At 59.7% G+C, this 55,627-nt stretch carries 56 protein-coding genes and 1 pseudogene (2 of these 57 running past the window's edge); 24 read left to right on the top strand and 33 right to left on the bottom strand.

What is annotated here, in order from left to right:
* From AC13QY_RS10465 to AC13QY_RS10455, 3 genes are all read left to right on the top strand, one after another.
* Window positions 1-16, top strand: partial view of an anthranilate synthase gene (locus AC13QY_RS10465; RefSeq protein WP_152092615.1) — the 3' portion only. Its footprint begins 2,174 nt before the window's first position; only the last 16 of its 2,190 coding nucleotides appear in the window; its start codon lies beyond the left edge, outside the window; its stop codon occupies window positions 14-16.
* A gap of 129 nt (window positions 17-145) precedes the next feature.
* Window positions 146-856: a TIGR02117 family protein gene (locus AC13QY_RS10460; protein WP_308936587.1), complete on the top strand. Its 711-nt coding sequence runs from the start codon at window positions 146-148 to the stop codon at window positions 854-856.
* Between the two features lie 117 nt (window positions 857-973).
* A complete protein-coding gene (locus tag AC13QY_RS10455; protein ID WP_152092616.1) occupies window positions 974-1,609 on the top strand; it encodes a glyoxalase superfamily protein in 636 nt (211 codons plus the stop codon).
* A gap of 39 nt (window positions 1,610-1,648) precedes the next feature.
* Here the strand turns inward: AC13QY_RS10455 and bluB are convergent, their stop codons facing one another.
* A complete protein-coding gene (gene bluB, locus AC13QY_RS10450; protein WP_233788716.1) occupies window positions 1,649-2,389 on the bottom strand; it encodes a 5,6-dimethylbenzimidazole synthase in 741 nt (246 codons plus the stop codon).
* 194 nt (window positions 2,390-2,583) lie between these two features.
* A complete protein-coding gene (locus AC13QY_RS10445) occupies window positions 2,584-2,901 on the bottom strand; it encodes a hypothetical protein (protein WP_095435442.1) in 318 nt (105 codons plus the stop codon).
* 344 nt (window positions 2,902-3,245) lie between these two features.
* Here AC13QY_RS10445 and AC13QY_RS10440 point away from each other — a divergent pair, with 344 nt between their 5' ends.
* A complete protein-coding gene (locus AC13QY_RS10440; protein WP_095435441.1) occupies window positions 3,246-4,160 on the top strand; it encodes a cation diffusion facilitator family transporter in 915 nt (304 codons plus the stop codon).
* Window position 4,161: 1 nt separating this feature from the next.
* Entirely contained in the window at window positions 4,162-4,626 is a 465-nt protein-coding gene (gene queF / locus AC13QY_RS10435) for a preQ(1) synthase (RefSeq protein WP_015340658.1), read from the top strand.
* Window positions 4,627-4,686: 60 nt separating this feature from the next.
* Here the strand turns inward: queF and AC13QY_RS10430 are convergent, their stop codons facing one another.
* Window positions 4,687-5,493 carry a DUF2076 domain-containing protein gene (locus AC13QY_RS10430; RefSeq protein WP_152092617.1) on the bottom strand — a complete coding sequence of 269 codons (807 nt, stop codon included), beginning with the start codon at window positions 5,491-5,493 and terminating at the stop codon, window positions 4,687-4,689.
* Window positions 5,494-5,724: 231 nt separating this feature from the next.
* Between AC13QY_RS10430 and AC13QY_RS10425 the strand changes: the two genes are divergently transcribed.
* Window positions 5,725-6,312: an ATP-dependent Clp protease proteolytic subunit gene (locus AC13QY_RS10425; RefSeq protein ID WP_152092618.1), complete on the top strand. Its 588-nt coding sequence runs from the start codon at window positions 5,725-5,727 to the stop codon at window positions 6,310-6,312.
* Window positions 6,313-6,508: 196 nt separating this feature from the next.
* Here the strand turns inward: AC13QY_RS10425 and AC13QY_RS10420 are convergent, their stop codons facing one another.
* From AC13QY_RS10420 to AC13QY_RS10410, 3 genes are read right to left on the bottom strand one after another with little or no spacing between them, the layout of a single operon-like run.
* Entirely contained in the window at window positions 6,509-6,892 is a 384-nt protein-coding gene (locus tag AC13QY_RS10420) for a VOC family protein (RefSeq protein WP_113395382.1), read from the bottom strand.
* The gene (locus AC13QY_RS10415; RefSeq protein ID WP_113395535.1) at window positions 6,858-8,048 is read right to left on the bottom strand and encodes an MFS transporter; all 1,191 of its coding nucleotides are present in this window, start codon (window positions 8,046-8,048) and stop codon (window positions 6,858-6,860) included. The genes AC13QY_RS10420 and AC13QY_RS10415 overlap by 35 nt, the downstream gene beginning before the upstream one ends.
* A 22-nt stretch (window positions 8,049-8,070) precedes the next feature.
* The gene (locus AC13QY_RS10410) at window positions 8,071-8,856 is read right to left on the bottom strand and encodes a DeoR/GlpR family DNA-binding transcription regulator (RefSeq protein ID WP_113351831.1); all 786 of its coding nucleotides are present in this window, start codon (window positions 8,854-8,856) and stop codon (window positions 8,071-8,073) included.
* 197 nt (window positions 8,857-9,053) lie between these two features.
* Here AC13QY_RS10410 and AC13QY_RS10405 point away from each other — a divergent pair, with 197 nt between their 5' ends.
* Both AC13QY_RS10405 and leuA read left to right on the top strand, forming a co-directional pair.
* Window positions 9,054-10,238, top strand: a complete 1,185-nt coding sequence (locus AC13QY_RS10405; RefSeq protein ID WP_113395381.1) for a benzoate/H(+) symporter BenE family transporter — start codon at window positions 9,054-9,056, stop codon at window positions 10,236-10,238.
* A 328-nt stretch (window positions 10,239-10,566) separates the two neighbouring features.
* Window positions 10,567-12,273: a 2-isopropylmalate synthase gene (gene leuA / locus AC13QY_RS10400; RefSeq protein ID WP_113420494.1), complete on the top strand. Its 1,707-nt coding sequence runs from the start codon at window positions 10,567-10,569 to the stop codon at window positions 12,271-12,273.
* A gap of 70 nt (window positions 12,274-12,343) precedes the next feature.
* Here the strand turns inward: leuA and AC13QY_RS10395 are convergent, their stop codons facing one another.
* The 5 genes from AC13QY_RS10395 to AC13QY_RS10375 all read right to left on the bottom strand — a co-directional run bounded on the left by AC13QY_RS10395 (window position 12,344) and on the right by AC13QY_RS10375 (window position 17,455).
* The gene (locus tag AC13QY_RS10395) at window positions 12,344-14,188 is read right to left on the bottom strand and encodes an ABC transporter ATP-binding protein (RefSeq protein ID WP_113420495.1); all 1,845 of its coding nucleotides are present in this window, start codon (window positions 14,186-14,188) and stop codon (window positions 12,344-12,346) included.
* Between the two features lie 270 nt (window positions 14,189-14,458).
* Window positions 14,459-14,662 (bottom strand): hypothetical protein, encoded by a 204-nt coding sequence (locus tag AC13QY_RS10390; protein ID WP_113332216.1) that lies wholly within the window; start codon window positions 14,660-14,662, stop codon window positions 14,459-14,461.
* Window positions 14,663-14,762: 100 nt separating this feature from the next.
* Window positions 14,763-15,602, bottom strand: a complete 840-nt coding sequence (locus tag AC13QY_RS10385) for an anti-sigma factor (RefSeq protein ID WP_173002435.1) — start codon at window positions 15,600-15,602, stop codon at window positions 14,763-14,765.
* Window positions 15,603-15,605: 3 nt separating this feature from the next.
* Window positions 15,606-16,118, bottom strand: coding sequence for an RNA polymerase sigma factor (locus AC13QY_RS10380; protein ID WP_112720912.1), 513 nt, complete (start codon window positions 16,116-16,118; stop codon window positions 15,606-15,608).
* Between the two features lie 395 nt (window positions 16,119-16,513).
* The gene (locus AC13QY_RS10375) at window positions 16,514-17,455 is read right to left on the bottom strand and encodes a metallophosphoesterase family protein (protein WP_113395378.1); all 942 of its coding nucleotides are present in this window, start codon (window positions 17,453-17,455) and stop codon (window positions 16,514-16,516) included.
* 50 nt (window positions 17,456-17,505) lie between these two features.
* Between AC13QY_RS10375 and AC13QY_RS10370 the strand changes: the two genes are divergently transcribed.
* A complete protein-coding gene (locus tag AC13QY_RS10370; protein ID WP_113395377.1) occupies window positions 17,506-17,997 on the top strand; it encodes an NUDIX domain-containing protein in 492 nt (163 codons plus the stop codon).
* A 15-nt stretch (window positions 17,998-18,012) separates the two neighbouring features.
* On the opposite strand, the gene AC13QY_RS10365 is transcribed toward AC13QY_RS10370, so the two are convergent.
* A complete protein-coding gene (locus AC13QY_RS10365) occupies window positions 18,013-19,002 on the bottom strand; it encodes a glutathione S-transferase family protein (protein WP_152092619.1) in 990 nt (329 codons plus the stop codon).
* 349 nt (window positions 19,003-19,351) lie between these two features.
* Here AC13QY_RS10365 and AC13QY_RS10360 point away from each other — a divergent pair, with 349 nt between their 5' ends.
* Window positions 19,352-19,933 carry a GNAT family N-acetyltransferase gene (locus AC13QY_RS10360; RefSeq protein WP_113395375.1) on the top strand — a complete coding sequence of 194 codons (582 nt, stop codon included), beginning with the start codon at window positions 19,352-19,354 and terminating at the stop codon, window positions 19,931-19,933.
* 33 nt (window positions 19,934-19,966) lie between these two features.
* Here the strand turns inward: AC13QY_RS10360 and AC13QY_RS10355 are convergent, their stop codons facing one another.
* From AC13QY_RS10355 to AC13QY_RS10335, 5 genes are read right to left on the bottom strand one after another with little or no spacing between them, the layout of a single operon-like run.
* Window positions 19,967-20,389: a GNAT family N-acetyltransferase gene (locus AC13QY_RS10355; RefSeq protein WP_371864924.1), complete on the bottom strand. Its 423-nt coding sequence runs from the start codon at window positions 20,387-20,389 to the stop codon at window positions 19,967-19,969.
* 5 nt (window positions 20,390-20,394) lie between these two features.
* Window positions 20,395-22,467 carry a hypothetical protein gene (locus AC13QY_RS10350; protein ID WP_152092621.1) on the bottom strand — a complete coding sequence of 691 codons (2,073 nt, stop codon included), beginning with the start codon at window positions 22,465-22,467 and terminating at the stop codon, window positions 20,395-20,397.
* A 1-nt stretch (window position 22,468) separates the two neighbouring features.
* Entirely contained in the window at window positions 22,469-25,291 is a 2,823-nt protein-coding gene (locus AC13QY_RS10345; protein ID WP_152096206.1) for a DUF4159 domain-containing protein, read from the bottom strand.
* Window positions 25,288-26,208 carry a DUF58 domain-containing protein gene (locus tag AC13QY_RS10340; RefSeq protein ID WP_152092623.1) on the bottom strand — a complete coding sequence of 307 codons (921 nt, stop codon included), beginning with the start codon at window positions 26,206-26,208 and terminating at the stop codon, window positions 25,288-25,290. The genes AC13QY_RS10345 and AC13QY_RS10340 overlap by 4 nt, the downstream gene beginning before the upstream one ends.
* 26 nt (window positions 26,209-26,234) lie before the next feature.
* Window positions 26,235-27,248: an AAA family ATPase gene (locus tag AC13QY_RS10335; RefSeq protein WP_113420497.1), complete on the bottom strand. Its 1,014-nt coding sequence runs from the start codon at window positions 27,246-27,248 to the stop codon at window positions 26,235-26,237.
* A gap of 167 nt (window positions 27,249-27,415) precedes the next feature.
* Between AC13QY_RS10335 and AC13QY_RS10330 the strand changes: the two genes are divergently transcribed.
* Genes AC13QY_RS10330 through AC13QY_RS10320 form a run of 3 tightly spaced genes read left to right on the top strand, consistent with a single transcriptional unit; the run spans window position 27,416 to window position 29,924 of the window.
* Window positions 27,416-28,039, top strand: coding sequence for a DUF1285 domain-containing protein (locus AC13QY_RS10330; protein WP_069612680.1), 624 nt, complete (start codon window positions 27,416-27,418; stop codon window positions 28,037-28,039).
* Complete coding sequence (locus AC13QY_RS10325; protein WP_113332228.1) at window positions 28,036-28,671, top strand: CoA pyrophosphatase; 636 nt, start codon at window positions 28,036-28,038, stop codon at window positions 28,669-28,671. The genes AC13QY_RS10330 and AC13QY_RS10325 overlap by 4 nt, the downstream gene beginning before the upstream one ends.
* Entirely contained in the window at window positions 28,668-29,924 is a 1,257-nt protein-coding gene (locus AC13QY_RS10320; protein WP_152092624.1) for a CCA tRNA nucleotidyltransferase, read from the top strand. The genes AC13QY_RS10325 and AC13QY_RS10320 overlap by 4 nt, the downstream gene beginning before the upstream one ends.
* A 42-nt stretch (window positions 29,925-29,966) precedes the next feature.
* Here the strand turns inward: AC13QY_RS10320 and AC13QY_RS10315 are convergent, their stop codons facing one another.
* The 3 genes from AC13QY_RS10315 to hemF form a co-directional block, all read right to left on the bottom strand.
* Window positions 29,967-30,152, bottom strand: coding sequence for a DUF1059 domain-containing protein (locus AC13QY_RS10315; protein WP_075851104.1), 186 nt, complete (start codon window positions 30,150-30,152; stop codon window positions 29,967-29,969).
* A gap of 123 nt (window positions 30,153-30,275) precedes the next feature.
* Window positions 30,276-30,554: a hypothetical protein gene (locus AC13QY_RS10310; RefSeq protein WP_488493430.1), complete on the bottom strand. Its 279-nt coding sequence runs from the start codon at window positions 30,552-30,554 to the stop codon at window positions 30,276-30,278.
* Between the two features lie 194 nt (window positions 30,555-30,748).
* A complete protein-coding gene (gene hemF, locus AC13QY_RS10305) occupies window positions 30,749-31,660 on the bottom strand; it encodes an oxygen-dependent coproporphyrinogen oxidase (RefSeq protein ID WP_113351843.1) in 912 nt (303 codons plus the stop codon).
* Between the two features lie 171 nt (window positions 31,661-31,831).
* On the opposite strand from hemF, the gene AC13QY_RS10300 reads away from it, so the two are divergent.
* On the top strand, window positions 31,832-32,092 hold the full coding sequence (locus AC13QY_RS10300) for a hypothetical protein (RefSeq protein WP_041677939.1): 261 nt from the start codon (window positions 31,832-31,834) through the stop codon (window positions 32,090-32,092).
* An 89-nt stretch (window positions 32,093-32,181) separates the two neighbouring features.
* Here the strand turns inward: AC13QY_RS10300 and AC13QY_RS10295 are convergent, their stop codons facing one another.
* Window positions 32,182-33,333, bottom strand: a complete 1,152-nt coding sequence (locus tag AC13QY_RS10295; RefSeq protein WP_113395371.1) for a hypothetical protein — start codon at window positions 33,331-33,333, stop codon at window positions 32,182-32,184.
* Between the two features lie 94 nt (window positions 33,334-33,427).
* Complete coding sequence (locus tag AC13QY_RS10290; RefSeq protein WP_113395370.1) at window positions 33,428-33,919, bottom strand: tRNA (cytidine(34)-2'-O)-methyltransferase; 492 nt, start codon at window positions 33,917-33,919, stop codon at window positions 33,428-33,430.
* Between the two features lie 393 nt (window positions 33,920-34,312).
* Between AC13QY_RS10290 and AC13QY_RS10285 the strand changes: the two genes are divergently transcribed.
* On the top strand, window positions 34,313-36,166 hold the full coding sequence (locus AC13QY_RS10285) for an ABC transporter ATP-binding protein (RefSeq protein WP_113395369.1): 1,854 nt from the start codon (window positions 34,313-34,315) through the stop codon (window positions 36,164-36,166).
* A gap of 40 nt (window positions 36,167-36,206) precedes the next feature.
* On the opposite strand, the gene AC13QY_RS10280 is transcribed toward AC13QY_RS10285, so the two are convergent.
* The gene (locus AC13QY_RS10280) at window positions 36,207-36,482 is read right to left on the bottom strand and encodes a type II toxin-antitoxin system RelE/ParE family toxin (protein ID WP_112721478.1); all 276 of its coding nucleotides are present in this window, start codon (window positions 36,480-36,482) and stop codon (window positions 36,207-36,209) included.
* Complete coding sequence (locus tag AC13QY_RS10275; RefSeq protein WP_113332235.1) at window positions 36,482-36,757, bottom strand: CopG family ribbon-helix-helix protein; 276 nt, start codon at window positions 36,755-36,757, stop codon at window positions 36,482-36,484. Before AC13QY_RS10275 ends, AC13QY_RS10280 begins: the two co-directional genes overlap by 1 nt.
* A gap of 206 nt (window positions 36,758-36,963) precedes the next feature.
* On the opposite strand from AC13QY_RS10275, the gene AC13QY_RS10270 reads away from it, so the two are divergent.
* Window positions 36,964-38,826: an ABC transporter ATP-binding protein gene (locus AC13QY_RS10270; RefSeq protein WP_113332236.1), complete on the top strand. Its 1,863-nt coding sequence runs from the start codon at window positions 36,964-36,966 to the stop codon at window positions 38,824-38,826.
* Window positions 38,827-38,847: 21 nt separating this feature from the next.
* Here the strand turns inward: AC13QY_RS10270 and AC13QY_RS10265 are convergent, their stop codons facing one another.
* On the bottom strand, window positions 38,848-39,795 hold the full coding sequence (locus AC13QY_RS10265) for an endonuclease/exonuclease/phosphatase family protein (protein ID WP_113332237.1): 948 nt from the start codon (window positions 39,793-39,795) through the stop codon (window positions 38,848-38,850).
* A gap of 468 nt (window positions 39,796-40,263) precedes the next feature.
* Between AC13QY_RS10265 and petA the strand changes: the two genes are divergently transcribed.
* From petA to AC13QY_RS10245, 4 genes are all read left to right on the top strand, one after another.
* Entirely contained in the window at window positions 40,264-40,842 is a 579-nt protein-coding gene (petA, locus tag AC13QY_RS10260) for a ubiquinol-cytochrome c reductase iron-sulfur subunit (protein ID WP_113351847.1), read from the top strand.
* A gap of 14 nt (window positions 40,843-40,856) precedes the next feature.
* Entirely contained in the window at window positions 40,857-42,131 is a 1,275-nt protein-coding gene (locus AC13QY_RS10255; protein ID WP_112413580.1) for a cytochrome b, read from the top strand.
* A 22-nt stretch (window positions 42,132-42,153) separates the two neighbouring features.
* Entirely contained in the window at window positions 42,154-43,020 is an 867-nt protein-coding gene (locus AC13QY_RS10250) for a cytochrome c1 (protein ID WP_069612669.1), read from the top strand.
* Window positions 43,021-43,137: 117 nt separating this feature from the next.
* Window positions 43,138-43,680 (top strand): adenine phosphoribosyltransferase, encoded by a 543-nt coding sequence (locus AC13QY_RS10245; RefSeq protein ID WP_152092625.1) that lies wholly within the window; start codon window positions 43,138-43,140, stop codon window positions 43,678-43,680.
* Between the two features lie 49 nt (window positions 43,681-43,729).
* Here the strand turns inward: AC13QY_RS10245 and AC13QY_RS10240 are convergent, their stop codons facing one another.
* Together AC13QY_RS10240 and AC13QY_RS10235 are read right to left on the bottom strand one after the other, a co-directional pair.
* Complete coding sequence (locus AC13QY_RS10240) at window positions 43,730-44,197, bottom strand: MaoC family dehydratase (protein WP_113351849.1); 468 nt, start codon at window positions 44,195-44,197, stop codon at window positions 43,730-43,732.
* Window positions 44,194-44,658, bottom strand: a complete 465-nt coding sequence (locus tag AC13QY_RS10235) for a MaoC family dehydratase (RefSeq protein WP_113332239.1) — start codon at window positions 44,656-44,658, stop codon at window positions 44,194-44,196. The genes AC13QY_RS10240 and AC13QY_RS10235 overlap by 4 nt, the downstream gene beginning before the upstream one ends.
* A 184-nt stretch (window positions 44,659-44,842) precedes the next feature.
* On the opposite strand from AC13QY_RS10235, the gene AC13QY_RS10230 reads away from it, so the two are divergent.
* A complete protein-coding gene (locus tag AC13QY_RS10230; protein ID WP_488493429.1) occupies window positions 44,843-45,967 on the top strand; it encodes a hypothetical protein in 1,125 nt (374 codons plus the stop codon).
* 235 nt (window positions 45,968-46,202) lie between these two features.
* On the opposite strand, the gene ychF is transcribed toward AC13QY_RS10230, so the two are convergent.
* Window positions 46,203-47,306, bottom strand: coding sequence for a redox-regulated ATPase YchF (ychF, locus tag AC13QY_RS10225; RefSeq protein ID WP_113351851.1), 1,104 nt, complete (start codon window positions 47,304-47,306; stop codon window positions 46,203-46,205).
* Window positions 47,307-47,539: 233 nt separating this feature from the next.
* On the opposite strand from ychF, the pseudogene clpS reads away from it, so the two are divergent.
* Window positions 47,540-47,851, top strand: a pseudogene (gene clpS, locus AC13QY_RS10220) (ATP-dependent Clp protease adapter ClpS).
* Window positions 47,852-47,863: 12 nt separating this feature from the next.
* Here clpS and AC13QY_RS10215 read toward each other — a convergent pair.
* The 5 genes from AC13QY_RS10215 to AC13QY_RS10195 form a co-directional block, all read right to left on the bottom strand.
* Window positions 47,864-48,286 (bottom strand): GNAT family N-acetyltransferase, encoded by a 423-nt coding sequence (locus AC13QY_RS10215; protein WP_113352038.1) that lies wholly within the window; start codon window positions 48,284-48,286, stop codon window positions 47,864-47,866.
* 55 nt (window positions 48,287-48,341) lie between these two features.
* The gene (gene pth, locus AC13QY_RS10210) at window positions 48,342-49,058 is read right to left on the bottom strand and encodes an aminoacyl-tRNA hydrolase (protein ID WP_113352039.1); all 717 of its coding nucleotides are present in this window, start codon (window positions 49,056-49,058) and stop codon (window positions 48,342-48,344) included.
* Window positions 49,059-49,131: 73 nt separating this feature from the next.
* A complete protein-coding gene (locus AC13QY_RS10205; protein WP_113351852.1) occupies window positions 49,132-49,863 on the bottom strand; it encodes a transporter substrate-binding domain-containing protein in 732 nt (243 codons plus the stop codon).
* Window positions 49,864-49,877: 14 nt separating this feature from the next.
* The gene (locus tag AC13QY_RS10200; RefSeq protein WP_113351853.1) at window positions 49,878-52,244 is read right to left on the bottom strand and encodes an EAL domain-containing protein; all 2,367 of its coding nucleotides are present in this window, start codon (window positions 52,242-52,244) and stop codon (window positions 49,878-49,880) included.
* A gap of 245 nt (window positions 52,245-52,489) precedes the next feature.
* A complete protein-coding gene (locus tag AC13QY_RS10195; RefSeq protein ID WP_113332245.1) occupies window positions 52,490-53,107 on the bottom strand; it encodes a 50S ribosomal protein L25/general stress protein Ctc in 618 nt (205 codons plus the stop codon).
* A gap of 301 nt (window positions 53,108-53,408) precedes the next feature.
* On the opposite strand from AC13QY_RS10195, the gene AC13QY_RS10190 reads away from it, so the two are divergent.
* On the top strand, window positions 53,409-54,851 hold the full coding sequence (locus AC13QY_RS10190) for a hypothetical protein (protein ID WP_269244964.1): 1,443 nt from the start codon (window positions 53,409-53,411) through the stop codon (window positions 54,849-54,851).
* Window positions 54,852-54,961: 110 nt separating this feature from the next.
* A protein-coding gene (locus AC13QY_RS10185; RefSeq protein WP_113351855.1) for a hypothetical protein crosses the window boundary here: on the top strand, window positions 54,962-55,627 show its 5' end (the start). 795 nt of this gene lie beyond the right edge of the window; only the first 666 of its 1,461 coding nucleotides appear in the window; its start codon is at window positions 54,962-54,964; its stop codon lies off the right edge, out of view.

Raw genomic sequence — 55,627 nt, 5'->3', positions numbered from 1 at the left:
GACGAAGGCCGCCTGAGACGAGCGTTTAGAATTCGGAGGTTTGATAGCCCCATGCACTCGGAAAAAGTGCATGGGGCTATTTTTATGCCTTGAAAGAGCCAACAAACCGCTGAAAGAATTGAATGATGGCAGGGGCGTTCAGTCGGTGATCTCAAGAATATTCAAGGGCGTTTTCTTCGCCGTTCTTGCCGTCATGCTCCTCGTCGGCCTTGGCATCGTCGTACCGCGGCCGCTCTGGCATGACGAACCGACTGCACGCACCGCGCACTCGCGGCAAATCCTCATGCTCAGCAATCCCATCCATACGGACATTGCCATCCCCATCGATGATGACCTCCTGAACCGTTTCGCCTTCCTGCGAACGGCCGGGCTCGATCTCGACAATCCCAATTTGCGGTATCTTATCTTCGGCTGGGGCGGCCGAAGCTTTTATACGGAAACGCGAACTTGGGCCGATTTGAAGGCCGGTCCACTCCTTAAAAGCTTCACGCTGGATCGCTCCGTTATTCATACGGGGTTGACGGGCGATATTCCACTGGACGCTCCCGCCATCACTGCGATCAGAATTGATGCCGAAGGCCTGGAACGGCTCAAGCAATTCATTTTCGACAGCTTCGAACAGACGAACGACCAACCGAGCCCGTTGATCGGCAGCAATTACGGGCCGAACGATGCGTTCTTCGAGGCACGGGAACATTTCAATGCGCTGATGGGATGCAATACCTGGACTGCTGCAGGGCTGAGGCAGGCGGGATTGACCTCCGGCCTTTGGACGTCGCTGCCGTGGATGCTGCGAATGTCCTTGCGGCTGCATAATGACGATGAACGCTTCGCGGCAAGCCATAGCCTGCCTTGACGCGGTTTGACTTGCTTCAGGTTGTATCCTAATCTTTGCGTCGTTCCTGTGGGGCACATCGGCATCGGGCCGAAAGGGCTAGGCCTGCCCGCTGATATCATTCAGCAGGAGTCTGCCATGCCAACCCTCGATACCTACCGCAAGCAAGCCAAGCTACTGATGCGCTGGCACAAAGAGCGTGACTATTCCATCGGCGGAAGAGTCCGAATGCTCGATCGTTTCAAGGAGCTGACGGATCGCGAGATCCTGGCGATGAAGTTCCCCCTAACGCTAGCGCAGGAGATCGTTGCGGTCGAAGCGGGTCACAGGAGCTGGGCGGAATTGAAGTCCGTCGCAGCGGACGCGCCGAAGATGCCGGCCCCATTTGCAGAACCGCCGATTTTCAAGAGTGTCATTCCGATCCTTTTCGTGCGGGATGTTACTGCCAGCGCAGTCTTCTTCAGGGAGAAGCTTGGCTTTGCGGAGGAATTTCTGCACGGGTTGCCGCCATTCTACGGTGCTGTGTCGCGCGATGGCATCTGGATTCACTTGCGGCTCGTCTATGAACCCTATTTTGCAGCTGCTGCGGCGAAAGAGGGCGCGCTGATCCTGGCGTCGATTGAGGTTTCGAACGTCCAGGGATTGTTCGAGGAGTTCAAGGCGAAAGGCGTGGAGTTTGCGCAGCCGCTCACCAAGCAGGCTTGGGGAGGCACCGATTTTCATGTGCGCGATCCGGATGGAAACGTGATCTCGTTTGTGACATTCAGGTCGTAACACTTTGATCCGTCGAGGGTTGGCGCAGAGCGGCCATACTCACATATCCTCGCAAGCCTGCCAGCCTTCCTCGAAGACGAGCTTGTCGAGCGGCAGGCGCTCGCGCCATCCCTTCACGGCGAGTTCCGGCATGTCGTAGAGCTCGTCGACATAGCCGACACAGAGCCATGCGACGATCTTCACATGCTCGGGTATGCCGAGGATCGCCTTGATGGCATCTTCATGGAAGATGCTGACCCAGCCGACACCGACGCCCTCGGCTCGTGCGGCAAGCCAGAGATTCTGTACGGCGCAGACGGTCGAGTAGACATCGGTATCCGGATTGTGCGTCCGGCCGAGCACGACGGGACCGCCGCGCTTGGTGTCGCAGGTGATGCAGATGCTGAGCGGCGCCTTGCGAATGCCTTCCAGTTTCAACCGCTGATACTGCGCGCGACGATCACCTTCGAACATCGCGGAGGCTTCCTCATTGGCCTGATGGAAGGCCTGCCATACGCGTTCACGCGTTTCTGGCTGACGGATCAGGATGAAATTCCATGGCTGCATGAATCCGACCGACGGTGCCGAATGGGCAGCCTCGAGCAAGCGCCGGACGACATCGTCAGGAAGGGGATGGGGCCGGAATTGGTCGCGCACGTCGCGCCGGGTCTCGATGGCGCGATAGACGGCGCTGCGTTCCACCTCCGAAAATGCTCCGGCTGCGACCAGATGATCCGATACACCAGCGGGAGCGTCGGCAGCGTAAGGTGTAGCATCGGCAGTCTTTTCAGGAGCGGGCATGTTCAACCGTGATTTTCATTAGGAGGCGGCGGCGTATCGGCCGGTGTCGCCGACCCTTGCACATCAGGCTGAAGCACAGCTTAGCGCTGGATGGCAAGTCAAACTACCAGCGCGCTTTTCCACAGGCGAGCGACAATCGCGCCACCGGATGGCGAATACATGGCGATAATTTGGTGCTAAGAATGATGATTGACTTATAAACAGTCGACATGCCCAACTGCAGTGTAAGCGGCAAGATTGCATGTCACCAGTCCAAGCGTCAAAATCACCCCATGACACGCTGCCCAAAAGAGCGAATGGGCGCGCATGGTCGGCTGCGAAGCCGCTGCTGCCAGGACGGCAATGCTTGAGATGAAGATTGCGAAAAGCAAGATGCTTAGCGGCGGAAAGTAAAGCGGAATGATCTGCCAGCAACTTGCAAAACGGTAGGTGCCAGCCGTGTTGTATGCCAGCGCGGCAAGCGCTACCCAAACGAGAGCATGGAATAATATCTTGCGGGTTTCCACGCTCATTCTCAGTTGATCCGTCTATATTCTTTTATTACGAACTTACTGCATTAGATGGATATCAACTTCAAGTTTTAAAAAATGGTGTTTCTATCATCGTGTGCTTCAGTGGCCGGACGACGCCGACCGAAACTGAGTGGGCGATCCAGTCACGTTTTGCTTGTTCTGTTCAGCAACGGCCATTTTTGATGTGAGAGCGAAACTCGCCTTTGACAAACTTGGCATCGTGATCCATATGAGCCGTTAATGAACCGCCTGCGCGAAAATTCGCGCGGGCGGTTTTGCATTTCAACGGCGCCTTCTTTGCAATTCATTCGCATAAGCAGGCGTGAAGACATTTGGAGACGGGCATGAACAGTCAAGGAAACGATACGATCAGGCGGCTCGCCCTTTGGGGCATTCCGCTGTCGCTCGGCGTCATGGGGCTGAAGATGCTGGCCTGGTGGCTGACGGGTTCCGTGGCGCTTCTGTCCGATGGACTTGAATCGCTCGTCAATGTCGTTGCTGCCTTCATCGCCTTCTTCGTCATCCGTTACGCGCAGAAGCCGGCCGATCACGATCATCCCTTCGGTCATCACAAGGCGGAATATCTTTCCGCCGTCACCGAAGGCGTGATGATCGTCGTTGCAGCGCTGATGATCGTGCAGGAGGCGGTCGGCCATCTCGCAAATCCGCAGCCGATGCAGGCGCCGGTGCTCGGTCTCGCGATCAACTTTGTCGCCGGCGTCATCAACGGTATCTGGGCTCTGACGCTGATCCGGGCCGGCCGGACATATCGCTCGCCGGCATTGACGGCGGATGGCCAGCACATCATGTCGGATGTCTATACTTCGATCGGCGTGCTCATCGGCCTGTTGCTGGCGCTCGGCACCGGCCATCCGATCTTCGACCCCGTGCTTGCCATTCTCGTTGCCATCAACATTCTCTACCAGGGCTGGAAGGTCATCTCCGCTTCGATCGACGGGCTTATGGATAAGGCCGTTCTGCCGGAAGAGGAGAATGTCATCAAGGATGCGATTGCCAGAAACGCCGAGGGTTCGCTCGGCGTTCATGATCTGAAGACACGCAGGGCAGGGGCCGTGACCTTCGTCGATTTCCATATGGTCGTACCCGCCGCCATGCCGGTGCGAGAGGCACATCGAATCTGCGACCGCCTTGAAGATGCCATACGGGCGATCCATGCGGGCGCCGAAATAACCATTCATGTGGAGCCGGAGGGCGAAAAAGCCCATGGTATCCGCGTCAAAGTGATCAAGGAGACCTGAGATGCCTAAGACCGATGTGTCCGGCCTGTCGATGCTCGGCAACCAGACTGAGACCGCCAGCAATCCGGAAGAAGCCGTTCTGGAGAAGGTGCCATCCGGCCACGCCGGCACTGATTATGTCGTGCGCTTCACCGCGCCCGAATTCACCTCGCTTTGCCCGATGACGGGACAGCCGGATTTCGCCCATATCGTCATCGACTACATTCCCAATGAATGGCTGGTGGAATCGAAGTCGCTGAAGCTCTTCCTGCATTCCTTCCGCAATCATGGCGCATTCCACGAGGATTGCTCGATCTATATCGCCAAGCGCCTAGTGGATCTGCTGCAGCCGAAGTGGCTGCGCATCGGCGCTTATTGGTATCCGCGCGGCGGCATTCCGATCGATGTCTTCTGGCAGACCGGCAAGCCGCCGGAGGGTGTATGGCTGCCGGACCAGGGCGTGCAGCCCTATCGCGGCCGAGGCTGAATGAAAAAAGCCGCCATCAGGGGATGGCGGCTTTTCTGATGGATTCGATGAGATTGCGGCTCAGGCAAACGAGTTGTCGTCGCCATCGTCATAGGACGAGTCGTCATAATCATCGTCCTGAGCGTCTTGGGCAGCGTCCTGGGCATAATCGGCCGCCCTCTGATCATTCTGATCACTATTGTCGTCATTGCCGAAATAGTTGTTGTTGATGATCGTTTCCTGAACCGGCTGTTCGGCTGCGTTGGCCGCAGTACCCCCGAAGAGGCCACTGCCGGCATTTCCACCGAAGAGCCCGCCGCCAGTGCCGCCCAGATGCGGGCTGAAGAGGCTGGAGAGCGATTCCGCCAGCATCACGCCGCCGGCAACCCCGGCTGCCGTGCCAAGCGCACCGCGCAGGAAGCTGCCGCCAGCCGAAGGCGTTGCCGCCTGCTGGCTCCATGGGCCGGATGGCTGTGGCTGGCCAGCCCAGGGGCCGGACTGAGGCGCATTGCGGGCATAGTCGTCATAGAGACGACCCTGCTGCTGCGGGCTGGTCCCCTGCGGCGCTGGCACAGGCTGCTGCTGGCCGCCGCCGAAGAGCGAGCCGATTCCGCCGAGGAAACCGCCGCTCTGGCCCTGCGGGTGATTGTCGGCGCCCTGCTGCTCGAGTTCGTGCACGCGGGCTTCGAGCTGCTGGATGCGGTCAGCTGCAGCCTTCATGCCCTGTTCCTGCAAGATGACGGCCTGCGCCAGGAAATAAGGCGCATAAGGCTGGTCGCGGACTGCCTGGTTGATAAAGGCCTCCGCATCGGCGTCGCGCTGCGTGCTGGCGGCACCGCGCACGCGATCGAAGAGAGAGGCGAGCAATTGACGTTCTTCTGGCGACATGATGGCCTCCTTGGCTATCTGTGCTGCAAATTCGGGGCGCGGTTTCTAACCGCGCTGACCTGACGTAGGATCAAATCTCGGCTTTTCAAAGCCATTCAAGTTACATTTCGGTAATCCGCAACCATAACACCATGTTGTCAGTCGCTATTCCCGCCTTGTCTTTTTCCGGCATTGTTTTACGCATTGAGTCGCACTATGTGCGGTGAACGACGCATCATGCTGGAGAGTTGAATGAACGACGAAGACGAACAGGAAGACAAGAAGACCGAGCAGCCCTTGGGCAAGGACGCGGAGGCGAATCTTTTCAAATCGCGTTCGATCTTCATCTATGGCGGCATCACGCAGGAACTGGCGCAGAAGGTCTGCTCGCAGCTCGTGGCGCTTTCCGCTGCCAGCGACGACGATATCCGCATCTATGTGAATTCGCCCGGCGGCCACGTCGAATCAGGCGATTCCATCCACGACATGATCAAGTTCATCAAGCCGAAGGTCTGGATGATCGGTACAGGCTGGGTCGCTTCCGCCGGAGCGCTGATCTACGTTTCCGCTCCCAAGGAGCGCCGTATTTGCCTGCCGAACACGCGCTTCCTGTTGCACCAACCGTCTGGCGGCACGCGCGGCATGGCCTCCGATATCGAGATTCAAGCACGCGAAATCATCAAGATGAACGAGCGCCTGAACAAGATCTTCTCGGAAGCCACCGGCCAGCCGGTCGAGCGCATCGCCAAGGACACCGACCGCGACTATTGGCTCTCCGCCGAGGAAGCCAAGGCTTACGGCCTGGTCTCGCGCATCGTGACCTCGCAGGCGGATATCTGATCTGGCCGGTTTTTCCGATTGAATTGAGCGCCCTCGCTTGCCGGAAGGCTGGCGGGGGCGTTTTCGATGAAAAAGCTTTGATCAAAAGCCAAAAGCTGGCGGCAGAAATCTCTGCCGCCAGCCTTCACCGCTCGGGAGGTTGCAACGTTTCCGGGAGCGGCGAACTCGAAAGCGCAAACTACAGACCGAGCGTGTCCTATATGGTAATCTCCACCGGCGTTCCGTCCGGCATGGTGATGACAGCCTCATAGAAGCCGTCGCCGGTGGTGCGTGGTGCGGATTTCAGGCGATCATCCGCCTTGCATCGTTCAGCCAGCGCATCGACGGCAGCTTTGCTGCCGAGGGATATGGCAATATGGTCCCAGCCGATGCGTTCGCTGTGCGGGTCGGGAGAAAGCCAGGGGCCGGTCATCAGTTCGATCTGGTCGTCGCTTTCCGGCAAGGAAATGAAGCGGGAGACGAAGCCAGGCCGTCGCTGGCTTCGATAGAGTTCACCGACGGTTGCGCCGAAATAAGTCTCCCAGAAATTCGCGGCGGCATCGAGATCATGCGTCCATAGAGCGGTATGAGCGATCCGCATCTGTCTCTCCCTGTGCCTGTTCGTGATTGCGGGTAACGATGCTGGCGCAGAGAGGTGCGACGCAGAGGAGTGCGGCGAGCATCCAGAAGGCGCCGGGCAGGCCGAGATGATCCGCCGCGAAACCGACGCCGGCGGGGCCGACGAGCACGCCCGCATATCCGGTCATGGTGATGGCCGCGACGGCCAGGCCGGCCGGCATGACCTTCTGCGAACCGCCTTTGCGGAAGAGCACCGGGACGATGTTGGAGGCGCCAAGCCCGATCAGGAGGAAACCGCTCATGGCGAGGATCGCGATCGGGCTAAGAAGGAGGACGCCAAAGCCAACGACCGCAATCACGCCACCCCATAGCATGATTGCCCTGTCGCCGACTCTTGCGGTAATGGCATCGCCGCTCAGGCGGCCCACCGTCATCGCAATAGCAAACAGCATGTAGCCGAGGCCGCCATGACTGGTATCGACCTGGCCCTGCGTGGTAAGCAGCAGAGCACTCCAATCGAGGATCGCGCCTTCGACGAGGAAGGTGATTGCTGCCAGCGCGGCCAGCAGCAGCACGACGCCGCGTGGCATGACGAAAAGCGGCGCGTCCTCCGCGGGGACGGTTCGCAGCAGACGGGGCCATGCGATGATCATGGCGATCACCATGACTGCCGAGCTGAGAAGCGTTGCGGCAAGGGGACCGGCCTTGGCGGAGAGGAGCAGGGTGACGAGCAGGGAGCCGATGAAGCCGCCGATGCTGAACAGCGCATGGAAGCCGGACATCAGCGGCCGGTCCGCACCTTTCTCCACTTCGACGGCATGAATGTTCATGGCCACATCGAGCGATCCAAGGCAGGCGCCGAACGCCGCCAGCGCAAGGCCGAGGGTGAATGGCGTGCTCGCTATGGCCAAGGCCGGCAGGAGAAGTGCGAGACCGAGACCGCCTGCGATGATGATCGGCTTGCTGCCATATCGCGCGCTCAACATGCCGGCTGCAAGCATCGCCGCGACCGAACCGAGGCCAAGGCAAAGCAATAGCATGCCCAGCACACCATCATCGACGCCGAGGCGATCCTTGGCGAAGGGGACGAGGGGAGCCCAGCAGGCGAGGGCAAAACCTCCAACCAGAAAAGCAAGTCGTGTTGCCAGCCGGGTTTCCGGCCGATCCGTGGATTGCATGGTCATTTCTTATCTTTCGAAATCAGGAGGATGACGTGACGTCGCTTGCCTTCACCAGCGAGAAGCCGGCGTCGGCGGCCGCCTTTTCGTCAGCGACAGGCAGGTCATCCTCGACAACAAGCCAATCGATATCGTCGGCGCCGCCGATGCGGTGCGGCGCGCGTTCGTGAAACTTCTCCGAGGTAATCAACGCGATCCGTGCTGCGCTTTTCTTGAGCAGCGTCCGCTTGAAGATCGCATCTGCATGTTCGTACACGCTGATGCCGTTTCTTGCCGAAACGGCGCAGACGCCCAGGAAGCAGCGATCGATGTTCATGGCTTCGATGGCTGCAACGGCCGACGCATCGACGCTGCCGCCGACGACGGGATCGACCGCACCACCAATCAGGACGAGCGGAATATCGCCGCGCTTCATGACTGCACTGGCGATATCGATGGAGTTCGTTGCGATCGTCACGTCCATGTTCTTCTGCAGAAGATCGACCATTGCGAGATTGGTGCTGCCGCTGTCGAAAAACAGGAATTCGCCCGGTTCGATCATTGCGGCGGCCGCCTTGGCCAGGGCTCTCTTGCGACCGGATTCCTGGCCGACGCGTACGGCCATCGGCTGCGACGGCGTCAGGAGAGGGAGCGCGCCGCCGTAGACGCGGCGGCATTTGCCCTCTGCGGCAAGTGCCCGCAGATCGCGGCGCACGGCATCTTCGGACACGTTGAATTCGGCGGCCAGAGATGCGGCAACGATCTGCCTGCCCTCTGCAAGCCGCGCTTCGATGACGTCCCGACGGGATAATGGAAGTGAATTGCTCATCAATTTGCATTAACGTGCATAAGCAAGAGAGTCAATATGCACGTTTATACACGGTATGAGTCGACGACGATATATTCCGCGAGTGATTTGCTGAGCGACACTGCCATTCGCGCGAAAACAGCACTTGCACGCCTGATGCTTGTAATGCTCCATGCGCGTTCCATCGATCCTCACGCATTCTTCGAGTCTCCATCGCCATGCTCAAAGATTTTTCCGTTCAAAGCCTGTTCATGGGTTGCCTCACGGCCTTCGTCGGCTTTGCCAGTTCCTTCGCCGTCGTCTTTCATGGCCTGCAGGTGGTCGGCGCGTCGGATGCGCAGGCAGCATCCGGTCTGACGGCGCTTTCGGTTGCGATGGGTCTCTGCGCGATCGTGCTCAGCATGGTGACGAGACTGCCGATAAGCATTGCCTGGTCGACACCGGGAGCCGCGCTGCTGGCGAGCGCAGGAGCGATCGAAGGCGGCTTCCCGGTGGCTGTCGGTGCATTTTTCATTTGCGGCATATTGATCGTCATTGCCGGGCTTTTTCGGCCTTTTGGCCGGGCGGTCGCATCCATCCCGGCACCGCTCGCCAATGCCATGCTGGCCGGCGTGCTGCTCGGCCTCTGCTTTGCACCCGTCAAGGCGATCGCCTTCAATCCTGCCTTCGGTTTGCCAATCATCCTTGCCTGGATCGTCGTTGGGTCGTTCAAGCGGCTATGGGCGGTACCGGCGGCGCTTGCGGCCTTTGTCCTGGTGCTGGCCTTCGGCGTGAAGATACCGGATGGTGCCTTCGCCTCGCTCGAGCATTCGCTGCTGCCGACGGTCGAATTCGTGAAGCCAGTCTTTACGCTTGCCGGTATCGTGTCCATCGCGCTGCCGCTGTTCATCGTGACCATGGCATCGCAGAACATTCCCGGCATCGCCGTGCTCAAGGTGCATGATTACGAGCCGAAACCGGGTCCGCTGTTTGCCGTGACCGGCGTGTTCTCGCTGCTTGCTGTCCCGTTTGGCGGCCATGCCGTCAATCTTGCGGCAATCACCGCGGCGATGTGTGCCGGGCAGGACGCTCATGCTGATCCCGCGCGGCGCTACTGGGCCGCGATTGTCGCCGGGATCGGCTATGTGATCCTCGGATTGCTGGCGAGTGCCGTGACGGCTTTCGTGGCGCTGGCGCCGCCGATTCTGATCGAGGCGGTGGCCGGCCTGGCGCTGGTCGGCGCGCTCTCCAATTCCGCCTTGAACGCTTTCCAGCAGCCGGAATCGCGCGAGGCGGCCGCCATCACGTTTCTCGTGACGGCATCGGGTGTTTCCTTCGGCGGTATTTCCGGCGCCTTCTGGGGGCTCATCGCCGGCGGGCTGATGCTGGCGCTGTCGCGCGGCGTGCAAATGCTGAAGAAGTAGGCGAGGGGTTGCTTCTTTCTGATCCGGCAGCTATAAGCGCGGCCATGAAGCTGACTGGCGCAAAGATTTCCGAGCAGATTGCACGTGGGCGCGTTGCCCTGCGTGACAATACGCGCGCCCTTACTTCGCTTCTCCTCCTCGGCCTTACGCGCGGTTGCCGGGTCCTTTGAGGAGCGCCCGGCGGCCGAAAAGCCCGCTGGCCATCGCTCCTCGCGACTTACCCTAAAATCGACAGCTTACCCGCAAAGGGTCCGCATTTATCATCGCCAAGCCGCATCCGATCGGCTAAGACGCGGGATAAAATGACGGGAAAGGAAGAGACGAGACCATGGACGCGAACAGCCATTCCCCCAAAGGCATGCCCGAAGCAGCGGTGAAATACCGCGCCTATCCGCAAATCAATATTCCCGACCGGACCTGGCCGTCCAAGGTGATCACCAAGGCGCCGATCTGGTGTTCGGTCGATCTGCGCGACGGCAATCAGGCGCTTGTCGATCCGATGGGTCACGACCGCAAGGCACGCATGTTCCAGCTGTTGCTGGATATGGGTTTCAAGGAAATCGAGATCGGCTTCCCCTCGGCTTCGCAGACCGACTTCGACTTTGCCCGCTGGTGCATCGAACAGGGCAGTGTGCCTGCCGATGTATCGCTGCAGGTTCTCGTCCAGTGCCGCCCGGAATTGATTACCCGCACCTTCGAAGCGCTGGAAGGCGCCAACAAGCCGATCGTGCATTTCTACAATTCCACCAGCGAATTGCAGCGCCGCGTCGTATTTGCCAAGGACGTGCAGGGCATCAAGCAGATCGCCGTCGACGCGGCCAAGATGATCACCGACATGGCGGCGAAGGCCGGCGGCGGCTATCGCTTCGAATATTCGCCGGAAAGCTTCACCGGCACCGAGCTGGATGTGGCGCTGGAAATCTGCAACGCCGTCATCGACGTCGTGAAGCCGACGCCTGATAACAAGCTGATCATCAATCTGCCGTCGACCGTCGAAATGGCGACGCCGAACATCTATGCCGACCAGATCGAATGGATGTGCCGCAATCTCGATAACAGAGAAAACCTGATCATTTCGCTGCATCCGCACAATGACCGCGGGACGGGTATTGCCGCTGCCGAGCTGGCATTGATGGCCGGCGCCGATCGTGTGGAAGGCACGCTGTTCGGCAATGGCGAGCGCACCGGCAATGTTGACGTTGTCACCATGGCGTTGAACATGTTCACACAGGGCGTCGATCCGGAGCTGGATTGCTCCAACATCGAGCGCATGAAGGAAGTTTACGAATATTCCAACCAGATGGCGATCGGCGAGCGCCATCCCTATGTCGGCGAGCTGGTCTATACTGCCTTCTCCGGTTCGCACCAGGATGCGATCAACAAGGGCATGAAGGCCGCCAAAGTCGCCAACGATCCGGTTTGGGAAGTGCCCTATTTGCCGATCGATCCGCAGGATGTCGGTCGTACCTATGAGGCGATCATCCGCATCAACTCGCAGTCCGGCAAGGGCGGCATCGCCTATATCATGCAGCAGGATTACGGGCTGAATCTGCCGCGCAATCTGCAGGTGGAATATCGCGAGGAAATCCAGCGCATCACCGACGAGGAAGGCAAGGAATTGCCCTCCAAGCGCATCTACGAGCATTTTATCGAGCGCTATGTCACGCAGCCGGAGGCGCGGCTCCGCTTCGTCGACCACCACACCTTCGCCGACCCCGAGCATAAGGGGCAGCGCATCGTCGCGGCCGAGATTACCGACAAGGGCGAGGTGAAGCGCATCGAGGGCAGGGGTAACGGCCCGATCGATGGCTTCATCAACGCGCTCTCGATCTATCTCGGCATTCCGATGTCGGTCGAGGATTATTCCGAGCATTCACTCCAGCACGGCTCGAACGCCTCGGCGATCTCCTATGTCGAGGTCTCCTATCCAGGCGGCAAGCTTTTCGGTGCTGGCATCAACACCAATATCGTCGCTGCGTCCCTCGAGGCGATCGTCTCGGCGGCGAACCGCGTGCTCGCCATCAAGTCGGCATAAGGCTCAAGCCTGGTTGCAGCTCTGATTTGAAAGGCCCCCTCGTTTTCGAGGGGGCCACTTTTATTGCACATCAGTCGGCTGGCGGTTCGTCGCCTTCGATGAAGCCGCCGGATTGGTGCGACCACAGCGTTGCGTAGATGCCGTTCCGGGCGATCAGCTCCGCATGCGTGCCGTCCTCGACGATGCGGCCGTGGTCGAGCACGACGATGCGGTCCATACGCGCGATGGTCGACAGGCGATGGGCGATGGCGATCACGGTCTTGTCTTCCATGATGCCGTAGAGCGTATCCTGAATTTCGGCTTCGACTTCCGAATCGAGGGCAGATGTTGCCTCGTCGAGCACCAGAATCGGGGCATCCTTCAGAATAGCGCGCGCAATCGCGACGCGCTGCCGCTGACCGCCGGAAAGCTGGACGCCACGTTCGCCGGCATGCGCATCGAAACCGATTCTTCCTTCCTGATCCCTGAGGCCCGCGATGAAATCGCTGGCCGCAGCCTTCTCTGCCGCAGCGAGAACCGCATCCTCCGAAAAGCTGAGATTGCCATGCGCGATGTTATCACGGATGGAGCGGTGAAGGAGCGACGCTTCCTGACCGACCACCGCAATCTGCCGGCGCAAGCTATCTTGCGTCACCTGCCGAATATCCTGGCCATCGATTTCGATGATGCCGGCTTCCGGATCGAAGAAGCGCAGTAGCAGGTTGACCAAGGTCGATTTGCCAGTGCCGGAGCGGCCGACAAGGCCGACTTTCTGGCCTGCCTCAATTCGAAGCGAAATGCCGTCCAGCCCGCCATCTTCCTTGCCGTAGCGATGGGTGACCTCTCTGAAGGCGATCTCGCCATTGGTGACGGCAAGCGGCTTTGCGCAAGGCATATCGGTAATGGCAAGCGGCTGCGAGACGGTCAGCAGCGATTGCCGCATGGCGCCGAGATGGGCAAAAAGCGACGATACCGCGTCCAGCATCCATTCGGCCATGCCGGTTATACGGAAGCTCAGCGCTAGGGATGCCGCGATCAGCCCGAGCGGTGCCCCGCCGGACTGCCAGAGGACGACCGCATAGCCGACAAGTGTGACAATGAGGAAGCTGCCAAGGAACAGCATGCTCGAATTGACCAGCACTTCCAATCTCTGCACCCTGACAAATGTTTCGCGGGCTTGAGAGAAACGACGACGGGTCTCCTTATCCTCCGCCCTTGCATCGGCAAAAAGCTTGATGAGGTCGATATTGGCATAGCTGTCCACCAGCATGCCCGTCAGCTCGGCATAGGCTCCCTGGTATTGCGCGGAGGCCTTCTGCAGGCGAGGGATGACATAGGCCATCAGTGCGAGATAGCAGAACAGCCACACCGCCAGGGGCCAGATGAGGCGCGGGTCGATCGAGGCCATCAGCCAGAGCGAGCCGGCCACATAGATCGTGACAAAGGAGAGCGTATGCAGGACCTGATAGGCCGCGCCCGTTGCTGCCGTGCCAATGTCGCGCACCTGGCTGGCGATTCGACCGGAAAAGTCCTGACGGAACCAGCCGACCGATTGCCGAAGGACATGACGGTGAGCCCGCCAGCGGAACAGCGTCTCGGCATTCGGCCGAAACGCGATGTCATCCAGGCTTTCGCGGAGATAGCCGGCAAGAGGCCGTCCGATCAGGACGAGGGCGGCCGCGGCGAGCAAGCCGAATCCTTCGGATGCCCAGAAATCCTCGCGCCGGGCGGCGGCGAGATCGTCCACCAGCCGGCTCGAATAGCCGATGAGCCAGATCTCGATGATAGCGCCGATCACGGTCAGACTGAGGCTGATTGCCATGACCGTGCGAAACGGGCGAAGATTGGTTAGAAGATAGCGCCAGGCCTTGGGTGATGGCTGCAGCTCGTCATGATCCTGAAACGGATCGACAAGCTCTTCGAAGCGACGAAACATGAGTGCCCTCCACGGGCGAAAGATAGCAATCTGATGGTCGGGCCGATAAAGCAGCCCTTCACGGCACTGCCTTTCAGCGGTGGTTTCCTGTGCCGTGATTTTTCATCAGAGTGCTCTCCTCATTGGTCGCTGCAACCTCTATAGCGTGTATCCGCGCCGATGTCAGCAGAAATTGTATCGTGATCGTTCGACATAGAAGGCCGAGTGCCGTTCTTTCCACGCCTCGCGTCGAGCTCGTCCAGGCATATGTGCTTCAATGGTGAGTTTTGCTCAGGCCTTGCCTTTGGCAAGCTCATCGCGCTGCTTCGTCAGACGCTCGAGCTCTTCTTCCTGCTCGGCTATCCGCTCAGATGTCCGTTCTTCGTCGGCGGCGCCGGAAAAGGCTGCTGCCTGCTCGATCAGTTCGCGAAGGTTTTCCTTTATCGCCGCGATACGCCTGTCGATTTCAGGAATGGTCAGCAGAACGTCGGACATGTCGAAACTCCAGCAAGACTATCGGGCTCATGCGGTTGTCGCCGCCCATTATCCATCGGCCGGCCGGCAGCCGCAAGGCGCAAAACGGATGGGATATCAGTCAGATTTCCGAGGATACCCGATTGGCGATCTGATCGAGCATTGCATCCGAGGAGGGACCGACGACCGCATAGGTGGTGCCGTTGCGGTGCCAGGACACGATGCTGATATCGTCCTTGATGGTTTCGCTGAAATCGTCGTCGGCAACGCCGTCCGTCTTGGTAAAGCAGATGGCGACGACATCACCATCGAGGTTCTTGTAGATCAGCTGGCCGACTGGCTTGCCGGCTGCGATGGACATGCGCGCGCCTTGGAAGACGAGACCATCGGCAGCAAGGTCCGGAAAATTGAATTTGACGCCGACCGTGCTCGCCAGCCACTTGGCGATCTCGTCCAGCTGGCTTGCCTGCAGCTCGACCATACGCTGCGGCTGGCGCGAATAGATGCGGTGATAGGCGGCGATATCATCCAGCCAGTTGCGTGTCATAGCCTGTGTCGGGGTCGGCGGAGGACTCGCCGGGACGTCAGCGGGCTGCATGCCGAAAAGATAACCGATGCCGCCGCCGACGGCGAACAGGATGAGAGCCGCGGCCAGCGATTGCTTGCCCGTGGGCGCCAATTTCAATGATTGCCGGGTGAGACGGGGAGAGGGATCTCGGGTCTTCGGAGGCTGGGCGCTCTTGATGGAGCGAACGAGCGCCAGCGGTACAGGCTCCTTCAAAACCTCGTCAAAAGCCTTGCGGCCAACATCGGAGCCGTGCTTCAGCTCATCGAAAATACGTCGCGCGTTCGGATCCGAGGCGATGAGCTTTTCCAACTCTTCTTTTTCTTCGCGGCTCGTCTCGCCATCCATGAAGGCGGACAAGCGGATTTCGAGCGGCGTTTTCTTCATGTCCTGCAATGCTTAAAACCTTCGAGGCGAGCGACTATGACCCTGGGAGGCAAGGTAAAGGCGTGCGCTGGATAGCCTTGACATCACTGCCGACAAAGGGATGCCGAGGACGTCGGCAGCCTGCTTGTAGCTGTGCCCTTCGACGTCGACCAGCAGGAAGACACTGGCAAGTCCTTCTGGCAAAGATGTGACGAGACGATGCGCTTCGCCGGCTTCTACAAGATTTAAATGGGTGCCGGATATCGGCTCGCCCTGTTCTAGTGCACTGCCCTTTGCGGCGGGGCGTAGTTTGTGGCGTCGCGCTTCATCGACCCATTGATGCCGGGCCATCGTATAGAGCCAGCTTTCCAGCTTGCCGCCGCTGTTCCAGAGATGGAACTTGGCTATGCCGCGCTGACAGACGTTTTGAACAAGCTCGTCCGCCTCGGCGAGATCGCCGGTCAGCGTCACCGCAAAGCGGCGAAGCTTCGGAAGAAGGCCGACCAGATCGCGTCTGATATCAGTGGCTGCTACCGGCGTTGGCATGATCGTTCCAGGAAGGCGTTGGAGGTTGTTACATCGACAATCTGCTTCCGCGATGGACAGCCTTTCCCGTAAGAAAGGTGATGCGAGCGGAATAATTGTCCTGTGCTGGTATGAACCATTTCCGTGCCGTTTCGCAAGTCTTCAAAAGCACCCGCGCGTTTGACTGTCATTCTTACCGCAGTAATCCCACAATGTGTCAGCCGGTCTTGTCTCGGCGCTGCCCGAGCTCTCCAAGAAGCCGCAACCCACGGGATACAGGCTCCGAAAACCGGCATGCGGTGCTCCTTGTCACGACCTCAAAATCCATCCCGCATTTCAGGATTCCAATGCTTCGATTGTAGCTCCGTATCTTAGAAAACGCTACCGAAACGATGCGCACGATGACGCTAAAAGGCTCACCATGTCGCGAGAATATCGAAGCCTTCGGGGTCGACGCCGCTGCCGTTGTCGCTGAGGCTGTAACGCTCCGCCTTCAGTTCCCAGGCGCCCGGCCGCCCGGCGATGGTGAAGAGATTATAGGCCGCGCGCGGCTTCAATCCGCCGACTCCTTGCGATGCTGAGGCGATCCCGACGACCGGGACCGGGCCCATGTGGCCGCGCAGCCAATGCAAGGTGTTGAGATGTGTGTGGCCATGCAGGACAAGTTCGGCGCCGCCGGTCGAGATGACGGCGGCAAAACGGCGAATGCCGATCATCCGCTTGTAGAAACTGGTTGCACCGCGAATGGGCGGGTGATGGATCATGACGACGCGAAAGAGCCCGGCATCTCCGGCTGCGCGCAGGATATTGACCGTCTCGCGCGCCTGGCGCGAGGAGTAGAAGCCGCTCGCAGCAAAGGGCGGGGTGGCAACGGCTGTGGAGCAGCCCACAAGCGCGACCTGACCGCGGATACGCAGATAGGGGAAAATGCGCTGCTCTTCCTGCCATTCGGCAGGAGCATCGTCGCCGCGGACATAGGGATACCAGGAGCGCATGGCCTTTTCGTAGGCGCCGGGCACATAGGCATCGTGATTGCCGGGAACAACTGAGGTGTGGAGAGGATCGCCGACAGTCTTCAGCCACGCGGCTGCTGTCTGGATCTCCATGCCGCTCGCAAGGTTGACGAGATCGCCGGTTACGGCCAGGTGATCGGCCTGTTTCGCCTTGATGTCGTCAAGAAGGAGATCGAGCGTATCGCCAAAAAGATGCTTGCGCCGGTTCCGGTGCCAGTTCACAAATCCGGTAATGCGTTTGGAGGCGAGTTCTCTGATCGAAAGACGTGGCAGTGGACCAAGGTGAACATCGGAAATATGCGCGAGCTTGAACATGGGATGAGACATAGCCCACTCTATTGTCAAAACAAATACATCCCCAATCCAATTGTAGATCGCGACGCCGGGGTTCAGGCATGAGCGAAGACAATCGACGCGACGAAAGGCAGAGTTTGGCTGTGCGTCTGTTCGGCCGCGCGCTGCATGTCTATTTCGTGCTGACCCGCAGCATGACCATCGGCGTGCGCGCCGCTTGCTTCGATCGTGAAGGGCGGATTTTTCTGGTTCGGCATTCCTATATCGCCGGATGGCATATGCCCGGCGGCGGCGTCGAACGCCATGAGACTGTGGAGCAGGCGCTCGAAAAGGAGTTGCGCGAGGAAGGCAATCTGGCGATCTCAGGCAAGCCGCAGCTCTTCCACGTCTATTTCAACAATCACACCAGCAAACGCGACCACGTCGTCTTCTATCGCGTCGAGGTTACCCAGACCTCGCCGCGCAAGCCAGATCGGGAGATCGTCGAATGCGGCTTCTTTGCAGTCGATGCGCTGCCGCCAGGCACGACGAAGGCAACCTATCGCCGGCTGAAGGAATTGGAAGGAGCGGAAGCTCCCTCCAGCTATTGGTAGTCTCCGACGCTTGGATCAGGCAGCCTTTGCCAGCCGCTCACGCCCATGCGGGCGATCGAAATCCAGTTCCGGCCCGATCGGCACGATGCCTGTCGGGTTGATGGTCTTGTGGCTGCGATAATAGTGGTTCTTGATGTGCCCGATGTTCACCGTCTCGGCAACGCCGCCGATCTGATAGAGATCCCGGAGATAGGCCGAGAGGTTGGCATAGTCGGCAATGCGCCGGATATTGCATTTGAAATGTCCGACATAGACGGCGTCGAAACGAACCAATGTCGTGAACAGCCGCCAATCGGCCTCCGTCAAGCGATCACCGAATAGATAGCGCTGTGTCGCCAGCCGCTCATCGAGCATGTCGAGGGTTTCGAAAAGGCGGAGTGCGTTTTCCTGATAGGCTTCCTGCGTCGTCGCAAAGCCGGCCTTGTAGACGCCGTTGTTGACCGTATCGTAGACGCGCTCGTTCAATGCATCGATATCGGCCTGCAGATCGGTGGGATAGAAATCCGCCGTGGAGCCGGTCAGGCCATCGAAGGCCGTATTGAACATGCGGATGATTTCCGCGGACTCATTGTTGACGATCGTGCCGGTCTGCTTGTCCCAGAGAACGGGAACAGTCACGCGGCCGGAATAATGCGGATCGGCTTTGACATAGACCTCCCAGAGCTTCGTCGCGCCGAAGAGATGGTCGACAGTGCCGCCATCCTGTCCTTTGAATTCCCAGCCATTTTCCAGCATCAGCGGATCGACGATCGAGACGGAGATCTGCTCCTCCAGCTTTTTCAGCTTGCGGAAGACCAGGGTTCGATGCGCCCAGGGGCAGGCGAGCGAGACGTAGAGATGATAGCGTCCGGCCTCTGCCTTGAAGCCGCCGGTGCCAGTGGGGCCGGCGCTGCCATCCACGGTGATCCAGTTTCGAAACTGCGACGCGGCGCGCTTGAAATGGCCTTTCGTCTCCTTGGTATCGTACCAGACGTCATGCCAGACGCCGTCCACCAACATGCCCATTGCTTAATCCTTTCGGAAAACTGCCGAAACTATATATCTAGAGATACGGCATGCGCGCCGGATTTCGAGACGGCAAATGATGAACACTGCGTCATAGGTGCTGTCGGCGGGCTCATGTGGCGACGTGAAGCTTCAGAAAAGACACGATGCCGGCACGATCCTGCATGAATGAACGGCAGGATGCATTTTGCATTGGACGCGCCGAATATTTCCTGCTATCCGGCTTCTCACACTTTAAGGACCCCTTGTCATGAAAGTAACCAGAAGCCTGCGACGACGCCGATGATCTTGAACGCTCCATGAGCGCTTTCGGGAACAATATCGTCCGTCTATCTGGTTTTCTGGGCTAATGTACAAGCACGATCTGGTCTACCTCACTGAGGATGCGTCGCACGACGCTGCTATCGAACTCATCAACGAAGAAGCTTTCGGTCCGGGACGGTTTACACGCGCCGCTGCTCGCATTCGCGAGCAGGGACCGCATGACCGTTCGCTATCCTTCATCTGCGCCGACGATGGCGAGACGATCGCCTCGGTGCGGATGACGCCGGTGCTGGCCGGATCGGTCAAAGGACATCTGCTCGGCCCGCTTGCGGTGCGTCCGTCCCACAAGAACAAGGGGATCGGCCGCGAGCTCGTGCGGATTGCGGTGGCGGCCGCTCAGCGCAAGGGGTCGGAAGCCGTCATCCTGATCGGCGATCCGCCCTATTATTGCCCGCTCGGTTTCGAGAAGGTCGCCTACAACGCACTGACCTTCCCGGGGCCTGTCGATCCAAACCGGGTGCTCGTCGTGCCGATCGCCGCAGACACGCATGCGCGGCTGCATGGCACGATTGTCTGGCGCGATGATTCCATTCCGGCTATCGAAGCCGAAGCCGAAGACGAAGACGATCTGGATGATGTCGTGCAGTTCACGGCGATCGCTGTCTAAGGCGCCATCAACGAAAAATCGCCCTGCTTGATGTCAGCGGGGCGATAACGTCTTCTTCAGAAAGAATCGGCTGCGACCGGCCGGGAAATCTGGCAGTTCGCCGAAGATGGCATAGCCCTGCCGCTGATAGGCTTTCAGCGCCTGTGGATTGAAGGTATCGATCCATGCGCCGAAGCAACCGCGGGCGCTTGCCTCCGCTTCCGCCGCCTCCAGCAGCTTTCCGGCCATGCCCTGGCCGCGCAGGCTTTCCGGCACGAAGAGCCATTGCGTGAACAGCCATCCCCAGGCGGTATAGCCCGAGATGCCACCGATGGGCTTGCCGGCATCGTCGCGGATCAGAACGGCGAGGGATTGCCGGCCGGATGGCCCGACGTCGGTGGTGTTGAACGCTGTCAATCCCTCGCTGATGGCCGCAAGCTCGCCTTCGGATGGCGTATCGGTCACTTCGATCTTCATCACATTCATCGTCCTTCGCGCCACCATGTGGCGGAGAAAGCAAAAAGAAGGGCGGCGAGACCGGCAAAGCCTGCAAAGAGCGGCAGGGTATTGATCCCCTTCAGCACGGTTTCGTCAGTCATGCGGATGGTCAGGCGCTGACCGTCGGCGACGCGAACGGCGCCGCGCACCGGCAGAACTTGCGGCACCGTCACGCCACCATTTGCGCCGGCAACGCGAGTGACGAGACCCTTCGTTTTTTGTGCCAGCGGTTTCAGTGTCTCGGTGGTCGAGATCATCGCCTTGAATTCCGGAGCATCGATTGCGCCGATATGAACGAGTGTCGACAGATTGCCGTTGGCGATCTGGTAGAGCCCGATTTCGTTCATATGCTTCTCGGCTTGATAGAGACCCGGCTGGGTCTGCCTCAGCGGCAAGGTTTCCGTCTGGCCGGAAGGCAATTTGATCGTAGCGGGGCCGGGATCGTTGCCGATCGTCTGGCGTGTTACCTGCAGCGTGCGCCCGGCGGCATTGGCCGTCAGCGCTTCTTCTTCCAGCGCTGGCTCTTTCAGCAGCCAATGGGCGATGCGACGGTAGAGCGAGACATGTGGGCCGCCGCCTTCGAAGCCGCGTGCCCAGAGCCAGCCCTCGTCGGAGAGCAGCATGGCGACACGCCCCTGGCCGACGCGGTTCAGCACCAGCAAGGGACTATTGTCAGCGCCGACCATCACGGTCTGTCCTTGCGGCCTCTCCACATCGACGCTGCGGAACCAGCGGCCCCAATGCGGTGGCTCGGTTTCGGAGCCATCCAGCCCGCGCGTGACGGGGTGCTTTTTGCCCTGGTCCGACAGGCGCGGATAGAAGGCTTTTTCGATCATCTGGCCCGTCGGCTCGGCCGGCAGTACCGAGGCAAGCGGCGTCAGCGCGATCGAACTGCCGCCGGCATGTTCGGGGCCGGCCGCAACCAGCAATGCGCCGCCGTTTTCCACATATTGTGCCATGTAATCATAATAGATCGTCGGCAGGACGTTTTGGCGGTCCTGATAGCGGTCAAAGATGATCAGGTCGAAAGAGTTGATCTTGTCGACGAAAAGCTCGCGGGTCGGGAAGGCGATCAGCGACAACTCGTTGATCGGCGTGCCGTCCTGCTTGTCCGGCGGGCGCAGAATGGTGAAGTGCACGAGATCGACCGAGGCGTCCGATTTCAGAAGGTTGCGCCAGGCGCGCTCGCCGGCATGCGGCTCGCCCGAGACGAGCAGGACGCGCATGTTCTGGCGGATGCCTTCGATCAGCTGGACCGTCTGATTGTTGATGCCGGTGACTTCGCCAGGCACTTCGGCGACCGCGAATTCGAGGACATTGTTGCCGGCGCGGGGCACCTTGAAGCTGAAGGGCGTGTCCTGGCCGGGTGTCGCCTGCAGGGTGGCGATCTCGTCGCCATTCATCTTGACCGTCACTGCTGCCGTGCCGCCGGGGCTCTTGCCATCGTCGACGACACGGAAGACGAGCTGCTGCTCTTCGTTGACAAGACCGAAGCGAGGTGCTCGCACGATCTCGATGCGGCGATCGAATTCGTCCGGTTTGCCCGTGATCAGCCCGTGGACGGGTGCGTCAAAGCCGAGCTGCTGATTGACGCCGGGGATATCGTGGATCTGGCCATCCGTCAGGAAGATGGCACCGCCGATACGGGCGGGCGGGACGTCGGCGATTGCCGAGGAGAGGGCAGAGAAAAGCCGTGTCGACGGAGATTCCGACTCCGCCGGATCGCGGAATTCCACGATCCTGGGCTCGATGCGGGGGAATTGCGCCAGCCGATCCTTGAGCATCGCCAGGGCTTCGTCCGTCATCTTGGCACGTTCCGGCGTCTGCTGGCTCAGGCTGCGGTCGACGACGACGGGCACGATCGTCGTCAGCTGATCGCGATCCTCCTGCATCAGTACCGGGTTGGCGAGTGCCGCCAGCAAGGCAATACCTGCGAAACCACGAATCCAGCCGCCGCGCAGGCGCCTGTAGATGGCAAGCGCCCAGATGGCGAGCGTCAGCACCGCCAGAGCGGCAAGGATAGGCCAGGGGAGGAAGGGGGCAAAACCGATATTCATACTATTGCCCCAAGCGCTGCAGGATATCGGGAACGTGGACCTGATCGGACTTATAGTTTCCGGTCAGCATGTACATCATGATGTTGACGCCGGTGCGGTAGGCATATTCCCGCTGCGTTTCATCCGGGGGGACGGTCGGCAGCAGCGGCGAGCCATTGTCGCCGATAGCCCAAGCGCCGGCAAAATCATTGCCCGTAATCATGATCGGCGTCACCCCGTCGGAGGTCGCGACGGCGTTCGCATCGCGGCGCGCATCCTGACGCGCTTCCACCCAGAGCGGGCTGTCTGCATAGCGGCCGGGGAAGCTCGACAGCAGGTAGAAGGACTTGGTCAGCACATGGCCGGCGGGCACGGGCTCGAGGGGAGGAATATCGAGGTTGGCAAGGATCTGCTGCAGTCGCTGGCCGTTGGGGCTCGGTGACGAAGTGTCGCCCATCGTGTCGATGGCGTCACGCGTGTCGAAGAGCACGGTGCCGCCGTTGCGCATATAGGCGTCGATGCGGTTGATGGCGTCGTTGGACGGCATCGGCGCGGTTGCTGAAATCGGCCAGTAGATCAGCGGGTAAAAGGCGAGTTCATCCTTGGCAGGATCCACCCCTACCGGCGGGCCTGGTTCGAGCGTCGTACGATAGGTGAGATAGTCGGAGAGGCCGGCAAGCCCGCGCTCCGAAATGTGATCCACGTCCGTTTCGCCTGTCACGACATAGGCAAGATGCGTCTTGTCGAGCCGCGAGAAGATGGCGTCGTCGCCCGGTTTGGAATCGTCGGCCAGAGCGTTTGCCGGATGCAGGAATATGGCGAGCGATGCAGCCAGCAGCAGCATTGCCGTGCCGCCCGCAATCGTCTTGGCCGATCTGCCCAGGCGTGGAAAGGCACCGTTCATGAACAGTACGATGATGCTGTCGGCGAGCAGCAGGAGGAAGGCGAGGGTAAAGAGGATCGGCTTTGCCGACCAGGCCTCGCCCCCGATAAGGCCTTCGCGCGCGACAGCGCCGGCCGCCGAGGTATCCAGCGGCTTGAGCACTGCGCCGCTCGGCAGGGTGTTGAGCGCACTGAAGCCCTCTTCGGAACCGTAGAGGCCGGGCGGGTTGTCGAAACTTGCGACTGCGGCCCCCTTGTTTGGTTCCAGCGGGCGGGCGCTGCCGATCTCGCTGGTCAGCACGCCCTTGGCGGACAGGAGTCGATAGGGTGGCATTGCTTCACTTGCCTTGGAGGCAGCCACTTGCCCCGGAGCCACGCCACCGGCACGCGACAATTGTACGATGCGGCGCAGCATCTCGACGAAATCGCCTGATATCGGCAGATCCGACCATTGCGGCTCGGCGCTGACGTGGAAGAGCACGATACGGCCGGCCTGCATCTGCTTTTCGGTCACCAGCGGCGTGCCGTCGGCAAGGCTTGCCCAGGTGCGCTCGGCGAGATCCGGTGTCGGCTCGGCCAGAACCTGCCGTTTGATCAGGACATCATCCGGCTTCGGCATGCCGGCGAAGGGGCCGAAAGAGGGGAAATCGGCAAGCGGCTGCGGCTCGGCCCAGGAAAGAGCGCCGCCGAAGGTGCGCTCGCCCTGCCGCAATGTGACCGGGACCAACGGATCGTCGGCGGGAGCTGCGGCAAGGCGCGGTCCGGCGAAGCGGACGAGCGTGCCGCCATTCTCGATCCATTTTTGCAGCGGCGCATAGGTCTCCTGCGGCAGGCGGCCGACATCGGCCATGATGATAACGGAGGGATTGCCCGCAAGCAGTTGGGGGATCGACTTTGCCAGATCGGCGCTGTTCGGCTGAATGAGATCAGCAAAGGGCTGAAGTGCGCGCTGGATATAATAGAGTGGCGACAGGATCGGTTGGAATTCGTCAGCAGCCTGTCCGGAGAGGAGGGCCACGCGGCGGCGGCGAAAACCGTCGTCGAGCAGATAGACGCTGCCGGCGCTAGCCTGGCGGTCGATGCTGATGCGGGCGAAATCATTGCGCATTTCGAAGGGCGCGGCGATGGAGCCGGTCGCAACCGTCTGCCCGCCCGCGAAGTCAAGCGAACCGGCGGCGATTGGCCGTCCCTGATTGTCTTGCGCCGTCAGTCCGAGGCGCATCGGGCTACTGCCGTTCAGCCGTGTGGCCGTGACGGTCATGTTGCTGGCGGTATTGGCTGCGCCGGTGAGCGCGACGATATCGCGGCCGTCGCCTTCGATCAGCCGCAGCTCGCTCGGCTGCAGCACGGCAAGGCGGCTGACGATATCGTCCTTGTCCCTGCTCTCGATGCCATCGGAGATGAAGGCGATAGTACCGGGCTTCATGCCGTTGAGCGCCGCCTTGACGGCGTCGGCGGCGCGCCGGCGATCCGGCACCAACGGTTGCGGGTTCATGGCATGCAGCTTGTCTCGGGCCGATGTCGCCGCACCCGGTGTGGCATCGTTGCTCTGTTCGGCGGTGAAGGCGATCGAGACCGGAATGCCCTTGGCATCGGCATCGTCGATCAGCGCGTCCGCCGTGCGCACGCGGCGTTCCCAGTCGGAGACGCTTGCCCAGCTATTGTCGATCATCAGCGCCAGCGGGCCGCTGCTCGACAGCGTGTTGGTGCGCGGATTGAACATCGGATTGGCGATGGCAAGAATGATCAGGGCGGCAAGCAGCATGCGCAGCAGCGTCAGCCACCATGGGCTGCGCGCCGGGGTTTCCTCACGTTTGAGGATGCTCGCCAGAATGCGGAGCGGCGGGAACACTTCGGTGCGCGGCTGCGGCGGGGTCAGGCGCAGCAGCCACCAGATCGCAGGAAGCAGAATGAGCGCTGCCAAGATGGCCGGCGAAGCGAATGCAAAGGAGAGACCGCTCATGGCTGGCCTCCTGACGCGATCCTCGCGGGCATGCCTGAGAGATACATGTGCACGGCGACCAGCGCTTCGGAAGCCAGGCGGTCGGTGCGGTGGTTGACGAAGGTCCAGCCGAGATGGCGTAGCGATTGGCCGAGATTTTCGCGCCGCGCCAGATAGGCGCGCCGATAATCGTCACGCAGGTTTTCCGCGCGGCCGGCGATCAGCTTCGAGCCCGTTTCGGGATCGCTGAATTCGGTGCGCCCGCTATAGGGAAATAGTTCTTCGGCGGGGTCGGCAACCTCGATCACATGACCGCGTAAGCCACGGCGGGCCAGCGGTCCGATCCTGCCCATCACGCTATCGGCATCGTCGAGAAAATCGCCGATCAGCACGATATCGCTCCAGCCGCGGATCATTGATGTCTGCGGAAGGCCGCCTTCGAGCGGCGTATGCATCAGCGCTGCGGCCAGGCGTTCGGCAGCGTTGCGGGTCGAAACCGGCTCCATGATGCCGGGGCAGCCGATGCGCTCACCGGAGCGGGACAGGATTTCCGCCAGCGCCAGCATCAGGACGAGCGCGCGGCCTTCCTTGGACACATGGCCATAGGTCGATTTATACATCATGGATGGGGAGAGATCGGCCCAGAGCCAGATCGTGTGAGCGGCTTCCCATTCATGATCGCGGATATAGGTGTGATCGTCACGGGCCGAGCGTCGCCAGTCGATGCGCGACAGGCTTTCGCCTTCGGTATAGGGGCGGAACTGCCAGAAATTCTCGCCGATGCCGCGCTTGCGCCGGCCGTGCCATCCGGCGATGACGGTATTGGCGATGCGCTTGGCTTCGACAAGGCAGTCCGGCACGAGTGCGGCGCGACTACGGGCTCGGGAGAGGGCATCGTTGCCTGAGGTCGGTCTGACGGTCTGTCCGATGGATGCCACGCGCTATACTCTCCTCGACATCCGGGTCACGACTTCGACTGCTTGACCAGCCCTGAAATGACATCGCGTACGGACATGCCTTCGGCGCGGGCTGCGAAAGTCAGCGCCATGCGGTGTTCCAACACTGGCTCGGCGAGTGCATGAATGTCGTCGATCGACGGTGCAAGCCGGCCTTCGTAAAGGGCGCGGGCGCGGGCGCAGAGCATCATCGCTTGGCCGGCACGCGGACCTGGACCCCAGGCGACATGCTTGTCCGTCGAGGCATTGCCCTGGCCTGGGCGGGCCGAGCGCACGAGCGACAGGATCGCATCGACGACGCCGTCACTGACGGGCATCTGGCGGATGAGTTGCTGGATTTCCAGCAAGCGTTCGGCGTCGATGACCGCCTGTGGCGTCGCTTCGCTTAAGCCGGTGGTTTCGAGCAGGATGCGGCGTTCATCCGCAAGCTCGGGATAATCGACGTCGACCTGCAGCAGGAAACGGTCGAGCTGGGCTTCCGGCAGCGGATAAGTGCCTTCCTGCTCCAACGGATTCTGTGTTGCGAGAACGTGGAAGGGAGCAGGAAGGTCATAACGTTGGCCGGCGATGGTGACGTGATATTCCTGCATGGACTGCAGCAGGGCGGACTGCGTGCGCGGCGAGGCGCGGTTGATTTCGTCGGCCATCAGCAATTGCGCGAAGACCGGACCCTTGACGAAACGGAAGGAACGGCGGCCGGTTTCGTCCTGGTCCATGACCTCGGAACCGAGAATATCCGAGGGCATGAGGTCCGGCGTGAACTGCACGCGGTTGGAGGCAAGGCCGAGAACGGCGCCGAGTGTCGTCACCAGCTTCGTCTTGGCGAGACCCGGTACGCCCACCAGCAAGGCATGACCGCCGGCGAGCACGGCCAGAAGCGTGTTTTCCACGACGCTTTCCTGACCGAAAATGACCTTCGACACCTCCTGGCGAACGGCGGCGATATCGCCCAGTGCCTTTTCGGCTGAGGCAATGATGGCCTGCTCGTCGAGGCTCGTTTCGGTCGATTTGATCATGCCCATTTGCGTCTCCAATGGCAGAAAAACGGTGCGCGTGATTCGCAGACGTTACACATTTGCCTCATAATCAATACAACTTATCGCCAGCAAGACCGCTGACAAGCACGTTTCAAATGACTATCTCGTGAGAACTGTCATATTCCTGACTAACGACCAACCGGGACAGAAGAATGGCAACCGAGGAAATCAGGACAACGGGCGATGCCGCAAGCCTCGCGGCGCTGATTTCGCGCGCGGCTGGCGATAGCGGTGGCTCCAAGAAGGGTTTGCCGCCCGTCGATCGCTGGAATCCGCCCTTCTGCGGCGATATCGACATGGAGATCCGCGCCGACGGCACCTGGTTCTATCTCGGCACGCCGATCGGTCGCGCGCCGCTGGTGCGGCTGTTTTCCACAGTTCTGCGCAAAGACGAGGATGGGAAGACCTATCTCGTGACGCCTGTGGAAAAGGTGGGTATTCGCGTGGTCGACGCGCCGTTCGTGGCCGTCGAGATGAGCGTGACGGAGCGTGAGGGCAGACGGGTGCTGACCTTCCGCACCAATGTCGGCGATGTCGTCGAGGCAGGCAGGGATCATCCAATCCGCTTCGTCATCAGCGGTGAGAACGATGAATTGAAGCCTTATCTGCATGTCCGCGGGCGGCTTGAGGCTCTGGTGACGCGTGCGGTCATGTACGATCTCATCGAGCTTGGTGAGCCCGTCGTGATTGCCGGGCGAGAGATCTTCTGCGTGCGTTCCGGCAGCTCCATATTTCCCGTCATGCCGGTTGCCGAACTGGATGCACTGACTCGATGAATGAATTTCCCCTTTATTCCGCGGATGAATTCCGCCGTCGCGCCCTCCATCAGAGTGGCGGACCGGTGGAGCTTGCCTGGCGCGATCACGGCGATCATCTTCTCAATCCCGAGACCATTTCACAGGTCGCGGACCTGAAGCTCAAGGATGCCGCCGTGCTTGTGCCCGTCGTTGACAGCGGCGACGATGCCAAGGTGATCTTCACGCTTAGAACTTCGACGCTGCGCAAGCATTCGGGCCAGATCGCCTTTCCGGGTGGTGCCATCGATCCAGAGGACGCGTCGCCGGAAATGGCGGCGGTGCGCGAAGCGGGCGAGGAAATCGGGCTTGCCGATATCTTCATCGAGCCCGTCGCGCGGCTGCCGCATTATCTGGCAGCGACCGGCTTTCGCATCACGCCCATTCTCGCCGTGGTGAAGCCGGGCTTTCACCTGGCTCTCAATCCGACCGAAGTGGAGGATGTCTTCGAGGTGCCGCTCTCTTTCCTGATGGACCCCGGCCACCACGTGACCGACACGATGCTTTGGCAGGGGACGGAACGCCATTTCTACCGCATGCCCTATGGGCAGCGCATGATCTGGGGCATTACCGCGGGCATCGTCCGCACGCTTTATGAAAGGCTTTATACATGACGTCCGTTGCCGATGAGGCCTGGTTTCGCGATGAGGCATTGCAGCGGGTGCTGGCGCTGCTCGATGCCGATGGCGGCGAGGGGCGCGTGGTCGGTGGTGCCGTCCGCAACAGCCTGATGGGGCTGCCCGTCGCCGATATCGATATAGCCACAACTCTTTTGCCGGAAACGGTTGTGGAACGAGCAGAGGCGGCCGGAATCAGGGCGGTACCAACAGGCATTGCGCATGGTACGGTCACTCTGGTCATCGACGGAAAGCCGTTCGAAATCACCACCTTGCGACGCGATGTGGAGACGGATGGGCGGCGCGCCGTAGTGGCCTTCAGCCAGGATTGGCAGGCCGATGCCGAGCGGCGGGACCTGACGATCAATGCGCTCTATGCATCCGCCGACGGCGAGGTCGCGGATCTCGTCGGCGGGCTTGCCGATCTGGAACGCCGCAATATTCGGTTCATCGGCGATGCTGCGACGCGGATTGCCGAGGATCACTTGCGCATCCTGCGCTTCTTCCGCTTCTTCGCCTATTATGGCAGCGGCCGTCCCGATGCCGATGGCTTGCGCGCCTGTGCCGCCGCAAAGTCGAAGATATCAACACTCTCGGCCGAGCGTGTCTGGTCCGAGATGAAGAAGCTGCTGGCAGCCCCGGACCCGGGCAGGGCGCTGCTCTGGATGCGCCAGATCGGCATTTTGACTGAAGTGCTGCCGGAAACCGAGAAATGGGGCATCGACGCCATTCCTGGGCTGATCGCCGCCGAAGAGGCTCTCGGCTGGCCGTCGGAGGCTCTACTTCGTCTTGCAGCCATTGTGCCGCCCGATGCGGCAAGGCTTGCCAAGCTTGCCGAGCGACTGCGCCTCTCGAAAGCGGAAGGCTCCTATCTGCAGGCCTGGGCGAATGCGCCCATCGTCAAGGACGATATTTCAGAGGCGGCCTTCGATCGCCTGCTTTATCGCCATGATCCGACCGGCGTCGCGGTTCGCCTTAAGTTGGCGCTGGCCGTTGCGCGGAGCAAGGCGGAAGGCGATTTCGAGGAAATGGCCCGCGTGGCGCGGCTCGGGAAATTGTTGGAACGGACGGCAAAATGGAAGAAGCCGGCTTTTCCGCTCAATGGCGCTGATGCGCTTGCCGCGGGCGTCAATGCGGGTCCGCGCGTGGGCGAGCTTCTTGGCAAGATCGAGCAGGAATGGCTCGATGGGAATTTTGCGATGAACCGGGCGAGCCTTCTCGCCCGACTCAAGGACTTAGCCAACGCCTGATAATGAGACCTGCATAGCGGGACTGACTGGCCAGCCTGCCGATCAGGCTGCGTTTGCCTCGTCGCGAATTCGGGCCTTGATATTGTCGACCATGTTTTCGCGGATGATGGTTTCGCCATGCGCTTCGCGCATGTGCTCGACCGCGCGACGAACCACCTCGGCGTCATCCTTGGCGCGAGTATGCCAGGCGCAACCGGGCACGAGCGTACCACATTCGAACAGTCGCATATCTTCCTCCTCATCTTTCAGCGGATTCTCGCCCTACAAAGGACCTGAAGACCTAAACGCAACGAACGAGAAAAGGTTTCTGCCGTCCGGCAAGTCTCCAGCTTGCCGGCGGCTTTCCGGACATTAATCCGGCATCGCCCAGGATTTGAAGCAATCCGACGATTGATAGCGAGTGATAGGCACTTGCTTGGCCGAACGATCGGCCGCGAAGCGGGCGATATCGCTCGGTGATTCGCCCGCCAGCTGCATCCTCACCTGCTCTATGAAGCAGGAAAGGGGCAGATCGGATCCACTGCGGATCCGCATATCCTCCGCCAGTCGGATGATGAACTCCGGACTATCGACTGTGCGCGAAAGTTTCCGTTCTTTCGAAGCTTCCGTGACTTGTTTCTCTGCTGCCATTACAACCTCCTCCGATTGAAACGAGCATTAGATCACTTAGGCACTCCTCCCGCCGATTTCAGGACACCGTCCGATCATTTCATGTTGAACGTCTCAGCGCATCGCGATCTTTCGGATTCGTTCGCTGCGCTTGAAGTTCGAAGCTTTCCCTGCGTCGTTATCGCAAATCGCCGCCTGCTTTTGCGCGACGTGTCTTAGGGCCAGCGCACCACCGGCGGCAGAGACGATAGGATCGACTCCACGTTGCCGCCTGTCTTCAGTCCGAATATTGTACCCCTATCGTACAGCAAATTGAACTCCACATAACGTCCGCGACGAATTAATTGCTCGTCGCGATCCTCTTCCGTCCATGTTTCGTTGAAATTCGAGCGGACAATGCGCGGGTAAACCATCGCGAAGGCGCGGCCGACGTCGCGGGTGAAGGCGAAATCGGCATTCCAGCCGCCGGCGTCTTCCGAAGAATGCAGCCAATCGAAGAAGATGCCGCCGATGCCACGCGGCTCGTTGCGGTGCTTTAGGAAGAAATATTCGTCGCACCAACTCTTGTAGCGTTGGTAGTCGGCGACGGCATGGCGGTCGCAGACGATCTGCATGGCGCGGTGGAAGAGGGCGCTGTCGGGATCTTCCTGGGTGCGTCGGCGATCGAGTACCGGCGTCAGGTCGGCGCCGCCGCCGAACCACTGGCTCGTCGTCACCACCATGCGCGTGTTCATATGCACGGCCGGCACGTTAGGATTGACGGGGTGGGCGATCAGCGAGAGCCCCGAGGCCCAGAAGCGGGGATCTTCCTCGGCGCCCGGAATCTGGCTGCGGAAATCGGGAGAGAATTCGCCATAGACGGTCGAGGTGTGGACGCCGACCTTCTCGAAGACGCGCCCCTCCATCATCGACATGCGGCCGCCGCCGCCCTGGCCCTTGTCCCTCTGCCAGTCCTTGGCGACGAAGCGGCCTGGTTCCTGGTCGGAAAGGGGGCCGGTCAGCTCGTTCTCCAGCTGCTCGAACTCAGCGCAGATCGTGTCGCGCAGGCCCTCGAACCAGTGTCGCGCTGCCTCTTTCTTTTCTTCAATATCCTCGGGTAATCCCTTGGGAAGATTGGGTCGTTCCATTCATGCTCTCCGACGGTGCGAGCAGCCGGCGGCCCGCGATTCGCACCGTATGTATCGTGAGTTGGAATATCAGCAAGATTGCGGCGCAGCCAGTGCAGCAACGTCGCAGGAGAATCGACTCGCAAATTTCACAATGCGGTATTATGTTCCCTCTCTCAAAGGCGAGGTTTTATCATGAAGATACCCGGACCGCCGCCCCTGGATGGGTTGAGAAACAGAATATTCCGTTATCGGCAGGACCATCCCGCCGGTGGAAAGAGTGAATTCGTTCGCGAGACCTTTTGTCTCAGTCGCCCCGAAGCGCGCGAAAAGGCGCGTGAATGGTTCAACGAGTTCCCGAAAGCCGCCTATTGGACCGAGGTCGAAAGCTGGCGTCAGGTCGACGGCGATCGCATCGAATTCACCATGCGGCGCTTGCCGTCGGCGGACTGAACTGAACGATACGGCGCTCGCATCGACGGGTGATGGCTCTCGAAGTGTGTTCCCGTTCCTCCGAGGCTGGCTGGCGATTGGTCGTCAGCTCAATGCGGCATGGTCGGTGACGGATCATCCGACGGGCCGAACGCGGCCGGCTGAGCGCTTGGCATAGGCCTCGCGGAGAAAGCTTTCTTGACCTTCTCGATCGCAGTCGTATTACCGCCGGCCGAAGGCGGCGGAGACTTTGTCTCCTGTATTGCCGCCGGTTCGGCCGCGGCACCGAGCTTTGCAGCTTGGTGTTCTTCAGCTTTCTGATCTTCGGCAATGGGTGATGCCGCGAGAATCTCCATCAGCGTGATGGTCACCGGCAGGTGGCCGCCCAAATCGGTGTTCGTGTGATGCCATGCATGCGCGACGCGCTGATCGGCGTGGATGAACCGTCGGGAATTGATCTCTCCAAACCAGTCCCACTCGCCCATGACATCGATGACATCGTTGAATACCGGAGGCATTGCGATGCGCGCGCCGATCGTCACGATCTTCGTATGCCGCGCCAGCTCAGCAACTCGTCCTTCATCCTGCTTCGAGAGGTTATGCAGGGCGGCAGAAAGGACGAGATTGCCTTTGGAGTGTCCCGCCAGTAGAGGGAAGGAGAGTCGGGGATCGGCGAGAAGCGCCTGTACCGTTCTGGTGTCCAGGCTGGTGCGGGCAGCCGTTTCATTGCGCTGCGCTCCAACCTTGGGCCGGCCGGCAAGATCATCCAGCCTTTCAAGCAACGGCCGCAGCCCCCTCAAATGACCGAAGAAAAACGATCCGCCAAAGGCTTCAGTGATGGCGTCGGCGATGCCGTAGCCTGAGACGACAACGGCGACTGGTGCGTCGATCGCATCGGCCACGTTGCGGGCAAAGGCGGCGGCACCGAGCGCGGAACCGCCGATGCCGGCGACTGCGAGCGCCCGGGCATTGCCGCCGCCGCGCAAGACAAATTCATCGATGGTTTCGCAGAGGGTGAGCGCCCCAAGGCCGCTCGGCGGCACGATCAGGATCGCGCCTTCGGCGGCGAGCGAGTCACTGATGTAGAAAGCTTCCTCGGGTGTAATGACCTTGACGTCGTAGAACAGCGCATCGAGAGCGAGGTTGCGCTGGCGAAGGCCCTCAAGCGCAAGGTTGCGCAAAGGGGAGTGCTGGAGCCGTTCGGGGAGGCTCAATGTACGTGCGAACTGCGTCAGGGAAAGCGTGAATGCCGTCTGGAACATGGGTCACCTCGCCAAGGTTGCCTGAGTTAGAGCATTCCAGAGCGAAGCTTCTCACACTTTATCCGGCGTGCCAACGCCTATTCGGGTGCGACATTCAGGCCCGGTGCAGCCCCAGTGCGGTAAGCGGCGGCCATTGCGTTTGCCGCAAGGCTTCCCCCGATATCATGGCGGCCGACATCGCAACATTGATGGAGCGTTGGCCCTCCACCATGGGGATCAGGACGCGGCCATCGGCCTTTTCATGCACATGCTCCGGCACGCCGGCGCTTTCGCGGCCGAAGAGGAGGATATCGTCGTCGCGATAAGCAAAATCCGTGTAGCGCTGGGCCGCCTTCGTTGAAGCCAGCACCAGCCGCCGCCCGCTTTCCTGCCTCCACGTCTCGAAGCGCTCCCAATTGACGTGCCTGGTCAGGGTGACGGCGGCAAGATAATCCATGCCGGCGCGCTTCAGATTGCGGTCCGATATGTCGAAGCCGGCCGGCTCGATAATGTCGACGCCGAGGCCGAGGCAGGCGGCGAGCCGCAGGATCGTGCCGGTGTTGCCGGGAATGTCGGGTTGGTAAAGGGCGATGCGCAGTTTTGTCATATGCTGCAACTAGCGAAATCGCCTGGATTTGTCTCAGATTTTTCGCGCGCCCTTCATTTCCGTGATGTCTCCTATAAAGAGAATTGAAGGATTCAGCCCATTTTTCAGGCATATTTCGCTTTTCAAACAGAAAAAGTCGCGCTAAAAGACGAGCGCTCTACAACTTGCGAAAGAAGGAGGCACAGATGGATATCTTGTTTGTGATAATGCGCCTCCAGGCCGTGAACTCACGGATTTGACTGGCGCTACAAGGCGCGTATTCGCAAGTACCCCCCTTCTTTAAGTCATTGCGCGGCCGGCATGGCCTCGTTGTTTTATCACCCGGCCACCATATGAGTCTGCGATCTTTCAGCGCAGTGGGTGGTCGAAGGGTCGAGTCTTTGGAGCATTTCAATGTTTAGCTGGTTCGAACGCCGACTAAATCCATTTCCGAGCGAGGTGCCGGACACTCCGCCGCGCGGCCTTTTCGCCTTCTGTTGGCATTATTCCAAGCCGGCTCTGCCATGGCTGATCGCTATGAGCATCCTCACCATGTCGATCGCGATCGGTGAGGTGGCGCTGTTCCAGTTCCTCGGCGATATCGTCGACTGGCTGACACATGCGGATAAGGCGACCTTCCTGCAGACGGAATGGCACAAGCTGTTCTGGATGGGCGCGATGGTGCTGATCGGCTTGCCGGCTGCGGCGATCCTCGACAGCTTCATCATGCACCAGGTGCTGCTCGGCAACTATCCGATGATCGCGCGCTGGCAGATGCACCGCTTCCTGCTGCGCCACAGCATGACCTTTTTCGCCAATGAGTTCGCCGGCCGCGTCGCCACCAAGGTGATGCAGACCTCGCTTGCCGTGCGCGAGACGGTCATGAAGATCCTCGACGTCTTCGTCTACGTGTTCACGTACTTCCTGTCGATGATCCTTGTCATCGCGGCGGCTGACTGGCGGCTGATGATTCCGATCCTGGCCTGGCTTGGCGTCTATGTCGCCATTGTCGCCTATTTCGTGCCGGTGCTACGCAAGATCGCTGCGCAGCAGGCCGATGCGCGTTCGATGATGACGGGCCGTGTGGTCGACAGCTATACCAACATCGCCACGGTGAAGCTGTTCTCGCACGCTGGCCGCGAAGAGAAGTATGCGAGGGCCGGCATGGAGGAATTCCTCGATACCGTGCACAAGCAGATGCGCAAGGTGACGCTGTTCCACGCATCGGTCTATTTCAACAACTGCGCGGCGCTGTTCATCGTCTCGTCTCTGTCGATCTGGTTCTGGCTCAGCGGCTCGATCTCCGTCGGCTCCATCGCCATTGCCATCGGCCTTGCCATGCGTGTCAACGGCATGTCGCAATGGGTGATGTGGGAAGTCTCGGCGCTCTTCGAAAATATCGGCACCGTCTATGACGGCATGGAGATGATGACGAAGCCGCACGATATCGTCGACAAGCCGGCAGCATCGCCGATCGTGGCCAAGCAAGGTGCGATCCGCTTCGACCACATTCGCTTCCATTACGGCAAGGCGAAGGGTGTCATGGAGGATCTGACCCTCGATATCCGCGCCGGCGAAAAGGTCGGCCTTGTCGGCCGCTCCGGTGCCGGCAAGACGACACTGATGAACCTGCTGCTGCGCTTCTACGATCTGGAGGGCGGCCGCATCACCATCGACGGCCACGATATCGCGGGCGTCACGCAGGACAGCCTTCGCTCGATGATCGGTGTGGTGACGCAGGACACGTCGCTGCTGCACCGATCCATCCGCGACAACATCGCCTACGGCCGTCCGGACGCGACCGACGAGGAAATCATCCAGGCGGCCAAGCGCGCCAATGCCTGGGACTTCATCGAGGGGCTGGTGGATATGCATGGCCGCACCGGGCTCGACGCGCAGGTCGGCGAGCGGGGTGTCAAACTGTCAGGCGGCCAGCGCCAGCGTATTGCGATCGCCCGCGTCTTCCTGAAGGACGCGCCGATCCTGGTGCTCGACGAGGCAACCTCGGCGCTCGATTCCGAAGTGGAAGCAGCGATCCAGGAAAACCTCTTCGCGCTGATGCACGGCAAGACGGTGATTGCCATTGCCCATCGCCTGTCGACGCTGACCGAGATGGACCGCCTCGTCGTTCTCGACAAGGGTCGGATCATCGAGATGGGCACACATCAGGAACTGGTCGAGGAGGGCGGCATCTATGCCGAACTCTGGAGCCGGCAATCGGGTGGGTTTTTGGCGGATCACGAGGAGGCCGAGGCGGCGGCGGAGTGATGAAGGGAAAATTGGGGTGCTTCGGCACCCCATCATTGTTTCAGCGATCTTCTCGTCCGTGCCATATGCGCAGAATGAAAACAGTCGAGCCTGCAATTTCGTAGCGCATTTCATAAGCGCCTACCAGGATGCGCCTGACGTCGCGAGGCTCGAATTCTTCAAGTCTTTCCCCGATGCGCGGATGCTGAAGGAGCTGCAGCGGAGCGGATGAAAGAGTTTGTGCGGCTCTGATTGCCGCAGGCCTGTTGACCGGTGCCAGAAAGTCGTAGACGCGGATCAAATCGGATTGTGCTTTCGCAGTCCACTTGATTTCGATCAACGGGATTGAGCCTCGTCTTCCGACGTGCCCAAGTCGCGCACCCAATCCCAAATAAGCTGATGGTCGACAACATTCCCGGCATCCACATCGGCCAGTGCTTCAAGTGTCAGCCTGTGACGCTCTTCCTGCAGAGCGACCCAATCATTGAGTGCTTGCTTCACGATCCATCCCCGGGAGCGCTCCAGCCGAGCGGCTATCTGGTCAACTTTTTCCGCCAACGACAGCGGAACATGTGTCGTCAGAACTTTCGTGTCGGCCGTCTTGTTGTTCATTTCGATCGCGTCCTATTCCTTGCTATAAAATAGGCGAATGATGGATTTTGTATAGATTTATCGGATTCAATCTTTCTGATTAAGTTTGATTAAATCACCGATGAAGAACGGAACTTCAAGTGCGCGGCTGAACATGAAGAAAATATAACCTTTTCTGCGGCACGCCGTGAGTTTGCGCGTGTCTCAAAATTCCCTATATCGCTGGCATGTTCATCCGTTCCGTGTTCCGTCTGTTCGAGACCTGGATTGATCCTTACTATCGCAGCGGCGATCTTCGGCCGCCGCGGTCGCTCGGTGCCTTCATCTGGTACTATGTCGGTCAGGCCAAGGGGCCTTTCCTGGCGATGGCGGCACTCGGCGGTGCCGTCGCGATGCTCGAGGCGGCGCTGTTCTGGTTCGTCGGGCATCTCGTCGATATCCTTGACAAGGTGAAGCCGGGCGAGGGGTGGTCGGGGCTGCTTGCCGGCCATGGCGCGGCGCTGCTCGGCATGGTTTTCGTCGTGCTCGTGGTGCGCTTCGTTGTCGTCAGCCTCGGCGCATTGGTCGAGGAACAGGTGGTCGTGCCAGGGTTTCTCAATCTCGTGCGCTGGCAGGCTTATCGCCATGTGGCGAGGCAGTCCGTCGAATTCTTCCAGAACGATTTCTCCGGCCGTGTCGTCACCAAGGTCTGGTCGGCGGGGCAGGCGACGGGCGATCTCGTTGTGTCGCTGCTGCAGGTCGTTTGGTTCATCATCATCTATGCCGCATCGACCATCGCGCTGGTCGGCGGGCTGGACTGGCGGCTGGCGCTGGTCATCGCGGTCTGGATCGGCGTCTTCTCCCTGCTTGCGCGATATTTCGTGCCACGCATCCGCCGGCATGCGCGCAACGCGGCCGAAGCGTCCTCGATGCTGAACGGCCGCATGGTCGATGCCTACGCCAATATTCAGACGTTGAAGCTCTTTGGCCGGGAGGAGCAGAACGACCACTACATCCGCAATGGTTTCGACCGCTTCCAGGCCGCCGTCATGCCGTTCACACGATTGTTGACCGGCGTGCGCTCATCGCTGGCGCTGCTGTCAGGCGTCATGATCACCATGATCGGCGCGCTCGCCGTCCATCTCTGGCTGGCGGGTGAAATCTCGACCGGAGGCGTCGCCTTCACGCTCAGCATGGTGCTGCGCCTGAACATGCTCTTCGGCCGGATGATGTCGCAGTTCAATGCCATCATGCGCAATCTCGGCACCATTCAGAATTCGGCCGAGATGATCTCCGAGCCCGTCGGTCTGGTCGATCGGCCTGATGCCAAGGATCTGGTCGTCACCGGGCCGGAAATTCGTTTCGACGATGTGACGTTTCACTATGGGCGCGGCGGCGGCATCATCGACAATTTCTCTCTCAACGTACGCGCGGGCGAAAAGGTCGGCATCGTCGGCCGCTCGGGAGCGGGCAAGACGACGCTCGTCAATCTGCTGTTGCGTTTCTACGATCTTGAGGGTGGGCGTATCCTGATCGACGGACAGGATATTGCCGCCGTCAGGCAGGAGTCGCTGCGTAGCGCGATCGGCATGGTGACGCAGGACACCGCTCTCCTCAATCGCTCCATCCGCGATAATATCCTCTTCGGTCGGCCTGACGCTACCGACGAGCAGATGGTGGAGGCGGCCCAGCGGGCGGAGGCGGATCGCTTTATCACCGCCCTCGAAGATCAGAAGGGGCGCACCGCTTATGCCGCCCATGTCGGCGAGCGCGGTGTCAAGCTTTCAGGCGGCCAACGCCAGCGCATTGCGATCGCGCGCGTCATGCTGAAGGACGCGCCCATTCTCGTGCTCGACGAGGCGACGTCCGCGCTGGATTCGGAAGCCGAAGCCGTACTGCAGTCCAATCTGGATGGGCTGATGCAGGGCAAGACCGTGCTTGTGATCGCGCATCGGCTGTCGACCATCGCTAAGCTCGACCGGTTGATCGTCATCGACAAGGGCGAGGTCATCGAAGAGGGGACGCATGACGAGCTGATCGCTCGGGGTGGCCTTTATTCCGAACTCTGGGCACGTCAGTCCGGCGGTTTCATTGCGGCGGATGCAGATTGAGCCACTCTGAAACTCGCCGGATCATTTCTGCCGAGGCACGCTGAACTCCGTCATCAGGCCGAAATGGTTCGAGCCCATGGCGTCGCGGATCTGCTTTACGGATATCAGCCGCAACGGCGCGCGAGCGAAGACGTGATCGATGGTGATGCCATAGGCGCCCGCAGCAATCGGCCATGTGGCGGGCTCGGGAAAGGCATGGCGAAGGCCGGTTGCCGCCAGGAAGTCGCGCATATCGGGCGTGATGACCGAGGCGTTGAAATCTCCTGCGAGAATCAACGGCCCTTTCACGTCATTAAGGACCGGAGCGAGGAGGCCAAGCTCGATCTGGTGGAACGCATCGAAATAAGGCTTGCTCAGATGAACGGAGGCGAAGTTCACGGGCTGGCCGTCCATGTCGATGGTGGCGAGAATGAAGCGATTGTCCCAGAGGCTGCCGAGGCTGCGCATGAGTTGGGTTTGGAACGGTCTCTTCGACAGCAGCAGGGAATCGCAATCGGTGGTCATCACGCCGCAGCCGATGCGGTTGGGATAGACTTTCAAGATGCGGTCCATCTCGGAAAAGATCGGTCCTGCCTCGAAGATTTCGACGACGTCGGCTTTCGAGGCGATGATGAGATCGGCGATGCGAGGGCCGTTTTCGAAATTGCTGTCCTCTATGTTGAAGGAGAGCAACCTGAAATGCTCGCCGCTCGCCTCAGCCGAAGCGACGAGCGAAGACGTGGTGTATTGCTGCAGCATGAGGACGGAGTGAACCAGCAGGATGATCCCTGCGGCAGTCAGGAAGAGCGCATACCAGTGACGCTTGAAGGCGAATGCGATCAAGGCGAGCAGGATCGCGAACAGGCTTATATGGGTCTGCAGACTTTCGAAAAAGGCCAGCAGCCAGGAATCGGCGACGTAACGCGCGGCTAGGATGCCGACCGCCAGTGTGGCGAGAACGCATAGGACGCAATAAATCGTGTGTCTCATGAGAAGTTCTCGTGCTTCGTTTTTGCTGCTTCGTATGCGCAAGATAGCAAGTGCAATCCTCCATAAATCCCGGGGGAAATCCATTTGGATTTAAGTGGTAAAGCGCAGGTCACACTGAGTGGCGAAAGTGGTGATACCGCAGTGCCTTCCGCAATGCAGCATTGAAATCATTGTCTATTTTGCCTTGCAATATAAGAAGATACTACAGAAATCCCCAGATTTTTCATGGGTTTAACTTTTCGCATCGGTACAGAAAGAGTTCAGGCTCCAGCCTTGCGACGCAATAGCGCAGTTTTGCCGCGACATTGTGCCCTGACCCCTTGCCAAGACTGGACATAATTTGCGATCAAGCTTAGAACGCAGCGGGTTACGGAGGAATCTATGGCGGAATTATGGTCGCATTGATTCGCCGTTAGTGAGAGGGGTACCGCGGTTTTGCCGTGGTTTGCGGGAAGAGGATGTGCAGCTTTGAGCGAGCATAGTACGACAGTTGAGTCCAGCGGCGAGCCGACTCGTCGCGATTTCCTTTATTTGACGACAGGTATGGCCGGTGCGGTGGGTGCAGTTGCCGTCGCATGGCCGTTTATCGACCAGATGCGTCCGGACGCATCGACACTTGCTCTTGCATCCATCGAAGTCGATGTGTCGAGCCTTGAGCCCGGCATGTCGTTGACGGTGAAGTGGCGCGGTAAACCCGTCTTCATCCGTAACCGCACGCAGAAAGAAATCGACGATGCCAAGGGTGCGCAGCTTTCGGACTTGAAGGATCCAATCGCCCGCAACGCCAATCTTCCGTCCGATGCACAAGCAACCGACGTTGCCCGTTCGGCCGGGGAGGGCAAGGAAAACTGGCTCGTCATGATCGGCGTCTGCACCCATCTGGGTTGCATTCCACTCGGCCAGGCAGGTGAATATGGCGGGTGGTTCTGTCCCTGCCATGGTTCGGTCTACGATACCGCCGGTCGCATCCGTCACGGGCCTGCGCCGCAGAACCTCTTCATCCCGCAATATGCGTTTACGTCGGAAAAGAAGATCAAGGTCGGTTGAGGGGGAGCTGAATCATGAGTGGTCATTCGTCCTACGAGCCATCGACAGGGCTCGAAAAATGGGTAGACGCGCGGCTTCCGCTGCCGCGTATGGTCTACGATAGTTTCATCGCCTATCCGGTTCCCCGCAACTTGAACTATGCCTATACGTTCGGCGCCATGCTGGCGGTCATGCTGGTCCTGCAGATCCTGACCGGCGTCGTGCTGGCGATGCATTACGCGGCCAACACGGCGATTGCGTTCAACTCGGTCGAAAAGATCGTCCGCGACGTCAATCACGGCTGGCTGTTGCGGTACATGCACGCCAATGGCGCATCTTTCTTCTTCGTGGCCGTCTACCTGCACATTGCCCGCGGCCTCTACTACGGCTCCTACAAGGCGCCGCGCGAAATCCTCTGGATTCTCGGCGTGATCATCTACCTCCTGATGATGGCGACCGCCTTCATGGGCTACGTTCTGCCCTGGGGTCAGATGTCTTTCTGGGGTGCGACCGTTATCACCGGTTTCTTCTCGGCCTTCCCATGGGTCGGCGACTGGATCCAGACCTTCCTGCTCGGCGGCTTCGCCGTCGATGATCCGACGCTCAACCGCTTCTTCTCGTTGCACTATCTGCTGCCGTTCATGATTGCAGGTGTCGTCATCCTGCATATCTGGGCGCTGCATGTGACCGGCCAGACGAACCCGACCGGCGTCGAAGTGAAGCTGAAGACCGACACTGTCGCCTTCACGCCCTATGCGACGCTGAAGGATGCGCTTGGTGTCTCCATCTTCCTGCTGGTCTTCGCCTATTTCGTCTTCTACCTGCCGAACTTCCTCGGTCATGCCGATAACTACATCCCGGCCAACCCGCTGAAGACGCCGGCTCATATCGTTCCGGAATGGTACTTCCTGCCGTTCTACGCGATGCTGCGCTCGATCACCTTCAACATCGGCCCGATCGACTCCAAGCTCGGTGGCGTTCTGACGATGTTCGGCGCGATCATCGTGCTGTTCTTCCTGCCCTGGCTCGATACGTCGAAGATCCGCTCGGCCGTCTATCGTCCCTGGTACAAGCTGTTCTTCTGGCTGTTCATCGCCGATGCCATCCTGCTCGGCTGGCTGGGCTCGCAGCCCGCGGAAGGCATCTACACCACGGCTGCGCAGTTTGCGACGCTGTTCTACTTCCTCTTCTTCCTCGTCATCATGCCTGTGCTCGGCATTGTCGAGACACCGAGGCGCATTCCAAATTCGATTACGGAAGCGGTTCTTGAGAAACAGGGCGGTAAAGTTGCCGCTTCGGTTCAAGCATAACCGGCGATAGAGGAAGAAAACGATGAAAAAACTTGTTGTCGGCCTTCTATCCTTGACGCTCATCGGCGGCCTCTCGACCGCTGCCGTGATCGCTGCGGAAACGAAGCCTGCCGCGGAAGCAGAGACGCCGCACTATCCGCTGAAGGAGCCGCGCGAGCAGCATTGGACCTTCTCCGGCCCGTTCGGCTATTATGACAAGGCGCAGCTGCAGCGTGGCCTGAAGGTCTACACGGAAGTCTGTTCCGCCTGCCATTCGATGAAGCTGGTGGCTTACCGCACGCTGGAAGACCTCGGCTATACGGAAGCACAGGTGAAGGCCTTCGCTGCCAATTACGAAGTGCAGGACGGCCCGAACCCTCAGGGTGAAATGTTCAGCCGCAAGGCGCTTCCGTCTGACCATTTCAACTCGCCGTTCCCGAATGACGAGGCTGCTGCGGCCTCCAACAACGGGGCCGTGCCGCCCGATATGTCGCTGCTTGCCAAGGCACGCGAAATCGAGCGCGGCTTCCCGCAGTTCATCTTCGACATCTTCACGCAGTATCAGGAAGGTGGGCCGGACTATATCTACTCGCTGCTGACCGGCTACGAAGAGCCGCCGGCCGGGTTCAAGGTGCCGCAGAACTCGCACTATAATCCGTATTTCGATGCGGCTGCGACCTTTGCGATGCCGAAGCCGCTTTCCGACGGCCAAGTGACCTATGACGATGGCTCGCCGCAGACTGTGGACCAGTATGCGCGCGACGTGGCGGCGTTTCTGATGTGGACCTCCGAACCGCATCTGGAAGATCGCAAGCACCTTGGCTTCATGGTCATGGTATTCCTGCTGATCTTCTCAATCTTGATCTATCTCACCAAGCGTTCCGTCTATGCAAAGGCCGGCGCTCACTGAGCATCGCGACAATGATCGAGAAAAGGCGGCCCGGCGAGGTCGCCTTTTTTGTTGGTATAGCGCCCTGGTATTGATAGGGTGCAACCGGCCCTATCACAGCCTGAGAGACTATATTTGATGAACACTATTGCTTCGGAGCTTGCCGCCAGCATCCGCTCCATTCCGGATTACCCCAAGCCCGGCATCATCTTTCGCGATATCACGACGATGCTTGGCGACGCCAGGGCATTCCGCCGTGCTGTCGATGCGCTGGTGCAGCCTTACGCCGGCACGAAGATCGACAAAGTCGCCGGAATGGAAGCACGCGGCTTCATTCTCGGAGGGGCGGTGGCCCACCAGCTTTCGTCCGGCTTCGTGCCGATCCGCAAGAAGGGCAAGCTGCCGCACGACATCGTCCGCATCGCCTACAGCCTGGAATATGGTGTCGACGAAATGGAGATGCACCGTGATGCGGTCAATCCGGGTGAGAGGGTCATCCTCGTCGACGACCTGATCGCGACGGGCGGAACCGCCGTCGGCGCGACGAAGCTTCTACGCCAGATCGGCGCCGAAGTGGTTGCCGCCTGCTTCGTCGTCGACCTGCCTGAACTTGGTGGCCGCAGGAAGCTCGAGGAGCTTGACGTGCCGGTTCACACACTGGTGGAATTTTCCGGTCACTGACCGCGTTCGGAAGATTGGCGAGGGCCGTTATGAACGGCCCCGCAGCTCGCTATTCAGAGGCAAGCACCGTGCTTTCGAACCGTAGGGCCGGCAAGCCGTCCTGGTTTATTCCGTCACAAGCGAGTGTGTAGAGCGTCCAGCCCAGGCGCGAGGCCAAAGCGCGGCTACCAAGGATCGCAACGCCATAACTGATGGTATCGCCGGCAAAGACGGGCCGCAGCCATTGCAGCTTCGTAAAGCCGGGCGAGGGGCCGAGAACGGGCGGCGTCTTGCCCTCGGCGGTCAGTCTTGCCGTTTCGGATTTCCAGTAATCGACGAAGCTGCGCATCCACATGGAGCAGCTATGCCATCCCGAGGCACAGAGGCCGCCGAACAAGGAATGCTTGGCTGCTTCCGCATCCATATGGAAGATTTGCGGGTCGAAGCGCGAGGCAAAATGGACGATGCCCTCAGGCGTGAAGGTATGGCTGCCGATGTCGATGCGTTCGCCGACAGCGTAGAGGTCGCTCATCTTCATGCCGAAACCTCCGCGACGCTGCGCATGCGGATCATGACCGCATTCTCTCCGAGGCAGACCAGTTCGCCGCGTTGATTTTCGACCTCGTGGCGAAACTTGACGATGCCGATGCCGGGGCGAGAACGCATGGCGCGTATCTCCACGACGATGGACCGGCCAGAGAGTGTATCTCCGGCCAGAACGGGCTTTTTCCACTCCATGAAATCGATGCCGGGCGCGCCTTCGGCATCGGTGGCAAGGAGATAGGAGTCGCACATCATGCGCATGAACATGGACGATGTATGCCAGCCGGAAGCGGCAAGGCCGCCGAGAATGCTGGCACGGCCGGCTTCCTCGTCCAGATGCATCGGTTGTGGGTCGAATTCGCTAGCGAACTCGATGATCTCCGCCGCCGTTACATGCTTTGGGCCGAGCGGAAATTCTCGTCCCGGCAGGAAGTCTTCGTAGACGAATTTCGTCATATCTTCTGTCGTCCTCCACGTCTCGTTTATCGGCAATCGCATGGCCCGCGGTGCTGGCGCAAGCATTTTCACGGTCAATACAAAGAAGGGACGACGATGACTGTCTATTGGCCGCCGACAGCCCTTGATTGTATGCCGGCGATATGTTGAGGCTTGGTCGTGGCAAGATGATGTGAGAGCTGGAATGAGCGAACTCAAAGTCGCATTGGAAGAGGCAGCCGGCGCGGGGATCATTTCCTCCAGTCAGGCCGAGAGATTGCTGCCCTATCTGGCGGACAAGAACATCGGTGCGTTGCCGACCGGACAGGGTCTCTCTGCACCGCGTTTTCCAGATGATCCCAACCCTCTGGAGGATACGGAAGCGCCGCGTTTCGTGCGGGGCTTTCACGATGTGCTCATCACTATCGGTCTCGTCGTTTTGCTCATGGGGCTATGGGGGCTGGCGAACCGTTATGCGCCCTTGCTGGCAATCGTCGTCCTGGCCGAGATCCTGGTGCGCCGACAGCGGTTGGCGCTTCCGGCCGTGGTCTTGACCGTCGCGCTCGTTGTCTGGATTTTTTACATGGTGGTCAGCTATGTGAGTTCCACACCGACGCTGAGCGATAATTTCACGGTCGGCGCAATCGTGCTGGTGGCGCCATTTCCGCTGTCGCTGGCCTTGTTTTACTGGCGCTACCGCGTCCCGCTGTCGCTGGCCTTGTTCCTGTTTTCGCTGTTTGGCCTGTTTCTCGCCGCAGTTTTCTATGTCGCCGGCACGGTAACTGGCTCTTCGAATGTGCCAGCGGATTACCCCATCCAGACGATGATGATCCTGCTGGTGACCGCGCTTGGCAGCTTTGCATTGGCAATGCGCTATGATCTCAGCGATCCGCAGAGAGTTACGCGCCGGTCCGACGTTGCCTTCTGGCTGCATCTCGCAACGGCGCCGGCTCTGCTTTATTCGACGATCCTCTTGGCCTTGCGCCTCGAGCTCGCCAGTAGCGGCATGGTCTTCACCAATCTCACCGATGCCCTCTTCGGGGGCTATCTGCAGGCGGTGACCGTCCTCGTTGCGGTGCTGGTGATGATGCTGATCGGGCTCGTCATCGATCGCCGCGCCTTTGTGACTGCCGGCCTCGTGTCGCTGGGCTTGGCGACGGCAGCCATCCTCAGGCACAATAATGCCGAGCTCGACAAAGTCGGATTCCTGGTGCTGATGATTGTCGGTCTGGTCGTGCTCGTTATCGGCATCGGCTGGGCCGATCTGCGGCGCATCGTCGTGCGACGCCTGCCTGCCGGTCTGCAGGCGAGATTGCCGGCGCTGAGATAGAGCTTTTCCGCTTTTCTTCGAATCGCGAAAACGCTCTATCCTTTTGTTTTAGAGCGGGATGCCGAAAAGTGTGCGCGGTTTTCGGACGACATCCCCCTCTAACTTTTTAATTTAGAGACGGATTCAGATTTCAGGTCGAACAGACCTGAAATCATCCGGCTCTAATGCATTTCCGGACGGAAAACCGCTTCGCACTTTTCCTGAAATTGCTTAGGCGCCGGCAAGATAAAAGCGATCAGGTGTTGAAGCGGAAGTGGATGACGTCGCCGTCCTGGACGACGTATTCTTTGCCTTCGTCGCGTGCCTTGCCGGCTTCCTTGGCACCGGTTTCGCCGTTGTAGGCGATGTAATCGTCATAGGCGATCGTGTTGGCGCGAATGAAGCCGCGCTCGAAATCCGAGTGAATAACGCCGGCGGCCTGCGGAGCCTTCGTGCCCTGTTCGATGGTCCAGGCGCGCGTTTCCTTCGGGCCTACCGTGAAATAGGTGATGAGGTGCAGGAGCTTGTAGCCTGCGCGGATCAGGCGATCGAGGCCGGCTTCGTCAAGGCCGAGCGCGGAGAGGAATTCCTTCGCCTCCTCATCGGGCAACTGCGCCACTTCCGCCTCGATAGCTGCGGAGATGATGACGACCTCCGAATTCTGCTCCTTGGCCATGGTAGCCACGGCCGCCGTATGCTCGTTGCCGGTCGCGGCATCGCCTTCGGCGACGTTGCAGACGTAGAGCACCGGATGCGAGGTCAGCAGGTTCAGGCTCTTGAGGATGCGGATCTCTTCGGCATCGAGCTTCGAGAGCAGCGTGCGAACCGGCTTGCCTTCCTGCAGCAGCTTCAGCGAGGCTTCCATGATCGGCAGCATCGCCATGGATTCCTTGTCCTTCCCGGTGGCGCGCTTGCGCGTCTGCTCGGTGCGGCGCTCAAGGCTCTCGAGATCGGCGAGCATCAGCTCGGTCTCGATCGTCTCGGCATCGGCGACGGGATTGATGCGGCCTTCGACATGGGTGATGTCGCTATCTTCGAAGCAGCGCAGTACATGCACGATGGCATCGACTTCGCGGATGTTGGCGAGGAACTGGTTACCGAGACCTTCACCCTTCGATGCGCCGCGCACGAGGCCGGCGATATCGACGAAGGAGATGCGCGTCGGGATCAGCTCCTTCGACTTGGCGACGTCGGCAAGCTTGCGCATGCGCGGATCCGGCACCGCGACTTCACCCGTGTTCGGCTCGATCGTGCAGAACGGATAGTTGGCCGCCTGTGCCGCCGCCGTCTTGGTCAGCGCATTGAACAGAGTGGACTTGCCGACATTCGGCAGCCCGACGATACCGCATTTGAAACCCATGGCACCTTGTCCATATCTTGAAAATCTTTGCTGTGCCTATGGGGGAAGGGCCGTTGCGGGTCAAGTCTTGTGCGGGCAAGGAGGCTTTTTTCTGCCGAAAGAGAGGCAGAAGTCGCGCGAATACTCCTTTGTATTACCTGAGAGGCGCTGTCGTCCTTGAACCGTGTAGTGCGCTGCACTATAATTTCCCTATTAGCCCAAAGCCTCTTTCCCTGTCGTCAACGGTGATGCCGATGAGTGACAATGATGTTGTCCTGAAACCGAAGACTAAAACGAAGCCGAAGGTCGAACGGCCGAAGCTCTACAAGATTATTCTCGTGAACGACGATTATACGCCGCGGGAATTCGTCATCATGGTGTTGAAGGCTGTCTTCCGCATGAGCGAGGAGACCGGCTATCGGGTGATGATGACGGCACATAAGCTCGGCACTTGCGTCGTCATGGTCTGTGCGCGCGATATTGCCGAGACGAAGGCGCAGTAGGCGGTCGATCTTGCCAAGGGCGCCGGCTTCCCGCTGATGTTTACGACCGAGCCGGAAGAATAGGAACGGCCGCTCTCACTGCGCGGGCCGGCGGATATGGAAGCCGGTCTTGTCCTGCTTGAAGCCGCAATTGGCGTAGAAACGCAGCGTAGCCGGATTTTTCGAGCCGGTCAGCAGCATGACCTTGTAGCAGTTCCTCTCCCAGGCGCTTGCGAACGCCTTATGGATGAGCGTGCCGGCAAGACCGCGCCGACGGTAGTCGGCATGGGTCACCACATTCTCGATCAGGGCATAGGGCGCGCCGCCCCGCGTGAGATTCGGGATAACAGTCAGCGTCACCGAGGAGACGGCCTGGTCTCCGTCAAAGGCGGCGAGGATCGTCATGCCGGGATGGGCGAGGATTTCCGCAAGGCGGCTCTCCGCCAGCCCTAGCTCGAGTATCGGATCTTCCGTGTTCAGGTGGCGATACAGTGCGAGCAACGTGGGGAGGTCCGCCATCGCGACCGAACGGATGGGGAGATTTGCCGCGCCTGCGATTGCTGCTTCCTGCACTTCAATCGTCCTTTTTGCCGAACATCCTCTTCAGCATTTCTGCCATAGGCCCGGTTTCCGGAACTTTCGGCTTGATCTGGTTGCGCGCCTGATGGATGTGGGACTTGGCGGGCGCCTTTTTCTCCGGCTTGGGCGCGTCGTCTTCCGCCTTGCCGCCAAGGGCAAGCGCGATCTTGTTCATTAACTGCGAATCTTCACCGCGCACCAGCATGTCGGCATTGTCGGCGAGCGCGTCGAAGAGCGGCTCCAGCCAGTCCCTGTCCACTTTGGCGAAATCGCCGAGAACGTGATTGTGCACCAGTTCCTTGGCGCCGGGATGACCGATGCCGAGCCGGAGACGACGATAGTCCTTGCCGCAATGGGCGTCGATGGATTTGATACCGTTATGGCCGCCATGGCCGCCGCCGGTCTTCAGCCGCGCCTTGCCGGCTGGCAGATCGAGTTCGTCATAGATGACGACGAGATCGGACGGCTGCAGCTTATAGAAGCGCATGGCTTCGCCGATGGCTTCGCCCGAGAGGTTCATGAAGGTTTGCGGCTTGATGAGCAGCACCTTCTGGCCGCCGAGTTCGCCTTCGGCAATCTCCGCCTTGAATTTCTTCGACCAGGGCGAAAAGCTGTGGCGGCGATGGATCGCATCCACGGCCATGAAGCCGATATTGTGGCGGTTGCCCTGATATTTGGCGCCCGGATTGCCGAGGCCCGCGATGAGAAGCATACGCTTCACCCCTTCGAAAATGCCGATGTCCTTCACCACAGCGATTTGACGGCAAAGTCAAGGCGGGATGCGGTCAGTCGCCGAGGTGCAGGCCGTACTTCAGGAAAATCCGCCTTTGCGTTCCGTCGGCAATCAGCGCATTCAGAGCTACCTGCATCCTGTTCAGGAGATCGGTCGGGAAATCCTTGTGGCAGGCGATCCCCATGGGCTGTTGCGAGAGAAGGGTCACCTTCTCCACGGCGTTGCCCTCTTTCTGCAACTTGTCGAAATAGAATTCCGAGATCGGCATCAGGTCGATACGGTCGCTCATCAGCTTCTTGAGCGCGGCCTTGAAGTCGCTGCCGACGTCGATGCGCGGGAAATCGTTCCGGTGCAAGAGCGCTTCCGTATAATCTTCTCGCCAGGTGCCGACGAGATATTTCCTGGCTTCGGCGATGTTGCCGGCGGTAACGCTGGAGCCGCTATGCTTGATCAAAACATTACGGTCGATCAGCACCGGCTGCACCCATTTGAAGAGCTTGTCGCGTTCTTCGTTGTGAGCTGCGACGAATACGCAGGTCATGGGTTCCATCAGCGCCTGATTGTAGGCTCGCGCCCAAGGCATGATGTCGATCGTATAGTTGACGCCGACATCGGTCATCACCTTCCGCACCTGGTCGGTGGTCGCTCCGACTACGGTCTTACCCTCACGATAGTTGAAGGGCGGATATTCCTCGGTGGTGAAATGGATCGTCTCGGCGTGGACGGAGGAGAAGAGCGTGAGCGAAAACAGGCTGGTAGCAATCATAAGCAGCGGTTTTCGCATGCGGTTCCTCATCGCTATGACGCTTGTGCTACGGGGGAAGGGTGATGTTGGTGCGAGCCGACCAGCGTCCTTACCAGATTGTCCGGATGCAGCGGCCGGTAGAATAGATAGCCCTGGCCATAGTCGATACCCATGGCGCGCAGGGTTGCGCATTCCTCCTCGGTCTCCACGCCCTCGGCAATGACCGTGCAGTTCATCTTGTGCGACAGCGTGGTGATGCTTTCGACCAGCATGCGGCTCTTGGCGCTGACATCGGACGCAGTATCGTTGATCGCGCGGATGAAGGATTGATCGATCTTGATAATGTCGACGGGGAAGCGATTGATATAGCTCAGCGACGAATAACCGGTGCCGAAATCGTCGAGCGCGATGCGGCAGCCGTAGCGGCAGATCTCGTTGATGACCATGCGCGTCTCCGGATTGTCATCCATGAGGACGGCCTCGGTGATTTCCACGACGATGCGCTGGGGTGCGATTTCGTAGCGCGCCAGCAGGGCCGCAATGCGCAGTGGCAATTCCTGCTCGAATTGCAGCGGCGAGAAGTTGATGGCGAGATAGGTGTCCTGCATGCCCTCGATCCGAGAGAGGCGAGCAAAATCGGCGATAGCCTTCTCCATGATGCGGTTGCCGATGCGAATGATGGAACCCGTCTCCTCCGCGACCTCGATGATGCGGCCAGGCGGCAGGATGCCTTTCTGCGGGTGATGCAGGCGCATCAGCGCCTCGAAACCGGCGATCGAGCGGTCGTCTATATTCACGACGGGCTGCAGATAAGCTTCGAACCAGTCTTCGCTGAGGCCGGTTTCGATATGGTTCTCCAGTTCGGCCCGGCGGCGGGAATCGTCCAGCATGCCGTTGTCGAAAATTTGTGCGCCGTTCTTGCCATCGCGTTTCTTGGCATACATGGCGATATCGGATTTCAGCAGCAGTTCGGCCGCGTTTGCGGCCTGACGCGGGTAGATCGCAATGCCGATGCTGGCGCTGAGGCGCGCGTCGCCGATGAAGGGTGCCTCGAAGGCCTCGGCAATAAGGGCCGCCATGTCGATCGCTCTTGCTTCCGCATTCTCGGCCAGCAGCAGCATGGCAAATTCGTCGCCGCCGAGGCGCGCGGCGATATCGCCCGGCGCCAGGCATTTCTGCAGGCGCGATACCAGTTCGCGCAGTGCCGCATCACCGGCAGCATGGCCCATATTGTCGTTGATCCACTTGAAGCGATCGAGATCGATGAAGAGGCAGGCGAGCTCACGCCTGCGCAGGTCGGCTTCATTGATCTTTGCGTCCAGCGCGCTCTCGAAGCCCTGGCGGTTGAGAAGGCCGGTCAGATGGTCGGTAATCGCCTGCCGCAGGTTACGGTCTTCCGACTGCTTGAGTTCGGTGACGTCGGTCATGACGGAGAGCGACAGACCGTCCTGGATCGCAGTTGTTTCGAGGATCAGGACATCCATGATCCGCCCATCCTGGCAAAGGAATTTCACCGTCACGGCGAGGCGGGCGGCACTGTCGGGGTTGCCGCGTTTGCGCTCTATATATTGCATGCGCGAATCCGGCAGAATCAGGCTTGCAAACTCGCGGCCGATCACCTCGGCGCGATCATAGCCTGTCGCCGCGAGCCAGTAGTCGCTGACGGCAGCGATGCAATCATTCTTGTCGAGCGAGAAAAGCATGGCGGGCGTCAGATTATAGGTGTCCGTCGCCCGGCGATGGGCCAGCTTCAGTTCGTTTTCCTCGCGCTGGAGTTTGCTCTGCATATCGTTGAAGCTGCTGGCAAGCCGACCCATTTCGTCGTTCGACTGCCAGTCGACATGATGACGCGAGCCGAGCCGCCGTGTCGCCTCGATGGCATGCGTCAGCCGCATCAGGGGCTGGATGACGAAGATACGATTGCCGATCAGCGCCGCGCCGAAGACCGTCAACACAGCGAAGATGAAGATGGAGATGAAGACGATCTCTTCGCTCTTCAGGCCGTCGAACAGGCCGAGTTGAGGATAATAGACCGTGATGGTGCCAAGCCGCTTCGCACCGTCGACGCCGTTGTAGATGATTGGCCGGTCAACGGACTCCAGATTGCCCTTGTAAGATTTCGGGATGGTCGATTGCGTGACGTCGAGCTGGCCGGAAAGATCGCGGACGTTGACACGGACGATCGCGCCTTCGGCAACGGTGGTCGCGCTGATCTGGGTGACGCTGTCTTCGTCGAGGTCCCATAGCGGCTTTGCGAGGGCCTGGGCATTAGCGACGAGGAGAACCGTTATGTGATCCTTGATTTCCTTTTCGGCGCGTTCGGACGACAGAAAAAGGAAAAGGACGAAGAGCGGCGCTACGAAAACCAGCAGCGCACCGCAAACGATCGCGAAAAACCTGTTTTCGACCGAATGGCTCATAGTTCCGTTAGCTCCCCGGTCATAGACCAGCGGATTTTGGGCGCGCCGCTTTCTACAACTCTTTCGCGTAGATTTTCATGAATCCGTTAAATGTTGCTGAAACTGTGGGGTTAATGGAAATCAACGATAGTATAGATCCAAGACGTTCTTATTTTTACTTTCTCTAATATTTATTCCCGGGCATGAAAAAACCCGCCGTCCCAAAAGGGAGGCGGGTCTCAAATGCTTCAGGTCGAAGATGCCAATCAGGCGCTGGCTTCTTCGCCGCCTTCTGCTTCGTCTTCAGCAAGGCCGGCTGCCGGAGCAACGATCGTTGCGATCGTGAAGTCGCGGTCAGCGATGACCGGGGTCACGTTCTTCGGCAGCTTGACAGCCGAGATGTGGATGCTGTCGCCGCTCTTCAGACCGGAGAGGTCAACGGTGAAGAATTCCGGGATCGCATCGGCCGGGCAATGAACTTCGACTTCGTGGCGAACGATGTTCAGCACGCCGCCAGCCTTGAGGCCCGGGGACTTCTCGTGGTTTTCGAAATGAACCGGGATTTCGACGGTGACCGCCGTGTTGCCGGAAACGCGCAGGAAGTCGACGTGAACCGTGAAGTCACGGACCGGATCGAGCTGGTAGTCCTTCGGCAGAACCTTGATCTTCTTGCCGTCGACGTCGATCGTTGCGATCGTCGTGAGGAAGCCGCCGGCGTGGATGCGCTTCGTCACCTCATTGGTGTTGAGAGCGATAGAAATGGGGGCCTGCTTGTCACCATAGATGACAGCGGGAATGAGACCATTGCGGCGAAGTTCACGGGCGGACCCCTTACCAACCCGTTCGCGCGCCTCGGCCTTGAGCTCGTAGCTTTCGTGGCTCATAGCTATTCCTTTCGAGGTTATTTGGAGAGTTCATTCGCTCGGTCATGCGCCGTATCGATTGAACTGGAGGAGGGCGTACCCTGCCTCATCCGCGTTGCCTCCAAGGGTGTCTACGCGGACGCGTGGCGTATAATACAAAGCGGCCAAAGGTGCAAGCACCCCCGGAATGCGAAGCCTTGTGGTGACATTGCAACTGCCGCGAACAAGCCTGAGGTGGCATGTCTATCAACGCCTTGACATATACCCTCGGCCCCATCAACAGTCGAATCCAATCGATTGGCGTCAGAAGGAGAGGTCGGGCATGCGTTCCAGAGCAATCGCCGCCGCGGTTTTTTCCATGGGTCTTGCTGGCGCATCACAGGCTGCCGACGTCAATGAGCAAGGCGCCAAGGAACTCCGCAACATCCTGACCCATTCGCTTTCGCAGGACCTTGCCCGCAGCGATTTCGTGACCGTCAAGCCGGCCGGCGATCAATATGAGATTACCTACGATCTCGCGAAATTCTTCGACAAGATCAATTCGAATGCGTTTTCGGTCACGGGTTTCAAGCCGCTCTCCCTCTTCGCACAGCCTGTCGAGCAGGGAAGGTGGCATCTGACGGGCGACAACAGCCTCGATGTCGCCCTGCATTCGCCGACCTCGGACATTGCCTATTCGATCGTTTCCAGCTCTTTCGACGGCATTTTTGACCCTACCATCGAAATGATGCGGTCGATGGGTATCAAGAGCAGTGGCGTGAAATTTTCGAGTGCCGGCAGCGGCCCGAAAAGCGGGCGCAAGATCGATGCGACAATCGACAGCGCCTCCTTTGCCCATACGGTTACCGACAGCAGCGAAGCCGGCAAGGTCGACCTGCAATTGCAAGGAACGCTGCAGCGCTTGCGTGAGCAGTTCACTGTGCGTCCGGACGCTTCGCCCATCATTTTTAGCGCCGATAGCGTCGATACCAATGTCACAGCGACAAGCCTGCCAGTGAAGGATCTGCGCGCGCTCATCCGTTTCTTCGTTCAGCACGTAAAGGCTAAGCAGCTGTCGCAAAGCGGCAGCGAGAAGTTCGAGCAGCTGGTCCATCAGGCCCTGCCGGTTTTCGGTTCGCTCGGCAAGACCGTGACCGTGAACAATGCGCTGGTGGCAACGGAGAGGGGCAAGGTCGGCGTCAAGCGCATCGACTATAGTTTCAAGATGGACGGTCTAACCAAGGCTTCGAACGTCAATCTCGAGCTTAGGGCCGAGCAGTTCACCCCCGATGCCGATCTCGTGCCGGCTGCCTTTACGCCCTTCCTGCCTGCGGCGCTGGACGTTCAGCTCGGCGTGCCCAATATCAACTTTGCCGGTCTCATCGATGCCGGGCTCGATTCGATTGCAACACGGGCGACGCCGGTTTCCGGCGAGGCTCTGAAACGCACGATGTTCCCGAGCGGCTACGGAACGCTGGAGTTCCCGAAGATCAGCGCAAAGTCTGACGTCTATGACGTCGAGGTTTCCGGCGCGCTGAAGGGCTCGACCAAGCCGCATTCCGGCATTTCGCTGCAGGCGACGATCCTGGCGCGCGACTTCGACAAGACGGTTGCAGCACTTCAGGAGGCCGCCAAGGCTCAGCCTCGTTTGAATAGCGTTTCTTTCAGCCTGCTGGCCGCCAAGGGTTTTGCCAAGACCGACCCGGACGGCCGTCTCCGCTGGGACATCACGATGGATGAAGACCGGACGGTGACGGTCAACGGACAGGTGATGAAGAAGCCTTGAGGTTTGAGGACAAGCCCATGTATCAGGGCGATGATAAAGTTCCATGCGAAAGGCCGCTCGGATCTTTCCAGATTTCCACGTTTCTTTTCCATCATATTTGGGGGTGAATTATGCGTTTCAAAGCGGTTGCCACGGCGGCTTTTCTCGCTGCCGGCGTGGCCGGCCTTGTGCAGGCGGCTGACGTCAGCGAGCAAGGTGCCAAGGATCTCTACGGCAATCTGACCTATTTCCTGCCTGATGATATCGCCAAGAGCGGTGCGATTTCGGTCAAGCCGGTCAGCACGCACTATGAAGTCACCTATGATGTGCAGAAGCTGCTCGACAAGTTGAACGTGAGCGATTTCGCCATCAGCGGCCTCAAGCCATTGATGATGCTGGCGACGCCGCTCGATAGCGGCCTCTGGAACATCGAAGGCAACAATGCCTTCGATATCACGGCGAAGTCCAAGCCCGGCAGCGGTCCCGACACCGAATTTCGCTATGCCCTGGCGTCATCGACCTTCCAGGGCGTGTTCGACCCTGCGCTTCACTATCTGCGTTCCATGGATATGAAGGGCAACGGCATCACCATCGCGACAAAGACCACCGACGCAGATAAGAGCGTCCAGAAGAATGACGCGACGGCCGACCGTATCGTCTATACCCTGTCATCGGCAGACAGCGGTGAGCCGGGCAGGCTCGATCTCAAGATGAACGGCAGCCTGCAATCGCTCTACGACAAGATTTCGGCCGACGATGCAACGCTCGGAGAAATCAAGATCGCGGCGATCGACTTC

This window comes from Martinezella sp. CNPSo 3795 (assembly GCF_057784475.1).
Note: the sequence above shows the minus strand (reverse complement) of the source record. Positions and strands in the feature narration are given on the sequence as shown.

Coding starts and splice junctions, on each gene's coding strand:
- AC13QY_RS10455 (WP_152092616.1), top strand. CDS start 974: ATGCCAACCCTCGATACCTACCGCAAGCAAGCCAAGCTACTGATGCGC.
- bluB (WP_233788716.1), bottom strand. CDS start 2,389: ATGCCCGCTCCTGAAAAGACTGCCGATGCTACACCTTACGCTGCCGAC.
- AC13QY_RS10445 (WP_095435442.1), bottom strand. CDS start 2,901: ATGAGCGTGGAAACCCGCAAGATATTATTCCATGCTCTCGTTTGGGTA.
- AC13QY_RS10440 (WP_095435441.1), top strand. CDS start 3,246: ATGAACAGTCAAGGAAACGATACGATCAGGCGGCTCGCCCTTTGGGGC.
- queF (WP_015340658.1), top strand. CDS start 4,162: ATGCCTAAGACCGATGTGTCCGGCCTGTCGATGCTCGGCAACCAGACT.
- AC13QY_RS10430 (WP_152092617.1), bottom strand. CDS start 5,493: ATGTCGCCAGAAGAACGTCAATTGCTCGCCTCTCTCTTCGATCGCGTG.
- AC13QY_RS10425 (WP_152092618.1), top strand. CDS start 5,725: ATGAACGACGAAGACGAACAGGAAGACAAGAAGACCGAGCAGCCCTTG.
- AC13QY_RS10420 (WP_113395382.1), bottom strand. CDS start 6,892: ATGCGGATCGCTCATACCGCTCTATGGACGCATGATCTCGATGCCGCC.
- AC13QY_RS10415 (WP_113395535.1), bottom strand. CDS start 8,048: ATGCAATCCACGGATCGGCCGGAAACCCGGCTGGCAACACGACTTGCT.
- AC13QY_RS10410 (WP_113351831.1), bottom strand. CDS start 8,856: ATGAGCAATTCACTTCCATTATCCCGTCGGGACGTCATCGAAGCGCGG.
- AC13QY_RS10405 (WP_113395381.1), top strand. CDS start 9,054: ATGCTCAAAGATTTTTCCGTTCAAAGCCTGTTCATGGGTTGCCTCACG.
- leuA (WP_113420494.1), top strand. CDS start 10,567: ATGGACGCGAACAGCCATTCCCCCAAAGGCATGCCCGAAGCAGCGGTG.
- AC13QY_RS10395 (WP_113420495.1), bottom strand. CDS start 14,188: ATGTTTCGTCGCTTCGAAGAGCTTGTCGATCCGTTTCAGGATCATGAC.
- AC13QY_RS10390 (WP_113332216.1), bottom strand. CDS start 14,662: ATGTCCGACGTTCTGCTGACCATTCCTGAAATCGACAGGCGTATCGCG.
- AC13QY_RS10380 (WP_112720912.1), bottom strand. CDS start 16,118: ATGCCAACGCCGGTAGCAGCCACTGATATCAGACGCGATCTGGTCGGC.
- AC13QY_RS10370 (WP_113395377.1), top strand. CDS start 17,506: ATGAGCGAAGACAATCGACGCGACGAAAGGCAGAGTTTGGCTGTGCGT.
- AC13QY_RS10365 (WP_152092619.1), bottom strand. CDS start 19,002: ATGGGCATGTTGGTGGACGGCGTCTGGCATGACGTCTGGTACGATACC.
- AC13QY_RS10360 (WP_113395375.1), top strand. CDS start 19,352: ATGTACAAGCACGATCTGGTCTACCTCACTGAGGATGCGTCGCACGAC.
- AC13QY_RS10355 (WP_371864924.1), bottom strand. CDS start 20,389: ATGAAGATCGAAGTGACCGATACGCCATCCGAAGGCGAGCTTGCGGCC.
- AC13QY_RS10350 (WP_152092621.1), bottom strand. CDS start 22,467: ATGAATATCGGTTTTGCCCCCTTCCTCCCCTGGCCTATCCTTGCCGCT.
- AC13QY_RS10345 (WP_152096206.1), bottom strand. CDS start 25,291: ATGAGCGGTCTCTCCTTTGCATTCGCTTCGCCGGCCATCTTGGCAGCG.
- AC13QY_RS10335 (WP_113420497.1), bottom strand. CDS start 27,248: ATGGGCATGATCAAATCGACCGAAACGAGCCTCGACGAGCAGGCCATC.
- AC13QY_RS10330 (WP_069612680.1), top strand. CDS start 27,416: ATGGCAACCGAGGAAATCAGGACAACGGGCGATGCCGCAAGCCTCGCG.
- AC13QY_RS10325 (WP_113332228.1), top strand. CDS start 28,036: ATGAATGAATTTCCCCTTTATTCCGCGGATGAATTCCGCCGTCGCGCC.
- AC13QY_RS10320 (WP_152092624.1), top strand. CDS start 28,668: ATGACGTCCGTTGCCGATGAGGCCTGGTTTCGCGATGAGGCATTGCAG.
- AC13QY_RS10315 (WP_075851104.1), bottom strand. CDS start 30,152: ATGCGACTGTTCGAATGTGGTACGCTCGTGCCCGGTTGCGCCTGGCAT.
- AC13QY_RS10310 (WP_488493430.1), bottom strand. CDS start 30,554: ATGGCAGCAGAGAAACAAGTCACGGAAGCTTCGAAAGAACGGAAACTT.
- hemF (WP_113351843.1), bottom strand. CDS start 31,660: ATGGAACGACCCAATCTTCCCAAGGGATTACCCGAGGATATTGAAGAA.
- AC13QY_RS10295 (WP_113395371.1), bottom strand. CDS start 33,333: ATGTTCCAGACGGCATTCACGCTTTCCCTGACGCAGTTCGCACGTACA.
- AC13QY_RS10290 (WP_113395370.1), bottom strand. CDS start 33,919: ATGACAAAACTGCGCATCGCCCTTTACCAACCCGACATTCCCGGCAAC.
- AC13QY_RS10285 (WP_113395369.1), top strand. CDS start 34,313: ATGTTTAGCTGGTTCGAACGCCGACTAAATCCATTTCCGAGCGAGGTG.
- AC13QY_RS10275 (WP_113332235.1), bottom strand. CDS start 36,757: ATGAACAACAAGACGGCCGACACGAAAGTTCTGACGACACATGTTCCG.
- AC13QY_RS10270 (WP_113332236.1), top strand. CDS start 36,964: ATGTTCATCCGTTCCGTGTTCCGTCTGTTCGAGACCTGGATTGATCCT.
- AC13QY_RS10265 (WP_113332237.1), bottom strand. CDS start 39,795: ATGAGACACACGATTTATTGCGTCCTATGCGTTCTCGCCACACTGGCG.
- AC13QY_RS10255 (WP_112413580.1), top strand. CDS start 40,857: ATGAGTGGTCATTCGTCCTACGAGCCATCGACAGGGCTCGAAAAATGG.
- AC13QY_RS10250 (WP_069612669.1), top strand. CDS start 42,154: ATGAAAAAACTTGTTGTCGGCCTTCTATCCTTGACGCTCATCGGCGGC.
- AC13QY_RS10245 (WP_152092625.1), top strand. CDS start 43,138: ATGAACACTATTGCTTCGGAGCTTGCCGCCAGCATCCGCTCCATTCCG.
- AC13QY_RS10240 (WP_113351849.1), bottom strand. CDS start 44,197: ATGAAGATGAGCGACCTCTACGCTGTCGGCGAACGCATCGACATCGGC.
- AC13QY_RS10235 (WP_113332239.1), bottom strand. CDS start 44,658: ATGACGAAATTCGTCTACGAAGACTTCCTGCCGGGACGAGAATTTCCG.
- AC13QY_RS10230 (WP_488493429.1), top strand. CDS start 44,843: ATGAGCGAACTCAAAGTCGCATTGGAAGAGGCAGCCGGCGCGGGGATC.
- ychF (WP_113351851.1), bottom strand. CDS start 47,306: ATGGGTTTCAAATGCGGTATCGTCGGGCTGCCGAATGTCGGCAAGTCC.
- AC13QY_RS10215 (WP_113352038.1), bottom strand. CDS start 48,286: ATGGCGGACCTCCCCACGTTGCTCGCACTGTATCGCCACCTGAACACG.
- pth (WP_113352039.1), bottom strand. CDS start 49,058: ATGCTTCTCATCGCGGGCCTCGGCAATCCGGGCGCCAAATATCAGGGC.
- AC13QY_RS10205 (WP_113351852.1), bottom strand. CDS start 49,863: ATGCGAAAACCGCTGCTTATGATTGCTACCAGCCTGTTTTCGCTCACG.
- AC13QY_RS10200 (WP_113351853.1), bottom strand. CDS start 52,244: ATGAGCCATTCGGTCGAAAACAGGTTTTTCGCGATCGTTTGCGGTGCG.
- AC13QY_RS10195 (WP_113332245.1), bottom strand. CDS start 53,107: ATGAGCCACGAAAGCTACGAGCTCAAGGCCGAGGCGCGCGAACGGGTT.
- AC13QY_RS10190 (WP_269244964.1), top strand. CDS start 53,409: ATGCGTTCCAGAGCAATCGCCGCCGCGGTTTTTTCCATGGGTCTTGCT.